51 protein-coding genes and 1 riboswitch (1 of these 52 running past the window's edge) are annotated in these 57,671 nt (G+C 69.3%); of the genes, 35 read left to right on the forward strand and 16 right to left on the reverse strand.

Annotation, left to right across the window (positions count from 1 at the left end; translation table 11 throughout):
• Positions 1-67 precede the first annotated feature (67 nt).
• The 5 genes from ftsL to TY25_RS10295 all read right to left on the reverse strand — a co-directional run bounded on the left by ftsL (position 68) and on the right by TY25_RS10295 (position 4,308).
• Complete coding sequence (gene ftsL, locus TY25_RS10275; protein WP_052382903.1) at positions 68-871, reverse strand: cell division protein FtsL; 804 nt, start codon at positions 869-871, stop codon at positions 68-70.
• A 315-nt stretch (positions 872-1,186) separates the two neighbouring features.
• Positions 1,187-2,176: a 16S rRNA (cytosine(1402)-N(4))-methyltransferase RsmH gene (gene rsmH / locus TY25_RS10280; RefSeq protein WP_042255706.1), complete on the reverse strand. Its 990-nt coding sequence runs from the start codon at positions 2,174-2,176 to the stop codon at positions 1,187-1,189.
• A gap of 196 nt (positions 2,177-2,372) precedes the next feature.
• Positions 2,373-2,804 (reverse strand): division/cell wall cluster transcriptional repressor MraZ, encoded by a 432-nt coding sequence (gene mraZ, locus TY25_RS10285; RefSeq protein ID WP_014983152.1) that lies wholly within the window; start codon positions 2,802-2,804, stop codon positions 2,373-2,375.
• A 490-nt stretch (positions 2,805-3,294) separates the two neighbouring features.
• Positions 3,295-3,720, reverse strand: a complete 426-nt coding sequence (locus tag TY25_RS10290; RefSeq protein ID WP_042255707.1) for an SCO2097 family morphological protein — start codon at positions 3,718-3,720, stop codon at positions 3,295-3,297.
• Positions 3,721-3,867: 147 nt separating this feature from the next.
• Complete coding sequence (locus TY25_RS10295; RefSeq protein ID WP_041562568.1) at positions 3,868-4,308, reverse strand: SAV_6107 family HEPN domain-containing protein; 441 nt, start codon at positions 4,306-4,308, stop codon at positions 3,868-3,870.
• Positions 4,309-4,453: 145 nt separating this feature from the next.
• On the opposite strand from TY25_RS10295, the gene TY25_RS10300 reads away from it, so the two are divergent.
• The 5 genes from TY25_RS10300 to TY25_RS10320 all read left to right on the forward strand — a co-directional run bounded on the left by TY25_RS10300 (position 4,454) and on the right by TY25_RS10320 (position 10,404).
• Positions 4,454-5,086 (forward strand): GNAT family N-acetyltransferase, encoded by a 633-nt coding sequence (locus TY25_RS10300; RefSeq protein ID WP_042255708.1) that lies wholly within the window; start codon positions 4,454-4,456, stop codon positions 5,084-5,086.
• 7 nt (positions 5,087-5,093) lie between these two features.
• Positions 5,094-6,659, forward strand: a complete 1,566-nt coding sequence (locus TY25_RS10305) for a phytoene desaturase family protein (RefSeq protein ID WP_042255709.1) — start codon at positions 5,094-5,096, stop codon at positions 6,657-6,659.
• The gene (locus TY25_RS10310) at positions 6,656-7,657 is read left to right on the forward strand and encodes a carotenoid biosynthesis protein (RefSeq protein ID WP_172595778.1); all 1,002 of its coding nucleotides are present in this window, start codon (positions 6,656-6,658) and stop codon (positions 7,655-7,657) included. Before TY25_RS10305 ends, TY25_RS10310 begins: the two co-directional genes overlap by 4 nt.
• Before the next feature lie 56 nt (positions 7,658-7,713).
• Positions 7,714-8,487: an LppM family (lipo)protein gene (locus TY25_RS10315; protein ID WP_063602717.1), complete on the forward strand. Its 774-nt coding sequence runs from the start codon at positions 7,714-7,716 to the stop codon at positions 8,485-8,487.
• Positions 8,488-9,246: 759 nt separating this feature from the next.
• A complete protein-coding gene (locus TY25_RS10320) occupies positions 9,247-10,404 on the forward strand; it encodes a glycosyltransferase family 2 protein (RefSeq protein ID WP_226887438.1) in 1,158 nt (385 codons plus the stop codon).
• Positions 10,405-10,877: 473 nt separating this feature from the next.
• On the opposite strand, the gene TY25_RS10325 is transcribed toward TY25_RS10320, so the two are convergent.
• A complete protein-coding gene (locus TY25_RS10325) occupies positions 10,878-11,408 on the reverse strand; it encodes a hypothetical protein (RefSeq protein WP_226887439.1) in 531 nt (176 codons plus the stop codon).
• Positions 11,409-12,728: 1,320 nt separating this feature from the next.
• Positions 12,729-12,823, forward strand: a riboswitch (SAM riboswitch).
• Between the two features lie 259 nt (positions 12,824-13,082).
• Between TY25_RS10325 and TY25_RS10330 the strand changes: the two genes are divergently transcribed.
• The 14 genes from TY25_RS10330 to TY25_RS10390 all read left to right on the forward strand — a co-directional run bounded on the left by TY25_RS10330 (position 13,083) and on the right by TY25_RS10390 (position 29,180).
• Positions 13,083-14,090: an amino acid ABC transporter permease gene (locus TY25_RS10330; RefSeq protein WP_172595777.1), complete on the forward strand. Its 1,008-nt coding sequence runs from the start codon at positions 13,083-13,085 to the stop codon at positions 14,088-14,090.
• Positions 14,087-14,854: an amino acid ABC transporter ATP-binding protein gene (locus TY25_RS10335; RefSeq protein WP_042255710.1), complete on the forward strand. Its 768-nt coding sequence runs from the start codon at positions 14,087-14,089 to the stop codon at positions 14,852-14,854. The genes TY25_RS10330 and TY25_RS10335 overlap by 4 nt, the downstream gene beginning before the upstream one ends.
• Complete coding sequence (locus TY25_RS10340) at positions 14,854-15,828, forward strand: ABC transporter substrate-binding protein (RefSeq protein ID WP_042255711.1); 975 nt, start codon at positions 14,854-14,856, stop codon at positions 15,826-15,828. The genes TY25_RS10335 and TY25_RS10340 overlap by 1 nt, the downstream gene beginning before the upstream one ends.
• 4 nt (positions 15,829-15,832) lie before the next feature.
• Complete coding sequence (locus tag TY25_RS10345) at positions 15,833-16,945, forward strand: LLM class flavin-dependent oxidoreductase (RefSeq protein WP_042255713.1); 1,113 nt, start codon at positions 15,833-15,835, stop codon at positions 16,943-16,945.
• The gene (locus tag TY25_RS10350; RefSeq protein ID WP_042255714.1) at positions 16,942-18,561 is read left to right on the forward strand and encodes an ABC transporter substrate-binding protein; all 1,620 of its coding nucleotides are present in this window, start codon (positions 16,942-16,944) and stop codon (positions 18,559-18,561) included. The genes TY25_RS10345 and TY25_RS10350 overlap by 4 nt, the downstream gene beginning before the upstream one ends.
• Before the next feature lie 2 nt (positions 18,562-18,563).
• Positions 18,564-19,574, forward strand: coding sequence for an ABC transporter permease (locus TY25_RS10355; RefSeq protein ID WP_042255715.1), 1,011 nt, complete (start codon positions 18,564-18,566; stop codon positions 19,572-19,574).
• Complete coding sequence (locus TY25_RS10360; RefSeq protein ID WP_226887440.1) at positions 19,567-20,433, forward strand: ABC transporter permease; 867 nt, start codon at positions 19,567-19,569, stop codon at positions 20,431-20,433. The genes TY25_RS10355 and TY25_RS10360 overlap by 8 nt, the downstream gene beginning before the upstream one ends.
• Before the next feature lie 3 nt (positions 20,434-20,436).
• Positions 20,437-22,152, forward strand: a complete 1,716-nt coding sequence (locus TY25_RS10365; protein ID WP_226887441.1) for a dipeptide ABC transporter ATP-binding protein — start codon at positions 20,437-20,439, stop codon at positions 22,150-22,152.
• Positions 22,152-22,406: a hypothetical protein gene (locus TY25_RS42555; protein ID WP_146154029.1), complete on the forward strand. Its 255-nt coding sequence runs from the start codon at positions 22,152-22,154 to the stop codon at positions 22,404-22,406. The genes TY25_RS10365 and TY25_RS42555 overlap by 1 nt, the downstream gene beginning before the upstream one ends.
• The gene (locus TY25_RS10370; protein WP_042255716.1) at positions 22,406-23,527 is read left to right on the forward strand and encodes an LLM class flavin-dependent oxidoreductase; all 1,122 of its coding nucleotides are present in this window, start codon (positions 22,406-22,408) and stop codon (positions 23,525-23,527) included. Before TY25_RS42555 ends, TY25_RS10370 begins: the two co-directional genes overlap by 1 nt.
• A gap of 94 nt (positions 23,528-23,621) precedes the next feature.
• On the forward strand, positions 23,622-24,992 hold the full coding sequence (locus tag TY25_RS10375) for an NtaA/DmoA family FMN-dependent monooxygenase (protein WP_042255717.1): 1,371 nt from the start codon (positions 23,622-23,624) through the stop codon (positions 24,990-24,992).
• A complete protein-coding gene (locus TY25_RS10380; RefSeq protein ID WP_042255718.1) occupies positions 24,989-25,816 on the forward strand; it encodes a DUF1684 domain-containing protein in 828 nt (275 codons plus the stop codon). The genes TY25_RS10375 and TY25_RS10380 overlap by 4 nt, the downstream gene beginning before the upstream one ends.
• On the forward strand, positions 25,813-26,964 hold the full coding sequence (locus TY25_RS10385) for an LLM class flavin-dependent oxidoreductase (protein WP_042255719.1): 1,152 nt from the start codon (positions 25,813-25,815) through the stop codon (positions 26,962-26,964). Before TY25_RS10380 ends, TY25_RS10385 begins: the two co-directional genes overlap by 4 nt.
• 188 nt (positions 26,965-27,152) lie before the next feature.
• Positions 27,153-29,180: a CocE/NonD family hydrolase gene (locus tag TY25_RS10390; protein WP_042255720.1), complete on the forward strand. Its 2,028-nt coding sequence runs from the start codon at positions 27,153-27,155 to the stop codon at positions 29,178-29,180.
• A 37-nt stretch (positions 29,181-29,217) separates the two neighbouring features.
• Here TY25_RS10390 and TY25_RS10395 read toward each other — a convergent pair whose 3' ends face one another.
• Positions 29,218-30,219 (reverse strand): methylenetetrahydrofolate reductase, encoded by a 1,002-nt coding sequence (locus TY25_RS10395; protein WP_081868793.1) that lies wholly within the window; start codon positions 30,217-30,219, stop codon positions 29,218-29,220.
• Positions 30,220-30,324: 105 nt separating this feature from the next.
• Between TY25_RS10395 and TY25_RS10400 the strand changes: the two genes are divergently transcribed.
• The 4 genes from TY25_RS10400 (at position 30,325) to TY25_RS10415 (ending at position 35,928) form a co-directional block, all read left to right on the forward strand.
• On the forward strand, positions 30,325-31,476 hold the full coding sequence (locus TY25_RS10400; protein ID WP_042255722.1) for a polyprenyl synthetase family protein: 1,152 nt from the start codon (positions 30,325-30,327) through the stop codon (positions 31,474-31,476).
• 73 nt (positions 31,477-31,549) lie between these two features.
• Positions 31,550-33,082 (forward strand): phytoene desaturase family protein, encoded by a 1,533-nt coding sequence (gene crtI, locus TY25_RS10405; protein ID WP_042255723.1) that lies wholly within the window; start codon positions 31,550-31,552, stop codon positions 33,080-33,082.
• Positions 33,083-33,205: 123 nt separating this feature from the next.
• Positions 33,206-34,909: an alpha-(1->6)-mannopyranosyltransferase A gene (locus TY25_RS10410; RefSeq protein WP_370466228.1), complete on the forward strand. Its 1,704-nt coding sequence runs from the start codon at positions 33,206-33,208 to the stop codon at positions 34,907-34,909.
• The gene (locus TY25_RS10415; RefSeq protein ID WP_063602718.1) at positions 34,906-35,928 is read left to right on the forward strand and encodes a phytoene/squalene synthase family protein; all 1,023 of its coding nucleotides are present in this window, start codon (positions 34,906-34,908) and stop codon (positions 35,926-35,928) included. Before TY25_RS10410 ends, TY25_RS10415 begins: the two co-directional genes overlap by 4 nt.
• A gap of 36 nt (positions 35,929-35,964) precedes the next feature.
• Here the strand turns inward: TY25_RS10415 and TY25_RS10420 are convergent, their stop codons facing one another.
• Positions 35,965-36,333 carry an Rv2175c family DNA-binding protein gene (locus TY25_RS10420; protein WP_029893656.1) on the reverse strand — a complete coding sequence of 123 codons (369 nt, stop codon included), beginning with the start codon at positions 36,331-36,333 and terminating at the stop codon, positions 35,965-35,967.
• Positions 36,334-36,574: 241 nt separating this feature from the next.
• Here TY25_RS10420 and pknB point away from each other — a divergent pair, with 241 nt between their 5' ends.
• Positions 36,575-38,515, forward strand: coding sequence for a Stk1 family PASTA domain-containing Ser/Thr kinase (pknB, locus tag TY25_RS10425; RefSeq protein WP_042255724.1), 1,941 nt, complete (start codon positions 36,575-36,577; stop codon positions 38,513-38,515).
• 57 nt (positions 38,516-38,572) lie between these two features.
• Here the strand turns inward: pknB and TY25_RS10430 are convergent, their stop codons facing one another.
• Both TY25_RS10430 and TY25_RS10435 read right to left on the reverse strand, forming a co-directional pair.
• On the reverse strand, positions 38,573-39,505 hold the full coding sequence (locus TY25_RS10430) for an undecaprenyl-diphosphate phosphatase (protein WP_042255725.1): 933 nt from the start codon (positions 39,503-39,505) through the stop codon (positions 38,573-38,575).
• Positions 39,506-39,714: 209 nt separating this feature from the next.
• Positions 39,715-41,100 (reverse strand): class II 3-deoxy-7-phosphoheptulonate synthase, encoded by a 1,386-nt coding sequence (locus TY25_RS10435; protein WP_014983120.1) that lies wholly within the window; start codon positions 41,098-41,100, stop codon positions 39,715-39,717.
• Positions 41,101-41,257: 157 nt separating this feature from the next.
• Between TY25_RS10435 and TY25_RS10440 the strand changes: the two genes are divergently transcribed.
• Positions 41,258-41,752 carry a polyadenylate-specific 3'-exoribonuclease AS gene (locus TY25_RS10440; protein WP_042255759.1) on the forward strand — a complete coding sequence of 165 codons (495 nt, stop codon included), beginning with the start codon at positions 41,258-41,260 and terminating at the stop codon, positions 41,750-41,752.
• Between the two features lie 57 nt (positions 41,753-41,809).
• Here TY25_RS10440 and qcrB read toward each other — a convergent pair whose 3' ends face one another.
• The 4 genes from qcrB to ctaE are packed head-to-tail and all read right to left on the reverse strand — an operon-like array spanning position 41,810 to position 46,189.
• The gene (gene qcrB / locus TY25_RS10445) at positions 41,810-43,432 is read right to left on the reverse strand and encodes a cytochrome bc1 complex cytochrome b subunit (RefSeq protein WP_042255726.1); all 1,623 of its coding nucleotides are present in this window, start codon (positions 43,430-43,432) and stop codon (positions 41,810-41,812) included.
• Positions 43,429-44,637: a cytochrome bc1 complex Rieske iron-sulfur subunit gene (gene qcrA / locus TY25_RS10450; RefSeq protein WP_014983117.1), complete on the reverse strand. Its 1,209-nt coding sequence runs from the start codon at positions 44,635-44,637 to the stop codon at positions 43,429-43,431. The genes qcrB and qcrA overlap by 4 nt, the downstream gene beginning before the upstream one ends.
• Before the next feature lie 17 nt (positions 44,638-44,654).
• Positions 44,655-45,518: a cytochrome bc1 complex diheme cytochrome c subunit gene (gene qcrC, locus TY25_RS10455; RefSeq protein WP_167829360.1), complete on the reverse strand. Its 864-nt coding sequence runs from the start codon at positions 45,516-45,518 to the stop codon at positions 44,655-44,657.
• Positions 45,519-45,577: 59 nt separating this feature from the next.
• On the reverse strand, positions 45,578-46,189 hold the full coding sequence (gene ctaE, locus TY25_RS10460; RefSeq protein WP_029893672.1) for an aa3-type cytochrome oxidase subunit III: 612 nt from the start codon (positions 46,187-46,189) through the stop codon (positions 45,578-45,580).
• A 215-nt stretch (positions 46,190-46,404) separates the two neighbouring features.
• Here ctaE and TY25_RS10465 point away from each other — a divergent pair, with 215 nt between their 5' ends.
• The 3 genes from TY25_RS10465 to TY25_RS10475 all read left to right on the forward strand — a co-directional run bounded on the left by TY25_RS10465 (position 46,405) and on the right by TY25_RS10475 (position 48,495).
• Complete coding sequence (locus TY25_RS10465) at positions 46,405-46,821, forward strand: hypothetical protein (protein WP_042255728.1); 417 nt, start codon at positions 46,405-46,407, stop codon at positions 46,819-46,821.
• Between the two features lie 84 nt (positions 46,822-46,905).
• Positions 46,906-47,961, forward strand: a complete 1,056-nt coding sequence (gene trpD / locus TY25_RS10470; protein ID WP_042255729.1) for an anthranilate phosphoribosyltransferase — start codon at positions 46,906-46,908, stop codon at positions 47,959-47,961.
• A 243-nt stretch (positions 47,962-48,204) separates the two neighbouring features.
• Positions 48,205-48,495: a hypothetical protein gene (locus TY25_RS10475; protein WP_042255730.1), complete on the forward strand. Its 291-nt coding sequence runs from the start codon at positions 48,205-48,207 to the stop codon at positions 48,493-48,495.
• A gap of 4 nt (positions 48,496-48,499) precedes the next feature.
• On the opposite strand, the gene TY25_RS10480 is transcribed toward TY25_RS10475, so the two are convergent.
• Both TY25_RS10480 and TY25_RS10485 read right to left on the reverse strand, forming a co-directional pair.
• Positions 48,500-48,775 (reverse strand): Lrp/AsnC family transcriptional regulator, encoded by a 276-nt coding sequence (locus TY25_RS10480; protein WP_014983111.1) that lies wholly within the window; start codon positions 48,773-48,775, stop codon positions 48,500-48,502.
• Positions 48,776-48,861: 86 nt separating this feature from the next.
• Positions 48,862-50,694 (reverse strand): DEDD exonuclease domain-containing protein, encoded by a 1,833-nt coding sequence (locus TY25_RS10485; protein ID WP_042255731.1) that lies wholly within the window; start codon positions 50,692-50,694, stop codon positions 48,862-48,864.
• 619 nt (positions 50,695-51,313) lie between these two features.
• Here TY25_RS10485 and TY25_RS10490 point away from each other — a divergent pair.
• The 7 genes from TY25_RS10490 to TY25_RS10520 form a co-directional block, all read left to right on the forward strand.
• Positions 51,314-51,883: a C40 family peptidase gene (locus TY25_RS10490; RefSeq protein WP_042255732.1), complete on the forward strand. Its 570-nt coding sequence runs from the start codon at positions 51,314-51,316 to the stop codon at positions 51,881-51,883.
• 261 nt (positions 51,884-52,144) lie between these two features.
• A complete protein-coding gene (locus tag TY25_RS10495) occupies positions 52,145-53,173 on the forward strand; it encodes an NlpC/P60 family protein (RefSeq protein WP_081868795.1) in 1,029 nt (342 codons plus the stop codon).
• A 145-nt stretch (positions 53,174-53,318) separates the two neighbouring features.
• Positions 53,319-54,314 carry a hypothetical protein gene (locus tag TY25_RS10500; protein ID WP_042255733.1) on the forward strand — a complete coding sequence of 332 codons (996 nt, stop codon included), beginning with the start codon at positions 53,319-53,321 and terminating at the stop codon, positions 54,312-54,314.
• 127 nt (positions 54,315-54,441) lie between these two features.
• On the forward strand, positions 54,442-55,569 hold the full coding sequence (locus TY25_RS10505) for a glycosyltransferase family 4 protein (protein ID WP_029893688.1): 1,128 nt from the start codon (positions 54,442-54,444) through the stop codon (positions 55,567-55,569).
• A 127-nt stretch (positions 55,570-55,696) separates the two neighbouring features.
• Entirely contained in the window at positions 55,697-56,080 is a 384-nt protein-coding gene (locus TY25_RS10510) for a polyketide cyclase / dehydrase and lipid transport (protein ID WP_042255734.1), read from the forward strand.
• A 41-nt stretch (positions 56,081-56,121) separates the two neighbouring features.
• Positions 56,122-56,559, forward strand: coding sequence for an SRPBCC family protein (locus TY25_RS10515; protein ID WP_014983104.1), 438 nt, complete (start codon positions 56,122-56,124; stop codon positions 56,557-56,559).
• A gap of 59 nt (positions 56,560-56,618) precedes the next feature.
• Positions 56,619-57,671, forward strand: the 5' portion of a protein-coding gene (locus TY25_RS10520) for an ArsA family ATPase (RefSeq protein WP_236639105.1). It continues 165 nt past the right edge of the window; 1,053 of the gene's 1,218 nt are visible here — the first part of the coding sequence; its start codon is at positions 56,619-56,621; the stop codon falls past the right edge of the window.

Below are 57,671 nucleotides of genomic sequence, written 5' to 3' on the forward strand. Positions count from 1 at the left end.
GGGCGGGACCGTGCGGTCCGGGCCGGACCAGGCCCGCGGCGCTGACGCGGTGCGGGCCTGGTCTGCGTCACCGTTGGCCTCCGTCACCCGGAAGTGTTTGCGGCTGCGGGCTTTCCAGCAGCGCCTGAGCGGGATCGACAGGCTGGTGCGGCGTTTCGGCCTGCGGCCCGGCCTCGGCCTGTGGCGCGACCGGTACCGGCGACGGCGGCACCGGGCTGGCGGGCACGGGGCTCACCGGTGCCGCATTGGCCTGAATGTTGGTGCCGGGAGCCGGAAGTGGGGCTGGGGTCGGCGTGGTCGTGACCGGCATCACGCGCTCACCGCGCGCCTGGGCGTTGTTCGCGGGCGGCGGCACCGGCGCGGACGGCGACACGTTCAACGGCGGCACCGGTGGCCCCTCCGCCGGCGTGGGCTTGCCGATCACGGTCACGGTGCCGTCCGGGGCGACCACGATGCGGGCCGGATCCTTGGCCGGGATCATGCCGAGCTCGCGGGCGCGGGCGGCCAGCTCGGGCGCGGAATCGGCGCCCTCCACCTCGCGCTGCAGGGCCGCGCGCTCGTCGGCGAGACGCTTGTTGGTGGCCCGGATGTCGCCGAGCTGGTAGCTGTCCTCGGCGGCCCGGGTGGTCAACAGCAGCGTCAAGGCCAAGCCGCAGCCCAGCAGCGCGATGATCGCCACCACGAACGGAATCCGCGTGGCCATGACCGAACCCTGCCGCAGTGGCAGATCGGGTGCGTCCGAACGGCTTTCGGCGCGCGTCCGGCGCCGTGCGTAGGCCCGCTGCGCGGCGCCCGACTTCACCCGCTCGGACTCGTGCGCCCGGCGCGCGATGCGCCCGGGCGTCTGAACGGTCCGCGTCCGAATGCTCATGACTGCGCCTCGCTGGCGCTCGGCTCCATCATGTGCATGGCACGCTGGCACATGATTCGCTCACTTCGTTCTCTCATGTTCCAGTCCCCTCGAGAGTCTGTGCGGGACGTCCGGCCTCCCTTGTCCAGGCCCCGCACCCGGTCCGCCGGAAGACGACAGCGGCTGCGTGTCTCTCCCGGCCTCCTGCGAACGATGCGGGACGGACCCGCATCGGCTCAGCCGAAGGAGCGCACGCCTGGACGTGTCTCGATCGGCCACGTGTCCATGTGGGCCATCCGCGCTCGGCCACGAGGGCGAGCGCCACGGGTACGCGTCTCATCCCCGCTCCTGGATTCGCTCAGCGGCGCGCATCCGAACCGGAGCGGCGCGCGGGTTCTCCTCGATCTCCGCCTCGGTCGCCTTCTCGGCGCCGCGGGTCAGCATCCGGAATTCCGGTCCCATGCCCGGCAATTCGACGGGCAGATCCACCGGGGTCCGGGAGGCCGCGCGCGGCGCGAACTCCTGCTTGACCACCTTGTCTTCCAGCGACTGATACGACATGACGACGATCCGGCCGCCCACCCGCAGCGCGTCCAGGGCGGCGGGCAGCGCGGCGCGCAGCGAATCGAGCTCGCTGTTCACCTCCACCCGCAACGCCTGGAAGGTGCGTTTGGCCGGATGCCCGCCGGTCCGCCGGGTCGCGGCAGGGATCGTCGCATACAGCAGTTCGACCAGCTCGGCGCTGGTGGTGAACGGCTGCTGCTGACGACGGCGCAGCACCTCGGAGGCGATCTTGCCCGCGAAGCGTTCCTCCCCATAGGTTTTCAGCACCCGGGCCAGATCGCCGTGGCTGTAGGTGTTGAGCACATCGGCGGCGGTCGGGCCGGTGGTCGGGTCCATCCGCATGTCCAGCGGCGCGTCGATCGAGTACGCAAAACCGCGGTCGGCCTCGTCGAGCTGCATCGACGACACACCCAGGTCCATCAGGATGCCGGAGACCGAGCCGACGGCGCTCAGCCCCGCCTCGCTCAACGCGTCGGCGATGCCGTCATATCGGGTGTGCACCAAGGTGATTCGGTCGGCGAACGGGGCGAGCCGGTCACCGGCCAGTTTCAGCGCCGTGGTGTCGCGGTCCAGCCCCACCAGCCGCAGGCCCGGATAGGTGCGCAGGAAATGTTCGGCGTGCCCGCCTAATCCGAGGGTCGCGTCGAGGTAGACCGCGCCCGGCTCGGTGAGCGCGGGACCGAGCAGCGCATCGGCACGGCCGAGCAGAACGGGAATATGGCGAGGCTCACGCGGGTCGTCCAGGTGCTGTCCATGGTTCACCTCGACCTCCCGGGATCTGCCTCGCTTCGTCGCGCACCGCGCACGGGTCGCCTTGTTCCGCAATGCTTTTGCATAAGAAACCGTTGCCGGAGACGAATGCCCCGTGGTCTCTGACCGAGCCGCGGCACCTGGCGTCGGGGAAGTACGTCAGGGTCCGCGTCCGGGCAGAGGCCGCGCGGCACTCGTTCGCTCGGGGCTAGAAGATTCCGCCCAGCGACTCGTCTCTCGCTTGCGAGAAGTCCTCCTCGTGCTCGGCGAGGTAGGAGTCCCACGCCTGCTTGTCCCATATTTCGAGGAAATCGACCGAGCCGATCACCACGCAATCCCGTTGCAGGTTCGCGTAGCGACGATGTTCGGCCGACAACACGATCCGGCCCTGCGCGTCCGGACGCTGTTCGTCCGTACCGGCCGCGAGTGCCCGGACGAACGCGCGGGCCTGCGGGTTACTCCGAGACGCCGCCGCGGCTCGCCGGGCGAGCGCGGTGAACTCTTCTCTGGGGTACACGGCAAGGCTGTGGTCTTGACCCTTCGTGACCATCAACCCTCCCGCCAGATCGTCTCGAAATTTCGCAGGCAACGTGAGTCGCCCCTTGTCGTCCAAGCGAGGTGTGTAGGTACCGAGAAACAACTCGATACCTCCCTAGTCGATCACCTCGATGGTCGGCCTTTCCTGTGGTGCGCGCTCCACATTACCCCACTTTCCCCCACTTTCAATCGAAACCGCCGGTGATCTGGCTCCCCGCTCAGACGATTCCGCAGGTCATCCCAGCTATCACCCAGGTGGAGAACTTTTTGCGTGTTCTGCCGACACGCACGGTACGCCTGGACAAACGCCCGGAAACACCCAGCAAACACCCCAGGTGCGGTCCGGCTCGGCCGATGACGGGGTGATGCGGGGGAACCGCGTGGGGCGGTGTGGGGAATCTTGGTGGGGCGAGGTGGGGGATCTCGGTGGGGCCGGGTGGGGATCTTGATGGGACCACCGCGGACGCGAGACGGCGACGCCGCACCTCGTCGGTGCGGCGTCGCCGTCTGTGCTGAAGTTGTCAGGCTACGAGCAAGCCGTTCGTCGCGGTGGGTGCGAATCGCCAGACCCGAACCGAACCCGCTGGCGAGCGCTACTCCTGCTCGAACCGGCGCCGGAAGCGATCTTCCATGCGCTCGGAGAAGCCGCCCGACTTTCGTTGGCGGCTACGCCCACTCGGTCCGCTGCTCGGACCACCGGGAGCGGCATCGCCGCCGGACCGATCGCCCTTGGTGATGCCCTTGGATCCGCCGAGCAGCAGGAGCACGCCCGCGGCGAACATCACGATGAATCCGACCAGACTGATGATCGGAAAGCCGCCCGGCTTCACTGGAGCAGCGATGCCGGCGACGAGTAGAAACAGACCAAGGACGAACAAGGCCGCGGCCTGGAGTCTGCGACGACTCGAGGTCGAGCGAAGGCGTCCGCCGCGGACGGACGACGCGAACTTCGGATCCTCAGCATAGAGCGCGCTCTCGATCTGTTCGAGCATGCGCTGCTCGTGCTCGGAGAGTGGCACGGTACCTCCCCCGGCACTAGGCGTGGCTGTCGCCTCCGGGTAGGCGACAGATAGCCGACCTTGGCGGCTATCTCCCACCAATGATACGAGTTCGATCAGGGGCGTACCACCTAGTCGACCATAACTATGCGGTCGTGCCGCCTGTCACTATCCGGTCAAGCCGCCCGTCCAGCCCGGCGCGGGTCGCAAACGGGCTGATGCGGACAGCAGATCTTCCACGTCGTGCAGGAATGCGCCTACCCGCGAAGAGAACTCGTCGGCCTCGTCGTCGTCGACATCACGATCGAGTCCGGCCTCCAGCGCGGCGCGCAACTCCGAGCGCGAGCTGAAGTAATCGGCCCACATCGTGAACTCGGGCGCGGCGCCCTGCATGAGCACCCACGCGTTGCGCGAACGCGCCCGCGGCGCGTTGTCCGCTCCGGTGAGCGCGATCACCGCGCCCGCGCCCCGCAACGCGGCGAGATAGGCGGTGCGGAATCGTTCCCGCGGGTCTCGCTCCCCCGCGGCCTGCATGAGCAGGCCATCCGCTCGCTTCAGGAGCTTGCCCGCACGACCGGGCTGCCCCGGATGTTCGATCCGACCAGACATCTCCGGAGTCCCTTCACGACCTGAGCACCTGGAGCCAACACAGCCTTGGTGTGACCGAACAGGTATTCGAACGTTTGAATTGAGATTGAATATAGAGACGCCCACCGACAAACTTCCGCGCCTGCGCTGTGGACCGACGAGAGTTATGACCGCCGTCAAGCCCAATCACACTCCCGCACCCGTCGTCGTCGACCTCTCCGTCGCGACCCTGCGCTCCCGGCTGCACGATGCGCTGGCGGTGTACGTCGCGGCGATGGACTATCCGCGCGGCACCGAACACCATCGCGCGCCCATGTGGACCGAGCACACCACCCGGGCCGGGTGGCAGGCGGTCGCCGCGGTGGTCCCCGAGGATTCCGGCGAGGTCGACCTACGTTCGGCGCCCATCGTGGCGATCGCCTACGGCTACCGGGGCGCGGCGCACCAGTGGTGGCACCAGCAGGTGCACAGCGGGATGCGGCGCTCCGGCTGGCCGGAACACTCTGCGCGCGAGCTCCTTTCGGATTACTTCGAACTGACCGAGCTGCACGTGCACCCCACCGCACAGGGTCGCGGCATCGGCGCCACGCTGCTCGAACGGCTGCTGCGCGACCGCCCCGAACAGGCGGTGCTGCTGTCCACACCCGAGGTGGACGGGGAGGACAACCGGGCCTGGCGGCTGTATCGACGCCAGGGATTCGGCGACGTGGTGCGGAATTTCGTGTTCGCGGGCGACAACCGGCCCTTCGCCATCCTCGGCCGGCGGTTGCCGCTCTACGGGACGGCCGAGCAGCCGTGAGGGTCACGTGACGGTCGTCGTCGTAGGTTCCGGTCACAACGCGCTGGTCGCCGCCTGCTACCTGGCGCGCGCCGGGCACGCGGTCGAGGTGCTCGAACGCGACGACGTGCTCGGCGGCGCGGTGTCGACGGTCGAGCGGTTCCCCGGCCATCAGGTCGACCGGGGGTCCTCCGCCCACATCATGATCCGGCACACCGGGATCATCGAAGAACTCGAGCTGGCCGACTTCGGACTGCGCTACATCGACTGTGACCCATGGGGTTTCACCCCCGCCGTCGGCGATCGCGCGCCCCTGGTCTTCCACCGTGATCTCGACGCCACCTGCGCGTCCATCGCCGCGGCCTGCGGCGACCGTGAGGCCGCGGCGTACCGGCGCTTCGTCGAGGTGTGGGGTCCGCGCAGCGCCCGGGTGATGCGCGCGTTCCGCGGCGGCCCGACACCGGGCCGGCTGATGCGCTCGTTCTGGGGGCTGGACGCGAAGAACGGCGGCAGCGCGCTCTCCCGCGAGTTCCTGCAGTCCGGTGACGCCTTGCTGGACAGCTCCTTCGAGGACGAACGGCTCAAGGCGTCGCTGGCCTGGTTCGGCGCGCAGTCCGGGCCGCCGATGTCGGAACCCGGCACCGCGCCGATGGTCGGATTCGCCGCGCTGATGCACACCCTGCCGCCCGGGCGTGCGGTCGGCGGCAGTGGCGCACTGGCCGCGGCGCTGGTCGCCCGGCTGCGCTCGGACGGCGGCGTGGTGACGGCGGGCGACGCGGTGACCAGCCTGCGTCGCACCGGCAACGGCTGGCGGGTGCGCACCGCCGCGGGCCGAGACCTGCACGCCGACAAGGTGATCGCGGGCACCCATGTGCTGACCACGCTGGACCTGTTGCGCGACGGCGGATTCGACGCGGCGGTGCTCGAGGATTGGCGGCGGCGCATCCGGGTCGGCCCCGGCATCGGCATGGTGGTGCGGGCGGCCACCAGCGGGTTGCCGCACTACCCCGGCAGCTCCCCCGACGAATCAGCCAGGGGCCTGCAATTTCTCGTCTCCGATCGCAGGCAGCTGCGGCTCGCGCACGGCGCGGCCACTGCCGGTGACCTGCCGCCGCGCCCGGTGGTGCTGGCGATGAGCTTCAGCGCGCTGGACCCGAGCATCGCCGCGCCCGGCGAACATCAGCTCTCGCTATGGGCGCAGTGGCATCCCTACCGGCTGGCCGACGGCAGCGCCTGGGCGGCGCACGCGGAACGCGAAGCGGATCGGATCATCGCCGAAGTCGACTCCTATGCACCGGGTTTCGCCGGCTCGGTGCTGCGTCGCCACGTGCAGACGCCGGTCGATCTGGAGCGGGAGATGGGTCTGCTCGGCGGCAATGTGATGCACGTGGAGATGTCGCTGGATCAGATGATGCTGTGGCGGCCGCTGCCGGAGCTGTCCGGGCAGCGGGTGCCCGGTGCGCCCGGTCTGTATCTCACCGGCGCGTCCACCCACCCGGGCGGCGGGGTCTCGGGGGCGAGTGGTCGCAGTGCGGCCGCATTGCTGCTGCGCGATCAGCGGCGCAGCCGATTCGCGTTGCCGCGCAGGCGATGAACGGGCCGACCGAGGCGATGACGGGGCAGCCGACAAAGGTTCCGGTCGCCCCACCCGTCGCGCCGACCGAGGTGGCACCGAATCGCGGCGCAACATCGGCAGCACAGTCGCAGACCGAGGCACTCGGCACCGAACCCGCAGTCCGGCGGACGGCACGGTTCCTCGTGCCCGCCGCGTACGCGGTGCTGCTGGTGCTCGCGCAGATCAGTTATCCGCTGACTTCGGGCACCGGCCGCGATCGGGTCACCGTGGTTGTCGTACTGCTTTCGGCGGGTACAGCGTTGGCGCATGCGACGGCGACCCGGGGGCTCCGGTTCGCGCTCGGGTTCGCGGTGATCGTGTCGGGGCTCGGGCTGCTCGCCGAGATCGTCGGCACGGCAACGGGTTTGCCGTTCGGGTGCTATGCGTACGCGGCGGACCGGCTCGGGCCTGCACTGAGCGGGGTGCCGCTGGTGGTCGCGCTGGCCTGGACCGGCGGGCTCTATCCGGTGTGGGTGGTGGCCGGGCTGCTGGTGCGCGGCCCCGTGCGGCGGATCGGGCTCACCGCGATCGGCGCGATCGGCTGGGATCTGTTCCTCGATCCGCAGATGGTCGCCGACGGACAGTGGACCTGGTGCGCCACCGACGCCGGACTGCCCGGACTCGCGCACATCCCGTACACCAACTACCTCGGCTGGTTCGGCGTGGCGCTGGTGATGGGCGCACTGCTCACCGTATGGGCCCGCCGCACGGCGGCGTCTGCGGGGCTCGACAATTTGTCAGCAGGGCTCGACAGGACAACACCCGGATCGGACTCCGAAATCGACGTGCTGGTGCCCGTCGCCGTGTTCCTGTGGACATGGCTCGGGTCGGCGCTCGCGCACGCGGTGTTCCTCGGACTGCCCTACTCCGCCTGCTACGGCGGAATCGGGCTCGGTCTGCTCGGTGTTCCGCTGCTGCTGCGGTACCGCCGGCGGTACGAAAACCGAGGCCTACGCGCTGCCCGCACAGCCCGATGAACCTCGTTCCGCCCGTCGCGTGGGCATCTGGACGAACGGCCTGGCACGATGTCTGCGTGCAGCCGAGTCCCGTCACCACGATCCCCGATGCCCCGGTCCTACCGTCGCCGCGGACGCCCCGCCTCGCCAGGCGTATCGCCGCGGCCGTCTTGCTCACGGCATTGCTGGTTCCGGTCCTCGCGGGCTGCCTGCGCGTGCAGGTGTCGATGGGTGTCTCGTCCAATGATCGGGTCTCCGGTCGGATCGTCGCCGCGGTCGTGCCGACCGATCCCAAAGACAAGGGCCCGCAGTTGAAGGCCCCCGATTCGCTCGCCGCGAAGGTGCGAGTGGAGCCCTACAGCCAGGACGGCTACATGGGCAGTCAGGTGTTCTTCGAAGACATGTCCTTCGGCGAAGTCGCCCAACTGGGTCAGCTGTCCGAACAGACCCAGGGCATGTTCCAGTTGCAGTTCCAGCGCACCGGCGACCTGGTCAGCCTCAGCGGCCGGGTCGACCTGAAATCCGTGCCGCCGCACGGCTCCGACGTCCAGTTCACCGTCGCGTTCCCGGCCCGCGTCGCCAAGACCAACGGCAACCGCGAGGGCGACAACATCGTGTCCTGGAAACTGCCGCCCGGCGACGTCTCCACCCTGCGCGCCGAAGTCAGCTACGCCGACCCCAACACCCGCTCCTTCGCGGGCTGGGCAGGCATCGTCGGTGGCATCACCCTCGCGGTAGCCGCGATCATCGCCGCCATGGCCTACATGGACCGCAACCCCGCGGCCCCCGGCGCCCCGACCGGATTCTCCTGGAGCCGCTGGTGGCGCACCGTCAAACAGAACCGCTGGTAGATCTGAGGGTGTCCGCCGACACAAGGTTGCGCTGGGCCGGTGAGGGCCGGATCACTGTGCGCCGGTTGGCAACACGGGCTGCTGGCATGCCGATAGCGTTGGCCTCAGCGAGGACCGGCGTGGAGACTGCCGTAGACAGCCGGATCATCCTGTGCCGCTCGACAGCACGGGCAGGCAAGCAGACGGCACAGATCGGCGTGGAGCATGCCGACGCCGGATTTCCCATAGACAGCCGGATCACCCAGCGACGATCAACAACACCGGGGGCCTGCCTGCCGATATCGCTGTCACCAGCGGAGGCCGCTGCGGGAGCTGCCAGTACTGGTGGTGCCGACGAAGGACGGATTGCCGCGCGGCGCTCGCTGGAACAAGGTGCCGATACGGTCGCATCGCCGGCGTCGGCGACCGCTGGTGCGGGGGCAGTCGATGCAGGATCAGGTTGGGTTATCTTGCGGCGGTCGACGGCACGTGTGGATGCCGAGGGGGATTGCCACCGTCGGTGGGTGGCGAAGTGAGGGCAGTCGGTGCGACGGAAGACCGGATTGCCTCGCGATTGACGACACGGACGCCCGACCTGCACACGTCGCCCACCCCGATGAGAAGCGATACAGGGGCAGTCGGTGCAGCAGCAGGCCGGATTGCCTTGCCGCAGTTGATGGCACGTGCGGCCGACATGGGGACGTTGCCGACGTCGGGGGGAAGCGATGTGAAGGTGGGCGGTGCGGCGATGCTGCGGGAAGTTGGGTTGTCTTGCGGCGGTTGACGGTACGCGTGGCCGACGTGTGGGCGTTGCTGACTTCGGCGGGGAGTGGGGTGGCGCTGCTCGGTGCCGGGATTGCGGCGTTCAACTGGGTTACGGTGCGGCGGTTGACTGTTCAGGCGGACAGTGTGATCGAGCCGGTGACCGTGTGTGTTCCGGCGCGCGACGAGGCGGCACGGCTGCCGGGGTTGGTCGCGGACCTGCGGGCGCAGCGGGGTGTCGCGCGGCTGCGGGTGCTGGTGCTCGACGACGCGTCGACCGACGACACCTCTGGCGTGGCGCTCGAGGCGGCAGCGGGCGATCCGCGAATCACGGTGTTGCGCAATGACGCCGAGCCCGCAGACGGGTGGACCGGCAAGGCGGCGGCGTGCGCGCGGCTGGCCCAGGATGTGCGGACGCCGGTGCTGGTGTTCCTCGACGCGGACGTGCGGCTCGCGCCCGACGCCATCGCGGCGGCGGTCACCGAACTGCGCCGCCGCCGCGTCGCACTGCTCTCGCCGTGGCCGTTCCAGCGGGCCGGATCCTGCGCCGAAGCGCTGGTACAGCCGCTGCTGTGCTGGTCGTGGGCCGCCTCGCTACCGATCACCGTGGCGAACCGGAGCCTGCGCCCGTCCACCGCGGTGGCCTGCGGACAGTTCCTCGTCTTCGATACCGCCGCCTACCGCGCCATCGGCGGGCACAGCGCGGTAGCCGCCAGCACCACCGAGGATCTCGACCTCGCCCGCGCCCTGCGCCGCGCCGGCCACCCCACCGCCCTCGTCGCCGCGGGCCCACTGGCCACCACCCGAATGTACCGAGACGCAAGCGAACTGGAAGCCGGATACACCCGCTGGCTGTGGTCCGCCTACGGCGGCACAGTAACCGGCGGCTCCCTCATCGGAACCCTTGCCGCCCTAGCTTTTTGGATCCCACCGTTGGCCGCCCTCTGCGCCCGCGGCCGCACCCGCCGCACCGCCCTGCTCGGCTACACCGCCGCCATCACCGCCCGCCTCCTCGCCCGCTCCCTCGAACGCGGCGGACCCCCGACCACCGCCGACCTCGCCGCCGCCGCAAGCCACCCCCTGTCCATCGCCACCTACCTGCGCCTCTGGACCCGCTCCCACCACGCCCACCACCACGGCCGCCTCACGTGGAAGGACCGCCCCCTCCCCACCTGATCCCCCGTGCCCTCTGCGCGCCTAGCTGGTCGGTTGATCAGAAGGAAATGGTGGCGGCATCGGCCGAGAGACCTCCGCCACCAGTTCCTCCTGATCGATCGACCAGATGCATCAACTCGCTGACCCGCCCGGTGCGAGAACGCAGAAGGGTGCGGAAACTCAGCGCACCGCACTGAGCCCCACAAGGCCGCGCCATGGTTGGACACATGCTGCGCGCTCAGCCATAGGTGCGCAGTCCCAGATGCGGAGCGACGCCATCGAACTCGACTCGTCGCGTTGGCCACGGAGCGCCGCGATGTTGGGCAGACGCGCCCTTCCGATGCGGCGCGGCTTTTTCGCGTGCGCCCCGTGCTGATGCGCCGCCCCTTCCGCGTTCTCGCACTCGTTCTGATCCGCCGCACCCTTTCCGCGTTCTCGCACCCGCTGTGCCATGGCAGATCCGGTGCGGGAACGCGGAAGGGGTGCGGGAAGGTTCAGGGGACCTCGGTGATGCCTACGGTGGGGAGGAAGAGGCAGGTGTTGGTGCCGTTTTCGACGGTGCCGAAGACCGCGGCGAGGACGGTGCCGGATCCGGTGTCGACCGGGACGGCGCGGATGCCGCCGACGGGGATGGCGGCGGCGAAGAAGTCCTGGACGGCGCGTTCGGCGAGGGGGCGTAAGGCGGGTGGAACTTCAGGGGGCACCATCGCGCGGAAAACGTCGGAAAGCGAACCCATCGACGCCATGCCTGCGCGCCCGGTGGTCACGTTCATCCAGGCGACCCGCATCCCGCTGGTGTCCACGCTGTCGCGGCCGAGCCCGTACGGCATGAACGTGAACATCGTCTGCCCCGCCTTCACGGCGGACATATCGATCCCGGGCAACGTGATCGCCGTCTTCGGCCACGGGCCGGGCACCGCCCCCGCCACCGCCGGAGCCAGCCCTAGCGTCGTCCCCGCCAAACAGAACGCCGCCGCCGTCGGATACAGAAACGGCTGCATCCCGAACGCCCGCAACCCATCCACCGCAGCCTGATAAGTCCCGAACAAATCCGAAGCCGTCTCCCCGGACTGACCGGCACGGCCCCCGGGCGAAACAGGCGCAACCGAAGCCTGCGGCGCGGCGGCACCCTGCGCACCCACGGCCTGAGGATCCGCCGCAAGCCGAGGCGCAAGTGCAACCGCCGGGCCACCCACCGACTGAGCACCCGCGGCTGTTGTGCCCGTGCCCTGCGGAGCAGCTACCGCCTGTGCCGCAACAGAAGTCGCCGAAGTAGCCCCGGCCCCGGGCACAACAGCAGCGGACTGAGACGCAGCAGCGGGCTGAGGTGCAGCAGCAGGCTGAGACGCAGCAGCAGACTGAGACGCGGCGACAACTGGGAGCGCGCCAGCGGGGTCAGAGGTTGGCGTGGCGGCTGTGGGGGCGGTGGCCGCGAGGGTGAGGGCGCAGGCCGCGGCTGTCGTGAGCATCGTCAGGCGGAGTGCTGCGGCCACGGGGACCTCTTCTCATCGTCGACACGACCGGGAGGTGAACGGTACTCCGGCAAACGCCGTCACCACGATAAATCCCACATCGCTACCTCCCGGCGTGTCGTCCACACTTCTCCACCCAGTGCCTGCCCCAGCGCACTCCCACCCCGCCCTCCCCCTGTGTTGGCTCCCCACGTTGCGCAGAAAGGCGATCATCGGCGGCGACGCGGCGCGGCGACGCGGCGGTGCGCGGTAGCGCGGCAATGCGCGGTAGAGCTGGCGGCGCGGCCGCGGGCCGGTAGCGAGGCGCGCACGGCAGCGCGGCAGCGGGTTGTTTGCGGCAGCGGGTTGTTCCCGCGGTGCGGCGACGGTGCGCGCGGCGAGGTGGCACGGCGCCGCGGCCCGGGTGGCCTGCGCGGCAGCGGCGTCGTGTGCGCGGCTACGGGATGGGGTTCCGGCAGCCGGGCGGCCGCGAGTCGTGCGCGCAGCTCATCGAGGTCGGCCTCGGTGGCGTGCGCTTCGAACGCGTGCACGTCGCTGGTGCGCGATGGCGAGGTGGTGCGCGGTGGTGGGGTCGCCCGAGGTGCGGCAGGGTGGTCCTCGTAACGACGTGCGCGGCGGGTGTACCAGTTGTGGGGGGCGGCGGCGCGGTGTGGTGGCGCGGCGGCAGGTTGTTCCCGCGGTGGTGGGATGGTGCGCGGGGCGGGGCGGCTGTGCTGCGAGCACTCAGCGCATGTTCGGCTATTGGTTATAGCGGGGGGTGGGAGGGGCGGCAAGGTCTACGCTCACGGTGATCGGTTTCCTTGTGCCGGGGTTTGCGTGCTGGGCATGATAATTCGGCTCGACCCTGGCGTCGCCCGATGTCCGGATCGGCGTCAACCATCCAGAGCGACCGAGAGACCTGGCTCGTCGACGTCGCAGCAACCCCCCGGTTCACCGGGTGCGGGTGCTTCCGCCGGGACCGATGGAGGAACCGAAGTGATCAGCTCTGCTGTCCGCAGTACCCGGTGGGGTCGCCGACATATCGATCAGTGCAAGGTGACCGCCCAGAGCTGTCGAGGCTGACCCACAGCCAGAGTGTGCACCCGTCGCTGGCCGGGTGATGCGACCGGCGCCCGACGCGGCGCGGTCACGTTCGTTCTTCCGAAGGACCCCGACCATGAGTGAGCGCAGCGAGCGACCAGCTGCCATGGCCGTCGAGACGCCGCCGAACTTCGGCGGGGTGGCGTCATGAGTGCGTCCACCGCCCCCGATGCCCTGGCCGGCGAAACTGCCGAGGACGCAAAGGCATCCCGGTTCGAACACGAAAGCCCGGCGCAGACAACCGCACCGACCGTGGCCAAGCCCTGGCACCCGTGGCGCTGGGTGATCAGCGCGATCGCATTGATCCTGCTCGCCCAGTTCGTGCACGGCCTGGTGACCAATCCCGGCTGGGATTGGCCGACATTCGCGAAGTACATCACCGCGAAGTCGGTCCTGTCGGCCTTGCGGGTGACGTTGGAACTCACCGCGTGGGGTACCGCGCTCGGCTTTCTGCTCGGCACCGCGCTGGCCATCGCACGCCTGTCGAACAATCCGGTGCTGCGGGTGATCTCGTGGTGCTACATCTGGGCGTTCCGCTCGATCCCGTTGATCGTGCAGCTGCTGTTCTGGTTCAACATCGCCTACCTCTACAACACGCTGTCGGTCGGGATCCCGTTCGGCCCCGCGTTTTTCACGTTCGAGGTGAACGGCGTGATCAGCGGCTTCACCGCGGCGGTGATCGGGCTCGCGCTGCATCAGGCCGCGTATTCGGCCGAGATCATCCGGGCGGGCATCATCTCGGTGGACGCGGGTCAACTGGAAGCCGCTGCGGCGCTGGGTATTCCGCGGGTTCGGCAGTTCCGCACGATCGTGGTCCCGCAGGCGATGCGGTCCATCCTGCCGAACGCGACCAACGAGGTGATCAGCCTGTTCAAGGGCACTTCGATCGTGTCGGTGATGGCGATCGCCGAACTGTTCTATCAGGTGCAGGTGATCTACGGCCGCAACGGCCGGGTGGTGCCGCTGCTCATGGTCGCCACCGCCTGGTACATCGTGCTGACCACCGTGCTGTCGGTGGCGCAGTTCTACATCGAACGGCACTACGCCAAGGGCGCGCAGCGCACGCCACCACCGTCACCGCTGCAGCGCGTCCGGCTCAAACTGCGCGAGATCGCCGAATCCGGTTCCGCCGCACCACGAGGAGCGACTCGATGACCGCCGCCACCGCCGTCGAGGTCCGCGGCGTCCGCAAGTCTTTCGGCGCGCACGAGGTGTTGCGCGGTATCGATCTGACCGTCCGCTCCGGCGAGGTGGTGACGGTGATCGGCCCGTCGGGTTCGGGCAAGTCGACGCTGCTGCGGGTGATCAATCATCTGGAGTCGCTGGACGCCGGCACCGTGCACATCGACGGCGAGCTGATCGGCTATCGCCTGCGCCGCAACACCTTGCACGCGCTGCCCGATCGGGAAGTGCGAAAGCAGCGCTCCCGCATCGGTTTCGTCTTCCAGCAGTTCAATCTGTTCCCGCATCTGACGGTGCTCGACAACGTCACGCTGGCACCGCTTTCCGCGCAGCGCCGCGACCGCAAGGAGGTCGAGGCCGAGGCGCGGGTGCTGCTGGACCGGGTCGGCATCGGCGCGCTGGCGGGCGCCTACCCGCGCACGTTGTCCGGCGGTCAGCAGCAACGGGTGGCGATCGCGCGCGCACTCGCGTTGCGGCCCCGCGTGATCCTGTTCGACGAGCCGACCTCCGCGCTCGACCCGGAGCTGGTCGGCGAGGTGCTGGACGTGATCCGCGATCTCGCGCAGGGCGGCACCGCGCTGGTGATCGTCACCCACGAGATCGGCTTCGCGCGTGAGATCGCCGACACCGTCGTGTTTCTCGACGCGGGCGCCGTCGTGGAACAGGGCCCGCCCGCGGCCGTGCTCGACCATCCCGAACATCCGCGCACCCGCGCGTTCCTCTCCAGAGTCCGCTGATGAACAGGTATCCGATGAAGCTTTCCGCCCTGGCCACCGCCGCCGCGACCGTCGTCGTGCTGCTGGCCACCGGCTGCACCGATCCCGAGGCCGAGTCGCAGACCCAGCCCACCGGTGCGATCTCGTTCGATCTTTCGGCCGCCCAGACCGGCCGTGTCCGCGCGCAGAAGGTGGACAGCATCGCCGCCGAAGTGCCGCAGGCGATCCGGGACCGCGGCACGCTGGTGGTGACCGGTGCGTCCGGCACCGCGCCGCCGCTGCGTTTCTACGCCGACGACGACAAGACCGTCGTCGGCTCGGAGGTCGATTTCGCCTCCTTGATCGCCGATATCCTCGGGCTGAAACTCGATGCGCAGGTGGCGGATTGGTCGCAGAACTTCGTCCGCATCGATTCCGGCGAGGTGGACGCCTTCATCTCCAACGTCACGGTGACCGAGGAGCGCAAGGAGAAGTACGACTTCGCCACCTACCGCAACGACACGGTCGCGCTGGAGGTGCCCAAGCAGAGCACCCTCGACTATCAGGACCGTAAGAGCTTGGCGGGCAAGCGGATCGGTGTCGGCACCGGCACCAATCAGGAACAGCTGCTGGTGAAGTGGAACGAGCAGAACCGCGCGGACGGCCTGGCGCCCATCGACATCGCGTATTTCCAGCAGGTCAGCGACTACTACCTGGCGCTCGCCTCGCAACGGCTGGACGGCTACATCGGTCCGAATCCGACGGCGATCTATCACTCCAGCACGGCGAATCAGACCAAGATCCTGGCCACCTTCTCCGGTGCGGGTGACGCACTGCAAGGCGAGATCGCGGTGCTCACCAAGAAGAACACCGGGCTGGTCACCGCGATCCAGCACGCGCTGAACTACGCCATCGAGCACGGCACCTATCAGCAGGTGATCGATCGGTGGGGCCTGAAGTCCGAGCAGGTCACCGAGTCCCGGATAAATCCGCCCGGCCTGCCGAAACAGCGGTGATCGCATGAAGTTCCTCTTGTTCACCCTGGTCACTCGCGTTCCCGACCCGACGACCGGTCGACTGCCCGGCACCAGGGAACGCCTGTTGAATGTCGTCGAACAGGCAAAGCTGGCCGAGGATCTCGGCTACGACGGGTTCGCCGTCGGCGAGCGGCACGAGGATCCGTTCCTCTCGGCCGCACCACCGGTGATCCTCAGCCACCTCGCTGCGGTCACCTCGCGCATCACGCTGTTCACCGCGGTCACCACGTTGAGCCTGCTCGATCCGGTGCGCGCGTTCGAGGACTACTCGACGCTGGACAACCTGTCCGGCGGGCGACTGGAGCTGATCATCGGCAAGGGCAACGGGGCCGCGCAAGCCGAGCTGTTCCACGTCACCACCGACGACCAGTGGGACCGCAATCGCGAAGGCTACGAACTGTTCCGGGCGCTGTGGGACAGCGACAGCGTCACCTGGTCGGGCCGGTTCCGGCCGGAACTGAAGGACGCCAAGGCCTTACCGCGACCGTGGCAGCCGCGGGTCCGGATCTGGCACGGCAGCGCGACGAGCCGGGATTCGGTGGAACTCGCCGCGCGCAACGGCGATCCGCTGTTCTCGGCCAATGTCACCTATTCGATCGAGCCGTATGCCGAACTGGTCCGGTACTACCGGGAGCGCTGGGCGTTCCACGGGCACGACCCGGCCACGGCGCTGGTCGGTGCGGGCACCGCGGGCTTCCATGTGGCGCGCACGTCGCAGCAGGCCAGGGACGGCTACCGGCCGATCTTCGAGGCGCGACTGGCGTTGGCGCGCAGGCACGGCCTGCCGATCGTGTTCGAGACGCTCGACGACTTCGTCACCCGCAGTTCGGCTCTCGTCGGCAGTCCGGAACAGGTGATCGACAAGGTGGGCAGGCAGCACGAGCAGTTCGGGCACGAGGTGATCCACCTGTCCGCCGAACGCGACGGCCGCCCCGAGATCGATTACCTGGACGGCCTCGCCCTGTTCCAGACCGAGGTGGCGCCGGAACTGCGCCGTCGAATTCCCAGCCGCCCCTTGGCCACCGGCACCGACACCGTCGATTTCGACCCGCGTGACGTGCTCGTCCGCACCGATACCTCTGGAGTTACCCCGTGATCCGATCCCGCCCCCGAATCGTCGCGCTGGCAGGCGCATTGGCCGCGGCGTCCACGCTGGCCGCCTGCGGCGCCGATGCGGCCGCACCCGGTGGCGACGCCGGTCCGCCGCAGCCGGGCGGCACCCTGCGCTACGGCTTGTCCCAGGCGCCGACCTGCTCGGATCCCGCGCAGGCGGGCACCAACCAAACCCTGTACGTGACAAGGCAGATCGTCGATTCGCTGACCGATCAGGACCCGGAGACCGGCGAGCTGAAGCCGTGGCTGGCACAGAGCTGGGAGGTGAGCCCGGACGCGAAGGTGTTCACCTTCCATCTGACCGACGGCGTCACCTTCAGTGACGGCACCCCGCTCACCGCGGATTCGGTCAAGCAGACCTTCGATTCGGTGCTCCGGCTCGGGTCTGCCAAAGCACCGCTGGCGGGCAGCTATCTCACCAACTACGTGGGCACCACGGCCGTGGACAAGCTGACCGCGCGGATCGAGTTCAGCAAGCCGAACGCGCAGTTCCTGCAGGCGTCCTCGACCACCCAGCTGGGTATCCTCGCCGCGGCCACCACGGCGAAGCCGGCCGAACAGCGCTGCCTCGGCGACAACATCGGCAGCGGGCCGTTCACCTACGCGAACTACCGGCAGGACGCCTCCGCGACACTGGCGAAGCGCACCGGCTACCAGTGGGGTTCGGCCGTCTTCGCGCATCGCGGCGAGGCCTATCTGGACAAGATCGAGTTCACGGTGATACCCGAATCCGGCGTGCGCACCGGCAGTCTCGCCTCGGGACAGCTGGACGCGATCAGCGATGCACTGCCGCAGGACGCGCCGCAGCTCGAGGCGACGGGTGGCCGCATTCTGAGCACCGCGAATCCCGGTGTGCCGTTCGGCTTCCAGACCAACGTGACACGCGGTCCGCTGCGCGATCCGGCGGTGCGCCAAGCCCTGCTGCCCGCGATCGACCGTAAGCAGTTGGTGGACACCGTGCTCGGGCCGCAGTTCAAGCCCGCGACCAGTGTGCTGGCCGGGAGTACACCCGGCTACCGGGATTTCTCGGCCCGACTGGCCTATGACCCGGCGAAGGCCAAGAGCATTCTCGATCAAGCGGGCTGGGTGCCCGGCGGCGACGGCATCCGCGTCAAGGACGGTGCGCGCCTGTCCTTCTCGGTGCTGTTCAGTCAGGTGTTCGCGGGCAATCAGGCGATCATCGAGCTGGTGCAGCAGCAGCTGCGGCAGATCGGGGTGGAGCTGAAGCTGGACCTGGTATCGATCGCGGAGACCACGGCGCGGCAGGGCACCAAGGACTTCGACACCAGCTATGGCAACACCACCCGCGCCGACGGCGATATCCTGCGCACCTCGTTCGGCCTGGACGGCCGCAACCTCAATGCGCGCGAGGCCGTTCCGGCGCTCGACAACGCGTTGAACGGGCAGCTGAGCACCGCCGACACCGCTACTCGCAACACCCTCATCGGCACCGCCCAGCAGCAGGTGCTCGACGCCGGCCTGTTGATTCCGACGGTGGAGCTGTCCCAGGCGATCGGTGCGAGCAGCACCACCCAGGATCTGAAGTTCGAGGCCTCGGCCCGGCTACAGTTCTTCGACACCTGGCTGAGCGGGCGGTAGCGATGGCGCGCTATCTGGCTTCGCGGGTCCTGCAGGCGATCTGGGTGCTGTGGGCGGCGTTCACCATCTCGTTCGTGGTGCTGTATCTGCTGCCCGCCGACCCGATCTCGATCGCGGCCGACGGCGCCGGTGCGGGCACCCCGGTGGACAAGGCCGCCATCGCCGAGTTGCAGGCCCGCTACGGACTGGATCGTCCGCTGTGGGAACAGTATTGGACCGCTCTCGGGCATGCGGTGCGCGGCGACCTGGGCCATTCCATCGTGACCGGTCAGCCGGTCACCGGCGCGATCGGGGACGCCTTGCCCGCGACACTCGAACTGGCCGGGCTCGCCTTGCTGTTCGCGACCGTCGGCGGCGTGGCACTGGCTCTGGTGGCCGGCTACACCCGGCGGCCGTGGCTGCGCAGCGCGCTCGGCGCGTTGCCGTCGCTCGGCGTCTCGGTGCCGACCTTCTGGACCGGATTGCTGCTGTTGCAACTGTTCTCGTTCCAGCTGCGCTGGGTTCCGGCGTTCGGCGGCCACGGGATCGCGGGCACGATCCTGCCCGCCCTCACCCTCGGCCTGCCGATCGGCGCGGTGATCGCCCAGGTGCTCACCGCCGGGCTCGAATCGACCTGGCGGCAGCCGTTCGTCGACGTGGCACTGGCCAAAGGCGGCACGCGCTGGTGGGTGCAGCGCAAACACGTGCTGCGCCCCGCCAGCGTGCCCACCTTCACCATCACGGGTGTGCTGGTCGGCAACATGCTCGCGGGCTCGGTGGTGGTGGAGACCGTGTTCGCCCGGCAGGGCGTGGGACGGCTCACCCAGACCGCCGTACTCGCACAGGACATCCCGGTGGTGCAGGGCATCGTGCTGCTCACCTCGACGGTGTTCGTCACCGTGAACCTCGCGGTGGACCTGCTGTATCCGCTGCTCGACCCGCGGATCGCCGCCCGTTCCCGGCGTGCGGCCGCCGCGGAAGAGACACCGCGCCGCAGCTCCGAGACCGCGGAGGTGGTCGCGAACCATGGTTGACGTCCTCGAGGAGGGCCGCCGCGCCGTCCTCCCCCGGCTGCGCCGACCGGCGCTGCGCTGGAAATGGTTGCGCGACAACGCGGTACTGCTGCTGTCCGGCGTGGTCGCGCTGCTCGCGGTCGGCTGGGCGTTGTTCCCTTCGGTGTTCGCGAGCGGCGACCCGCTGACCGGCGTGCCCGCGCAGAAGTTCCAGAGCCCCAGCCCCCAGCACTGGTTCGGCACCGACAATCTCGGCCGCGACCTGTACACGCGGATGGTGCACGGCGCCGGGCTCTCGCTCACCGCGACGCTGGCCGCGGTGGGTATCGCGTTGGTCGCCGGGTCGGTGCTCGGCCTGCTGTCCGGTGCGGCCGGCGGCATCGTAGACACCGCTGTCATGCGCATTGTCGATGTGCTGCTGTCGATTCCGGCGCTGCTGCTGTCGCTGGCGCTGGTCACCGCGCTCGGTTTCGGTACCCGAAATGTGGCGATCGCGGTGGGTGTTTCGCTGGTCGCCAACTTCGCCAGGGTAATGCGCTCGGAGGTGCTGCGGGTGCGGCAGGCGGCGTTCGTCGAGGCCGCGCGGGCGGGCGGGGTCCGCTGGCACACGGTGCTGCTGCGGCACGTGCTGCCCAACTCCTACCAGCCGGTGCTCGCGCTGGCCGCGGTCGAGTTCGGCATGGCGGTGCTCGCGGTCTCGGCGCTGAGCTTCCTCGGCTACGGCGCGAAACCGCCCACCCCCGAATGGGGCTCGCTGATCTCGGAGGGCCGCAACTATCTCGCCACCGCCTGGTGGATGACCACGCTGCCCGGCCTGGTCATCGTCGCGGTCGTGCTCGCCGCGCAGCGCCTGGGGCGCGCGGCAGGAAGGAACGAATAACTCATGACCACCGCTTCTTCGCCCCGCACGGCCACCGTCGAGGACCGGCCGGGCGCTGCGTCGTGTGCCGAACCCGCGGGGCGGGACGCCGAACCCGCGGGGCGGGAAGCAGATCCGCTGTTGCAGGTGCGCAATCTCCGGGTCCGGTACCGGACGGACACCGGCCCGGTGACCGCGCTGGCGGGCGTCTCGCTGAGCGTGGCGCGCGGCGAGGTGGTGGCCCTGGTCGGTGAATCCGGTTCGGGCAAGTCCACTCTCGCGCAGGCGGTGATCGGGTTGCTCGGGAGCAATGCCGAGATCAGCGGCGGCACGGTGACCTTCGGCGGCGAGGTCGTCGATCTCGGATCGGAACAGGCGCTGCGCCGCCTGCGCGGCGCCCGGATCGGTTTCGTGCCACAGGATCCCGGTTTGTCGCTGAACCCGGTGCGCCGGGTCGGCGATCAGGTGGCCGAGGCGCTCGTGGTGCACCGGCTGGCCGACCGGCGTTCGGCCCGGGTCCGCGCGGTCGAACTGCTCGCCGACGCCGGATTGGACCGCCCGGAGCTGCGCGAGGTGCAGTACCCGCATGAACTGTCCGGTGGGCAGCGCCAGCGGGTACTCATCGCGTCCGCGCTGGCCTGCGAACCGGAACTGGTGATCGCGGACGAGCCGACCAGCGCGCTGGACGCCACGGTGGCACGCCGGGTGCTCGATCAGCTGGCCGCGCAGATCAGCGCCCGGGGCACCGCGGTGCTGCTGATCACGCACGACCTCGCCGTCGCCGCGGAACGCGCGGATCGGCTCGTGGTGCTGAGCGGTGGCGAGATCGTGGAGAGCGGGCCGACCGCGACGGTGCTCGCCGCACCCCGGCATCCGTACACGAAACGGCTGCTCGCCGCCGCACCGAGCCTGGCTCCACCGCGCGCGTACCGGCCACCCAAGCCGCGCGAGGGCGCTCCGCTGCTCGCATTGCGCGAGGTGCACAAGCGTTTTCGCGCGCAGGCCGGCGGCTCGGTGACCGCGGTCGCCGGCGTCGGGTTCGAGCTGGGCCGCGGCGAAACTCTGGCGCTGGTGGGCGAATCCGGCTCGGGAAAGTCGACCACCGCGCGAATCGCGCTGCGGCTCACCGATCCCGACAGCGGCCGGGTCACCTTCGACGGCCACGAGCTCACCCGGGTGCGCGGCACCCGGCTGCGCACCCTCCGCAAGCGCTTCCAGGTGGTGTACCAGAACCCGTACTCGTCCCTGGATCCGCGCTGGCGGGTCGGCACGATCATCGAGGAACCGTTGCGCGCCTACGGCGTCGGCGATCGGGCGGCTCGGCAGGCGCGGGTGACCGAGTTGCTCGGACAGGTGGCGCTGCCGGAGAGTTTCGCCCAGCGCCGGCCCGCCGAACTGTCCGGCGGACAACGCCAGCGCGTCGCGATCGCCCGCGCGCTGGCTCTGCAGCCGGATCTGCTGGTGCTCGACGAGCCCGTTTCCGCCCTGGACGCCTCGGTGCAGGCGCAGATCTTGGACCTGCTGGACCGGCTGCAAGCCGAGCTGGCGCTGAGCTACCTGTTCATCTCGCACGATCTGGCGGTGGTCCGCCGGATCAGCGACCACGTCGCGGTGATGCGGTACGGGCGCATCGTCGAATCCGGCCCCACCGCAGCGATTTTCGACGACCCGCAACACGAATACACCCGGGAACTGCTCTCCGCCATTCCCACTCCCGCGCTCGCGAAAGGACAAGCCTGATGCCAGGTCCGACCTACCGCCACAGCCGGATACTCGTCCGCACCGGGCACCGGCCACACTGCCGCAGCCAACCGGAGCCCACCCCGCCGCCGCCCGGACCGGTGAAACGCTGGTGGCGCACGCGGTTGCGGACCCCGGAATGCGCCGCCGCCACCGCGCTGTGGCAGCACGCGTACTTCTTCGCCCCCGACATCGGCTGCGCCGGAACCCATCCCGCGGCGCGGCAGTGCATCGACTGGAAGGCACCCTGCTGATGGCCGAATCCGACTTCTTTCTCGCGGTGGAACTCGCGGGCACCGGCGCGCACCCGGCGTCTTGGCGCCGGGCGGACTCGCGGGCCGAGGAGCTGTTCACCGGCGGGTACTGGGTCGACGCGGTGACGGCGGTCGAAAAGGCCGGCGCCGACGCGGTTTTCCTGCCCGACTCGTTCGGTTTGCAGCCCGGTGGCCCCGGTGTCACCAGGGGCAGACTCGACGCGGTGGCGATCGCGGCGCGGGTCGCCGCGCGCACCCGGCGCGTCGGCCTGCTCCCGCAGGCCCCCGTGACGCACACCGAGCCGTTCCATCTGGCCAAGGCCATCCAGAGCCTGGATTTCGCCACGCTCGGCCGGGCGGGCTGGGAGGTCACCGTCTCCGAAGGTGCTGAGCAGGCCAAGGCTTTCGGCCGCAAGCAGGCTCAGGACGCGGCGTCGCTGTGGCACGAGGCGGACGAGGCGCTCGAGGTGGTCACCCGCCTGTGGGACAGCTGGGAGGACGACGCGGAGATCCGCGATGTGCCCACCGGCCGCTTCATCGACCGGAACAAGCTGCACTACATCGACTTCGACGGCGACAACTTCGCGGTGAAGGGGCCCTCGATCACGCCGCGCTCGCCGCAGGGGCAGTCGATCGTCGCGGTGCGCGCGCACGACGACCCGAGCACGGGTGTCGCCGTGCGGCGGGCCGATCTGATCCGCATCGCCGCGGCCGATCTGGACGGCGCGCGCAGCCACCGCACCGCGCTGCGCACGGCGCTGCGGGCGGCCGATCGCGACCCCGACGCGGTGCGGGTGCTGCTCGACCTCGATGTGCACCTGTCCGAGTCGACCGACGCGGCACGCGCGGAGGTGGCCGAACTGGATGGGTGGGCTGCCCCGCCCGCCGAGATCGGCGTCCGCCATTTCGGCACCGCGGCCACGCTGCGCGAGCTGCTCGCCACCGTGCACCGCTCGGCAGCGGCCGACGGCGTGGTGCTGCGTCCGCTGGCGGCCCCCGCCACCCTGCGGCACCTTCCCGCGCTGGGCCGTACCGCTGTGTCCTCCACCACATTACGAACCCGCCTCGGACTGTCCCGTCCCGTGAGCCGTTACACCGAGAAGGAAGGGGCTTCCGCATGAGCTCTACTGGATCCGCGGCCCGATCGCCGCACCCGTGCCCGCGGGCTCGGCGATCAGCCGCGCACGTCACGGAGTGGCACGGGGGGATGGCGTCGTGACCGGCAAACCGCGCAAGCCCATCCACCTGGCGGCACACTTCCCCGGCGTCAACAACACCACGGTGTGGGCCGATCCGGCGTCGAAGAGCCAGGTCGACTTCGCCTCGTTCCTGCACCTGGCCCAGACCGCCGAGCGCGGACTGTTCGACTTCTTCTTCCTGGCCGAGGGACTGCGCCTGCGCGAACATCTCGGGCGCATCCACGACCTGGACGTGGTGGGCAGGCCGGACACCTTCACGGTGCTCGACGCGCTGGCGGGAGTGACCGACAAGCTCGGCCTCGCGGGCACGATCAACAGCACCTACAACGAACCCTTCGAACTGGCCAAACAATTCGCCTCGCTGGATCACCTGTCCGGCGGGCGCGCCGCCTGGAACGTCGTGACCTCCTCCGACGCGTTCACCGGCGAGAACTTCCGTCGCGGCGGCTATCTGGAGCACAGCAAGCGCTATCAGCGCGCGGCCGAGGTCGTCGAGGTCGCCCGCAAGCTGTGGGACAGCTGGGCCGCGGACACGCTCGTCGTCGACCGGGCGGCCGGCGTCTTCGCCCGGGAGATCCCCGAAACCCGCCATCGCGGTTCGCAATTCGATATCGCGGGCCGCTTCGTGCTGCCGCCGAGCCCGCAGGGGCACCCGGTGCTGTTGCAGGCGGGCGATTCCGACGACGGCCGCGAGTTCGGCGCGGCGGCCGCGGACGCGATCTTCACCGTGCACGGCACACTGGAGGCCGGGCAGCGCTTCTATACCGATGTCAAGAACCGTCTCGCGAAATACGGCCGGACACCGGACGAACTGAAGATCCTGCCCGCCGCCACGTTCGTGCTCGGCGATTCCGCACAGGACGCCGAGGAGCGCGCCCGCCACATCCGGCAGCAACAGGTCGGTCCGCAGACGGCGCTCGCGTTCCTCGAACAGGTATGGGGCCGTGACCTTTCCGGCTACGACCCGGACGGCCCACTGCCCGACGTCGACCCGGCCGACAACGCGGACATCACCCGCGGCCGGGTGCGCCACGCCAAGGATCCACGCGCGGTCGCCGAGGCGTGGCGGGCCCGGGCCGCGGCCGAAAACCTCAGCATCCGTGAGCTGATCATCGAGGTGACCGCGCGCCAGCAGTTCGTCGGCACACCCGCCGCGGTCGCCGAGCAGATCGACACCTACGTGCAGGCCGACGCCAGCGACGGCTTCATCCTCGTCCCGCATCTCACCCCGGGCGGACTGGACGAGTTCGTCGACAAGGTCGTCCCGGAACTGCAGGAGCGCGGCAGTTTCCGCACCGAATACACCGGCGCCACCCTGCGCGACCACCTCGGTCTGCGTCATCCCCACCACCGCACCACCGCCCACGAAGGAGCACGAGCGTCATGACGACCAGCATCAGCACCGTTTTCGAAACCGAGTGGGCACACTGGCATCACGCGCGCGAGGACCAGCTGCGCGACCCGCTCGGCTTCCTGAGCCTGACCGCGCTGCACTGGCTCACCGATCAGCCCGAGCGGCTGCCGGACGTGCCGGGCACCTGGTGGGTCACCGACGACAAGGTGTTCATCACCGCGCAACCGGCCGACCGGCTGGACTACGACGGCGAGCGGATCGCCGGCGTGCAGATCATCACGCCCGCCGAGGGCGCGCCGGGACTCAGTGTGCTGCACGAGGATCGGGTGCTCGAGGTGATCCGCCGCACCGGTCTGTACGCGGTGCGTGTGCACGACCCGGCCGCGCCCACGCTGCTGAGCTTCACCGGCATCCCGAGCTACGCGCCGGACCCGCGCTGGGTGCTGAGCGGCAAGTTCACGCCGTTCGACGAGCCGCAGACGGTGACCACGGGCGCGGTGGTGGACGGGCTCGAACACCACCACACCGCTTCCGGCACCATCGAATTCACGCTCGGCGAGGCGACCGAGCGGGTGCTCGCGTTCGGTGACCCGGCCGATCTGCGCCTGCTGTTCACCGATGCCACCAGCGGCGTCACCACCTATCCAGCGGCGCGCTCGCTGGCGGTCGGCGCGCCGGACGCGGACGGCACGGTGCGCCTCGACTTCAACCGGGCGGCGAATCTGCCCTGCGCCTTCACCGATTTCGCGACCTGCCCGCTGGCGCCCGAGCAGAACCGGCTGCGGGTGGCGATCGAGGCGGGCGAGCAGCACCCCGGGTTGCCGCACGGCGAGCTATCGGAGCGGAGGACGGCATGACGGTTCCGCTGTCCATCCTGGACCTGGCGCCGATCAGCGCCGGGTCCACCGCGCAGCAGGCGCTGCGCAATACCGTCGATCTCGCGCAGCGCGCGGAACAGTGGGGCTACCACCGGTATTGGCTGGCCGAACATCACTTCGTCGCGGTGGCCAGCTCCTCCTCGATCACCCTGATCGGCTTGGTCGCGGCGGCCACCTCGCGTATTCGAGTGGGCTCGGCGGCGGTTCAGGTCGGTCACCACACCTCGGCTTCGATCGTGGAGGCGTTCGGCACGATCGACGCGCTCTACCCGGGTCGGCTCGATCTCGGGCTCGGTCGCTCCGGTCACCGCCGCAGCCAATACGGTTCGGAGCCCGCGCATTCCAAGGGCGGCCAGCCCCGTGTCGACACCGCGACCGGCCGGACCGAGATCAAGGACGGCGTGGTGGTGCCGCCCCCGTTCGACCCCGGCCGGATCACCGACCGCTCGAAATTTCTCGCCTCGATCGGTGCGCTGCAACAGCGCGGTGCGCAGGCCGCGCCGTTCGACGAGCAGGTCGACGAGGTGCGGGCGCTGCTGGACGGCACCTTCGTCAGCCCCGAAGGTGTTGCCCTGCATGCCGTTCCGGGCGAGGGCGCGCAGGTGCAGTTGTGGGTCTTCGGCAGCTCGGCCGGGGAGAGCGCCGAACTGGCCGGGCGGCTGGGGCTGCCGTTCGCGGCGGCCTATCACGTCTCGCCGGGCACCGCGCTGGACGCGGTCGCGGCCTATCGGGACGCGTTCCGCCCCTCCGCGCAGCTGGCCGAGCCGTACGTGGTGGTCTCGGCCGACGTGGTGGTGGCCGCGGACGACGCCACCGCCCAGCACCACGCCGCCACCTACGGCCACTGGGTGCACAGCATCCGCAGCGGCGCGGGCGCGGCCGACTACCTGGACCCGGACACCACGGCGCCGCTGACCCCGGAACAGCACCGGCTGGTCGACGATCGCCTGGCCACCCAGTTCGTCGGCTCGCCGAGCACCGTCACGGGCCGCCTGGCGGCACTGCAACACCACACCGGTGCCGACGAACTGCTCGTCACCAGCGTCACCCATCACCACGCGGATCGACTGGAGTCGCATCGCCTCCTCGCCGACGCGTGGGGCCTGCGCACCGCCCGCGCCGCCTGAACCGACGCGCGTCCCGGGCGCGGCGGCGCTACCGAGTAGTGCCGCCGTGCCCGCAGTTCCGTCGCGCTGCACAACAACCGTGTGCCGAATCGGTGCGCGCGACGGTAAATCGGCGGGCGAGCGGAAACCCCCTTGAAACATACAAGCGTGCATGTATATTTCTGTCCGGTTGATGGAGGAGGGTATCGATGAGGATTGCTCTTGGCCGCCACTGTGCCCGATGGTTCGTCGGAGCGGTTGCGCTGCTTACGGTTTCGCAGCTGGTCGTGGCCGCACCCGGTGCCGCGACGCCGGAAGGGGCCGCGGCGTGGACGGCGCTGCACGATGGGCCACAGCGGTTTCCGTCCATCCATATCGACTGGGACGTGCCCATCACGATGAGCGACGGGACCGTCCTCAAAGCGAACGTGTACCGGCCCGCCGACGCGCACGGCCCGATCGATACGCCGTTCCCGACCATCGTGAACATGACGCCGTACACCAAGCTCGGCTCGATGATCATGCAGACCGCGCTGTCGGTGCCGGTCTTGTCCGACGCGGTGGTCGGGTTGCTGCGCGACTTCGAATTGCCGGGGACGCCGCTGGAGGGTCTCACCGACGCGACCCGGGTCGCGGGCGGCGGGTTCGGCCGGGTGTTCTCGGTGGACCCCAACCTGATTCGCAGCGGCTACACCCAGATCGTGGTGGACGTGCGCGGTACCGGCTTCTCGCAAGGCAATTGGGAACCCTGGGGCCCGAAGGACCAGTCGGACACCCCGGAGGTCATCGCCTGGGCCGCGGCCCAACCGTGGTCGGACGGCAATATCGGGATGAACGGCGTGTCCTACTCGGGCATCAATCAGGTGCAGGCGGCTGAAAAGCAGCCGCCCGCACTGAAAGCCATCGTCCCGGTGGTGCCGGGCAACGACCTGGTCCGCGACATGATCGCGCCGGGCGGCGCGGCCATCGGCATCCTGCTGCCCTACCTGCTGGTCGTGAACGCGGCCAAACTCATGCCCGACCTGATGTCGTTGCTACAGGGCAGGTTCGACACGCGATGGCTGGCCGATCGCCTCGCCGACCCCCTGTCCTTCCTCGACGTCGGGCTGCAGACGCTGACCGCCGATTCCTTCGACACCATTCCGCCGCAACTGGGCAACGTGCTCGACCCGGACAGTCCGATCCGGCAGGCCTGGCTCGGCCACCCCGAGCGGATCCAGGTGCCGACCATGGTGATCGGCGGCTGGCACGACAACTTCGTCAACGGCGAACCCCGCATCTACCAAGACATTCCGCTGCCGCCCGGGCAGAAGCAGTTGGTGATGGGCAACGGCTATCACGTGAGTACCGGCTTCGACATGCGCGGCAAGCCGGGCGAGCCGCCCCGCATCGACGTGCTGCAGCGCGCCTGGTTCGACAAGTGGCTCAAGGGCATCGACAACGGGATCGATCGGTGGGGCCCGGTGACGATGTGGCAGCAGGGCGGCGGCTGGACCACGGCCGAGCAGTTCCCGCGCCCGGAAGCCGAGCACCGGCGGATGTATCTGTCCGCGGCGCCGAGCGGAACCTCGGCGCTCAGCGCGCACGACGGCTCGCTCGTGACCGCGGCGACCGCGGACACCGCCCGCCTGACCGTCGCGCCCGGCCTGGCGAGTTTGTGCTCGGCCGACGGAACCCAGGGCACCGCGGGCATTCTCGTCTTCACCGGCTGTGGCAAGGACGCCCGGATCCAGGAGATTTCCGGGCTGACCTTCACCAGTCCCCCGGTGACCGAGCCGACGACGCTGTCCGGCCCGATCGCGGTGCATCTGAACACCGTGCACGACGCCACCGACGGTTACTGGACCGCGACGCTGAACGACGTTGCGCCGGACGGACGTTCGGTGACCCTCAGCACCGGCCAGCTGATGGCGTCGATGCGCGCCGTCGACGACGCCAGGAGCCGCCGGTCCGCCGACGGCGCCTATACCGATCCGTTCCCGGTCATGTCGCTGGCCGCCCGGCAGGACGTCGTGCCCGGCCAGGCCACGCAACTCGACCTCGGACTCGCGCCCACCGATGCGATCCTCCAACCGGGACACCGGCTCCGGCTCGACATCTTCGCGGGCAACTATCCGAAGGGGCTGCCGATCCGCCCGATGCTCGACGGCACCGGCCTCAAACCGCAACACCTGCAACTGGATCCGGCGGAACCGAGCTATGTGAACGTCCCGCTGAGCGGCACCGCCGGCTGGTGACCGGACTCCCGCCGCGCACCCACGGGCGCGCAGCGGGTCAGGCGCTGATCGGCGCGGCGGTGACGCCGTAGCCGAGGTTGGTGAGCACCTCGGTGGTCGCCTTGGCGAAGTTCAAGGTGATGAAGTGCAGGCAGGGCGCGCCCTCGTCGATGAGCCGCTGGGCCATCTCGGTGGCGATCTCGATGCCTGCCTCGCGGACCGCGGCCGGGTTGCCGTCGGGGGCGTCGCCCGCGGCCCTGTGCAAGCGCGCCAGCACCGCGGGCGGCAGCGTGCGGCCGCAGAGTTCCTCGGCTCTGGCCACCGTGCGCAGCGAAGTGATCGGCATCAGCTCCGGAATGATCGGCTTGGCGCCCTCGACCGGATCGAACTTCAGCACGCGATCGCGCAGCCGCAGGTAGTGCTCGACGTCGAAGAACATCTGCGTGATCGAATATTCCGCGCCCGCACGCAGTTTCGCGGCCAGGAAGGCGGTGTCGGAGTCGAGGTCGGGCGAGCGGTGATGGCCCTGCGGGAACGAGGCGACGCCGACGTGGAAGTCGCCGAGATCGCGCACGATGCGCACCAATTCCTCGGCGTACTCGACACCTTCGGGATGGCGCTGCCAGGCGCCGAGCGGATCGCCCGGCGGATCGCCGCGCAGCACCAGGATGTTGCGGATCCCGGAATCGGCGTAGGAACCGACCAGCGAACGCAACTCGGCCACGCTGTGCTCGACGGCGGTCAGGTGCGCCACCGGCAGCAAGGTGGTCTCCTGCGCCAGCGCGCCGGTGACCCGCACGGTGCGGTCGCGGGTGGACCCGCCCGCGCCGTAGGTCATCGAGACGAACGCCGGATGCATCCGCTCGAACTGGCGCACCGCGCGCCACAGCCGCGCCTCGGCGGGCGCGTCCCGGGGCGGATTGAACTCGACGGAGAACGGCACAGCGGTACCGGAGTGCGTCCGCAAACTCTGTACCACCGAGGGTGTCGCAGAGACGTTCGGCTGCGTCCGGGGCGGACCGCCAGGGGTCGAGCTGCCCCGCGCATTGTCGAAAGTCACCGATCCAGTGTAGAGGTGACCTGCGGTAGCCCCGACGGGTCGGCCGCCGAACGCCGCGTATTCTCGCAGCGAAGAGGGTGTGAGCGAGCGCCCGGCAACCCGACCTTGGAGGCCACGCTGTCTGCCGGAACCGGTACCCAGACGCCGCACCGCACCTCGGCGGCCGAGCTGATCGCGCCGATCCCGGGCACGCCGGCCTTCGTCGCGGCCGTGGAGGGCGCGCTGACCAGGTTCTTCGCCGATCGCCGCGGGACGGTCGAGGAGCTGGGCCCGATCTTCGTCGAGGCCGCGGACGCGCTGGAACTGTTCGTGCTGCGCGGCGGCAAACGCACCAGGCCCGCGTTCGCGTGGACCGGGTGGCTCGGCGCGGGCGGCGACGCCGCGGGCCCGGACGCCGCCGCCGTGCTGACCGCGTGTGCGGCGCTGGAACTGGTACAGGCGTGCGCGCTGATCCACGACGACATCATCGATTCCTCACGCACCCGCCGCCGCTTCCCGACAGTGCACGTCGACTTCGAAACCCGGCACCGCGACCGCGGCTGGGCGGGTGATTCCGCGCACTTCGGCGCCAGCGTGGCCATCCTGGTCGGCGATCTGGCCCTGGCCTGGGCCGACGACATGGTGCACGCCTCCGGTCTGGAGCCGACGGCCATCGCCCGGTTCGCCCCGGTGTGGGCCGGCATGCGCACCGAGGTGCTCGGCGGCCAGCTGCTCGACATCAACGGCGAGGCGGGCGGCGACGAGTCGGTCGAGGCGGCGCTGCGCATCAACCGGTACAAGACCGCCGCCTACACCGTCGAACGCCCGCTGCACCTCGGCGCGGCCATCGCCGACGCCGACGCCGATCTGGTCGCCGCCTACCGCACCTTCGGCACCGATATCGGCATCGCGTTCCAGCTGCGCGACGATCTGCTCGGCGTCTTCGGCGACCCCGCGATCACCGGCAAACCCTCCGGCGACGATCTGCGCGAAGGCAAGCACACGGTGCTGCTGGCGGAGGCCCTGCGCCGCGCCGACGAGTCCGACCCGGCGGCCGCGAAACTGCTGCGCACCAGTGTCGGCACCGATCTCGACGCGGACGAGGTGGCCCACCTGCGCACGGTGCTCACCGACCTCGGCGCCGCCGACGAGGTGGAGCGCCGGATCGCCGAACTGACCGACGCGGGCCTGGCCGCCATCGCGACCAGCACCGCGACACCCGCCGCGAAGGAACAATTGCGCGCCATGGCCTTGGCCGCGACCAAACGCACCGCGTGAAAGTAGCTGCGGCACCGGCCGATCAGGTACACCTGGTCGGCATCGATCGCTGCCCGGCACCGAGGAGAATTACATGCCTGACGTGAAAACGGTTGCCGGACCGACGGATCGCGTGGTCGTCGTCGGGGCGGGACTGTCCGGATTGTCCGCGGCGCTGTATCTGACGGGCGCGGGACGGCAGGTCACCCTGCTCGAACGGGCCGATCACCCGGGCGGCCGGGTCGGGCGCTATCAGGGGGCGGATTACGAGATCGACTCCGGCGCCACCATTTTGACGCTGCCCGAACTGGTCGCCGACGCGCTCGCCGCGGTCGGCCGTACACCCGAGACCTGCAAGCCCGCGCTGCGCATCCATCAGCTCGCGCCGAGCTACCACGCCCGCTTCGCCGACCGCACCGAACTGCGGGTTTTCGCCGACGCCGACGCGATGGCGGCGGAGGTCGCGGCGGTCTGCGGCCCCGCCGAAGCCCGCCGCTATCGGCGGCTACGGGACTGGCTGGCCCGGATCTACGCCGCCGAGTACGCCGAATTCATGGACACCAACTTCGATTCGCCGCTGGACCTGCTGCGGCTGCCCGAAAAGCGCCGCGCCCTGGCGAGTTTGGTGCGGCTCGGCGGGTTCGGCAGGCTCGGGCCGCGGGTCGGGCGCTTCCTGCGCGATCCACGACTGGCCCGGCTGTTCACCTTTCAGGCGCTGTACGCGGGCCTGCCGCCGACCGCGGCGCTCTCGGTGTACGGCGCGATCCCGCACATGGACACCTCGCTCGGCGTCTACTTCCCGGAAGGCGGCATGCGCGCGATCGCGGCGGCCATGGCCGAGGCGTTCACCGCGGCGGGCGGCACGCTCGAACTCGGCACCGAGGTCACCGGCGTGGACTACACGCGACGGCGCGCCACCCGGGTCCGCACCGCCGACGGCCGCGGCTTCGACTGCGATGCCCTCGTGCTCACCACCGATCTCGGCACCCTCGACCGGTTCGGCGTGCGCCGCCGCCGCGGCCTGCGCGCGGCGCCCTCGGCCGTGGTCGCGCACGGGACGGTGCCCGCGGCGCTCGCGCGGACCTGGCCGGTGCAGGCCCACCACATCATCGAATTCGGGCAGGCGTGGCGGCAGACCTTCGCCGAGATCACCGGACGGCGCGGCCGTGGACGGCTGATGAGCGATCCGTCGCTGCTGCTGACCCGTCCCGCGCTCACCGACCCCGGGCTGCACATCACCCGCGCCGACGGCGAATACGAACCGCTGTCCGTGCTCGCCCCGTGCCCGAATCTGGACTCGGCCGCGCTGGATTGGCGCCGCATCGGGCCCGCGTATCTGCGCGAGTTGCTCGGGGTACTGGAAGCGCGCGGTTACCACGGCATCGCCGAGCACTTCACGGTCGACCATGTGGATAATCCGCGCACCTGGCACGAGCAAGGGATGCTCGCCGGAACTCCCTTCTCCGCGGCACACCTGTTCCGGCAGACCGGGCCATTTCGCCCGCGCAATTTTCCACAGGGCAGCGACAACGTGGTTATCGCAGGTTGCGGCACCACGCCCGGGGTCGGCGTGCCGACGACACTGCTGTCCGGAAAACTGGCGGCAACCCGGATAACCGGTGAATAAGCCCCAGCTCGAGATGAAACCCCGAGGACCAGCGGGATAGGGTTCGATGCGACGCCGTAAACTAGGCGCCGACCTATTCACTCGCGGTTGCGACCGCTGACCATTCGGGGGGACCGACACCAGATGGCATCCCCCGAAACGCGCGCCGCAAAGGCCACAGTGACAGATATCGACGGCCACGCACCGAAAACCGCAGCGCAGCGCGAATCGGCCGCCACCGACACGTCGGGTGTGCGGTCCTGGATGCGTACCAGTGCCGTCTTCCTGCGCACCCCCGAGGGACACGCGGCGCTGCTCGGGTTCTACGGCGCGATCATGATCACCCTCGGCGGGTTCGGCGCGGGCAGCACCCGCAAGCGCGACCCGCTGCTCGAGGCACTACACCTGTCCTGGCTACGTTACGGCCACGGATACGCGCTCTGCACGATCGTGATCTGGATCGGCGTGCTGCTGATGATCACCGCGTGGGTCCGGCTGGGCCGCGCCACGATCGGCAAGGGCGACAGACCCGATGTGCCCGTGACGTTGAACGAACTGCGGGCCATCGTCGGAATCTGGATCACCCCACTGCTTTTCGCGGTGCCGATGTTCAGCCAGGACGTCTACTCCTACCTGGCGCAGGGCGCACTGCTGCGGGACGGTTTCGACCCGTATGTCGACGGCCCGGTGAAGAACCCCGGCGTGCTGCTCGACAACGTGAGTCCCGTCTGGAAGAACACCACCGCGCCCTACGGGCCGATATTCCTGCTGCTCGGTCGCGGTATCACCAGCATCACCGGGGAGAACGTCGTCGCGGGCACCATCGCGATGCGGCTGGTGATGCTGCCCGGCCTCGCGCTGATGATGTGGGCCGTGCCGTATCTGACCAAGCACCTCGGCGGCAAGCCGACGGTCGCGCTGTGGCTCGCGGTGCTCAACCCGCTGGTGCTGATCCACCTCTTCGGCGGCGTGCACAACGAGATGCTGATGGTCGGCCTGATGTGCGCGGCCATCGCGCTGGTGCTGGAGCGCCACCACGTCGCGGGCATCGTGGTGCTGGCGATCGGCGTGGCGATCAAGGCGACCGCCGGTGTCGCGCTGCCGTTCCTGGTGTGGATCTGGATGTTGCACGAACGCGAAAGACGCGCCGCCCAGCGCACCCGCCGCGCGCCGGACCAGTTACCGGAGAGCGAACGCCCGCACGATGCCGCGGAACCGACCGAGGACATGCCGCACCCGGCGCTGATGTTCGCCAAGATCGCCGGACTCGGCCTGAGCGTGTTCGCGGCGGTGTTCGTCGCCGCCTCGGCCATCGCGGGCGTCGGCATCGGCTGGCTGACCGCGCTGTCGGGCTCGAAGAAGATCATCAACTGGCTCTCGCTGCCGACCATCATGATGCACATGGTGGGCTGGGTGACGACGCTGGACGGCGGCAAGGTGCTCAACGTGACCCGGCTGCTGTGCATGCTCGCACTCGTCGCGCTGCTCGCCTGGACCTGGTGGCGGTTCCGGCACAGCGAGCGCGAGGCGGTGTTCGGCATCCTGATCGCCTTCGTCGCGATCGTCATCCTCTCCCCCGCCGCACTGCCCTGGTACTACTCGTGGCCGCTCGCGCTGGCCGCCGGCTTCGCGCTGTCCACCACGACCTTGATGGTGCTGGTCGGATTGTGTACCTGGCTGATGCTGGTGTTCCAACCCGACGGCTCGATCGGGCTCTACTCGTTCGGGCACGTCGCGGCCGCGACGTTCGCCGCCGTGGTGGCGGCCATGTCGCTACGCAAGGTCGACCCGCTGCGGCTGCGGGCCGCGACACCGAGCACCGAACCGGCCACGCCCGCCCGGACATGACCGGTATCGCGCCGCCCGCAGTCGAGCCCGCGCGGCGCGGCACGGCCGCCGAACTCGCCGTGGCGTATCGCGCGTGCCGGCAGATCGCGGCACGGTACGGGCGCACCTATTTCCTGGCGACCCGGCTCCTCTCAGCCGAACGCCGTCCGGCGATACACGCGCTATACGCCTTCGCGAGAGTGGTGGACGATATCGTCGACCACGCGGAAACCGGTGCGGTGCAGGGGTTTCCGGACGACACCGGATGCGAGCGGAGCGCGCTCGCACCGGCCGCGCAGCTCGACCTGATCGAGGGTCAGCTGCGCGCGCTGCTGGACGGCACCCTCGCTGCACCGGATGCCCTGTCACACAAGACGTTCGAAGCGCACCGTCTGGCACTGCTCGCGCTGGCCGACACCATCGATCGCTACGACATTGCGGCAGTGCATTTCTGGACGTTCCTCGACGCCATGCGGATGGACGTGCCCGGCACCGCGCAGTTCCGCGACCACTACGCCACGATGACCGAACTGCGCGAGTACATGCGCGGCTCGGCGGCCGCCATCGGGCTACAGGTGCTGCCGGTGCTCGGCACCGTCGTCCCGCGCGCCGAGGCCGAACCCGCGGCCGCGGCCCTCGGCGAGGCGTTTCAGCTCACCAACTTCCTGCGCGATGTCGCCGAGGATCTCGACCGCGGCCGGATGTATCTGCCCGCCGACGAACTCGCCCCGTTCGGCGTAGACCACGATCTGCTCACCCACTGCCACCGCACCGGGCACACCGATGCCAGGGTGCGCCGCGGGCTCGCCCACCTGATCGCGGTCAACCGGGACATCTACCGGCGCGCGGACGCGGGCATCGACCTGCTGGAACCACGCGTGCGGCCCGCGATCCGCACCGCCTCGCTGCTGTACGCGGGCATCCTCGACCGGATCGAGGACTCGGGCTACGCCGTGTTCACCCAGCGTGCGGTCGTCCCACGCCCGCACCGCCTGCGCGTCGCCGCGACACAGTTCGCCACTGCCCTGGCCGGACGCTGACGCCCGGCCGGGCCGTGCGCACGCCTGCGCGGCCGGTCAGAACGGATCGGCGGCCGCTCTGCGCACCACCTCGCGGGCGAGCGGGCCGTGCAGGGCGTCGATCGGCTTACCGGGCAGGCTGTCGTCGTCGGTGAAGATCCACTGCAGGATCTCTTCGTCGGTGTATTTGGCGTCCTTCATCACGGTGATCAGGCCCGGCAGGGGCTTGACCACCGCGCCCTCCTTGTCGAAGAACCGCTCCGGGACGCCTGCCACGCCGTCTCGGCGGATGGCGAGCAGTTGGTGGTCGCGCAGCATCTGATGGACGCGGGTCACCACGAGCCCGAGCCGGTCGGCCACCTCGGGCAGCGGCACCAGCGCCACGGACTCCGGAAGAACATCATCACTGCAGGGAAATGCACTCATGACTGCGCCTCGCTGGCGCTCGGCTTCGTCATGAGCGCATCTGCAGCTGTGCTGTTGGTTCGTTCACTGCGCTCTCTCACGCAAGTAACGGTAGACCGTCCCCCACCGCACGTCGTGAGACACCCGGGCGCGTTTCGCCGATACCATCGTGAGGGCCGCACGGGGCGGTCGATCGCTTGTGGGCGCAACCGCGAGGGGTGAGAACTTTGTGAAAGCCGGAGGACATCAATTGATCGGCCAAATGCTGGAAGGGCGCTATCGCATCGATGCGCCGATCGCCCGCGGTGGCATGTCGATGGTCTTCCGGGGGGTCGATACCCGGTTGGATCGCCCCGTCGCCATCAAGGTGATGGATCCGAAGTTCGCCGGTGACCCGCAGTTCCTCACCCGATTCGAGTTCGAAGCCCGCGCGGTCGCCAAGCTCAAGCACCCGTCCCTGGTCGCGGTCTATGACCAGGGCGTGGACGGCGAATATCCGTTCCTGATCATGGAGCTGGTGGAGGGCGGCACGCTGCGCGAGCTGTTGCGCGAGCGCGGCCCGATGCCGCCGCACGCGGTGCGCGCGGTGGCCGAGCCGGTGCTCGCGGCGATCGGCGTGGCGCACAGCGCGGGGCTGGTGCACCGCGACGTGAAGCCGGAGAACGTGCTGATCTCCGACGCCGGTGAGGTCAAGATCGCCGATTTCGGCCTGGTCCGCGCGGTGGCGGCGGCCAACACCACCTCGGCCAGCGTGATTCTCGGCACGGCCGCGTACCTCTCCCCCGAACAGGTGACCAGCGGCACGGCCGACGCGCGCAGCGACGTCTACTCCTTCGGCGTGCTGATCTTCGAGCTGCTGACCGGGCGCGTCCCGTTCACCGGCGATACCTCGATCTCGATCGCCTATCAGCGGATCGAGAACGATGTGCCGAGCCCGAGCCGGTTCATCTCCGGCGTGCCGCCGGAGTTCGACGAGCTGGTCGCGAAGGCCACCGCGCGCGAGCCGGCGCACCGGTTCGCCGACGCGAACGAGATGGCCGCGACGCTGCGGCAGATCGGCGCGAAGCTGAACCTGCCGCCCTACCGGGTGCCCGCGCCGCAGGAATCGGCCGAACACCTGAGTGCCAGTTACAAGGTGGCCACCCCGGCCGCACACCAGCCCGTTGCGACTCCCGCGCCGCCGTACCCGCCGCCGACGGTGCAGCACACGCGCGTGGTCACCGCGCCGCGCCCGCGCGCGGACTACGGACCCGCCGACTACGACGAGCAGCCGGTACGCCAGCAGCACGCGTCGGCCCCGTACCAGTCCTACGCGCCGGATCCCAACAGATCGCGGCGCACGGCGTGGATCTGGATCGCCGTCGTGGCGATTCTCACGCTGGTGGTCGGCGTCGGTGGCTGGTGGCTCGGGTTCGGGCGGTTCTCGCCGGTGCCTGCGATCGCCGGACTCGACACCGACCGAGCGGTCGCGACCTTGCGGGACGCCGGATTCGAAACCGAGTTGCGGCAGAAGGCCTCCGACACCATCCCGGTCGGCGGCGTGGTCGGCAGCGACCCGTCCGCCGGGTCGCGGATCACCAAGGGGTCGACGGTCGCGGTGCTGGTCTCCAGCGGCAAACCGAAGGTGCCGGACCTCAATCCCGGTGACGACATCTCGAAGGTCAATCAGCTGATCCGCGACGCGGGCCTGCAACCGGTGGACTCCGGCGAAGAGGGCAACCCCGCACCCAAGGGCACCCTCGCCAGGGTCGAGCCCGGTCCTGGCACCGTGCTGCCGACCGGCGCGCAGGTCAAGGTGTACCGCAGCAACGGCGCGAAGCCGATCAAGGTGCCCGACGTGCGCGGCAAGACGGCCGACGAAGCGGTGAAACTGCTCACCGACGCGGGTATCAAGGTCCGCGACCGGCAGACCAAATTCGACAAGTCCGTCGAGGCGGACAAGGTGATCGGCACCGATCCGGTCGCCGGGACCACCGTCCAATCCGGCAGCGGCGTCACGCTTTTCGTCTCCAATGCGCTCAAGATGCCCAACCTGATCGGGTCGAGCGTCGGCAATGCCAGGTCCAAGCTGGAAAGCCTCGGCCTGCAGGTCGAGGTCAAACAGCTCACGCCCACCGACGGCTCGGTGGTGATCGGCCAGGTGCCGGGGATCAGCGCGAACGTCGAGCCGGGGTCCACCGTCCAGCTGACGGCGCTGCCCTAGCGCGACAACAGGCTTCGGCCGTCGCGAACCACTGCACTACTCGAATGACGCACGGCATCAGAGGAATCGGACGATCGATACGGTTCCCGCGACCAGGCAGTAGACCGCGAACGGGAGCAGGGTGCGGGTCTGGAAGTAGCGCTCCAGGAAGCGCACCGCCAGCCACGACGACACTCCGGAGACGATCGCGCCGACCAGCACCGGCCCGCGGATACCGGCGGTGTCCGGCCCGGCCAGCTCCGGGATCTCCATCAGGCCCGCACCCAGGATCGCCGGAGTGGCCAGCAGGAAAGCGAATTTCGCCGCCTGCTCGTGCTGCAGGCCACGGCACAGTCCGCCGACCATGGTCAGTCCCGCCCTGCTGAATCCGGTCAGCAACGCGCCGACCTGAGCGAATCCGATGGCGAGGGCGTCCTCCGGCTCGAGCGCCGCCAGGCGTCGATCCGATCGGCGCTTACGGGCTTCCGCAGTGCGCACGCCCGCCCGGCCGTGCAGCGCAAAACTTCGCCCGTACTGTGCGAGCGTCGGCTCGTTGCGGCGGCGCAGGCCCTCGCCGATGATCAACACGATCCCGTTGAGCACCAAAAAGAGTGCGGCACAGATCGGCGCCGCGAACAGCACGTGCAGCGGATGTTGCAGGAACGGCCCGAGGGCCGCGATCGGCAAGGTGGCGATCACGATCAGCAGGGCCAACCGCTGGGCGACCGTCTCGGCCCGGCCGGTGCGCAGCAGGCCGGCGAAGCCGACGGCGATGGCCCGCCAGTCCCGCCAGTAGTAGCCGAGCAACGCCACCGCGGTCCCCACGTGCAATGCCACCACGAAGGCCAAATACGGTGTGCCCGTACCGGACTCGCCCTGGTCGACCAGCCGCTGCCAGTCACCGCCGAGCCACGCCGCGAGCAACACCGAATGCCCCAGGCTGGAGATCGGGAACAGCTCGGTGACGCCCTGCACCACACCGATGACCGTCGCTTCGAAGTAAGTGAGCATCGCGAAGAGTTTCGCACGGCCACAGCGGCTCCCCCGCACCCGCCACAGCCCTCGACCGATATGCCCGAATCACCTATCCCCCAGTGACTTTCGGTTGTCCAGGGCCGGCATCTCGCCCGACGGACAGGGCAGGACGATTACCGAACTGCGCCAGGCGATAGCCGGAGGGGACGTACCCGGCCGGGTACGTCCCCTCTGAAAAGCCTTGTTCAGCGCAGCATTTCGGCGACCAGGAAGGCCAGCTCCAGCGACTGCTGGGTGTTCAGGCGCGGGTCGCAGGCGGTTTCGTAGCGACCGGACAGGTCCAGATCGGAGATGTCCTGGGCGCCGCCGAGGCATTCGGTGACGTCCTCGCCGGTGAGCTCGATGTGCAGGCCGCCCGGGTGGGTGCCCAGCGCGTGGTGCACCTCGAAGAAGCCCTGCACCTCGTCGACGATGCGGTCGAAGTGCCGGGTCTTGAAACCGGTGGACGCCTCGTGCGTATTGCCGTGCATCGGGTCGCACTGCCAGATCACCTGGTGACCGGTGGCCTGCACCTTCTCGATGATGGGCGGCAGCACGTCCCGGACCTTGCTGTTGCCCATCCGGGACACGATGGTCAGCCGGCCTGGCTCGTTGTTCGGATCGAGCCGCTCGACGTACTCCACGGCCTGATCGGGCGTGGTGGACGGGCCGATCTTCAGGCCGATCGGGTTCGCGAGCAGTTCGGCGAGCGCGATATGCGCGCCGTCGAGCTGCCTGGTCCGTTCGCCGATCCAGAGGAAGTGCGCGGACAGGTCGTAGAGCACCGGCTCGCCCGCCGCGTTCTCGCTCAGCCGCAGCATCGCCCGCTCGTAGTCGAGGACGAGCGCCTCGTGGCTGGCGTAGATCCGCGCCGACTTCAGGCTCGGGTCGTTCACCCGACAGGCGGTCATGAACGCGAGACCGCGGTCGATCTCCTCGGCCAGCGCCTCGTAGCGCGCACCGGCGGGCGACTTCGCGACGAAGTCGCGGTTCCAGTCGTGCACCTTGTGCAGGTCGGCCATGCCCGCGCCGGTCAGCGCGCGCACCAGGTTCATCGCGGCGCTCGCGTTGGCGTACGCGCGCACCAGCCGCGACGGATCGTGTTCGCGCATCGCGGCATCGGCGACGAGCGCGTTGACCATGTCACCGCGGTAGGACTTGAGGCCGAGCGAATCGGTGTCGGAGGAGCGCGGCTTGGCGTACTGCCCCGCGATCCGGGCCACCTTGACCACCGGCATGCTCGCGCCGTAGGTGAGCACGACCGCCATCTGCAGCAGGGTCCGGATGTTGCCGCGGATATGCGGCTCGGTGTTGTCGGCGAACGTCTCCGCGCAGTCACCGCCCTGCATGAGGAACGCCTCGCCGCGGGCCACCTCGGCGAGCTGTTCGCGCAGCTCCTCCACCTCGGCGGGCACGCAGATCGGCGGCACGCTCTCCAGCACGGTGCGCATCACCGCCGCCTGCTCCGGATCCCACGACGGCTGCTGTAGCGCAGGGCGGGCCAGCGCTTCGTCCAACCGCCTGCGCAGCTCCGTGGGCAGCGGCGGCAGTTCCGGCAGGCGATCGATGGGTACGTCGACGGTCCAGTTCACTCGTTCAGAATACGGACCCTTCGGACGGCCGTGGTACCCACCGTAGGGGTGGTGACCACTACCACCCTGCCCCGATGCGAATCGCGCCCCCACCCCGCTTAGGGTGATTGACCGAGACATATCCGGGGGCAACACCGAACTGCGGAGGAGTAGAGCGATCTCGCTTCGATATTTTTACGACTGCGAATTCATCGAGGACGGGGTGGTCATAGACCTGGTCTCCATCGGTGTGGTCTGCGAGGACGGGCGCGAATATTACGCGGTGTCCACCGAATTCGACCCGGAGCGGGCCGGGCCGTGGGTGCGCAGGCATGTGCTGCCGCAGCTGCCGTCACCGTCCTCGCCGCTGTACCGCAGTCGCAAGCAGATCCGCGACGAGCTGTACAAGTTCCTGGTGCCGCGCTCGTCGGTGGTGCCCGAACTGTGGGCCTGGGTCGGCGCCTACGACCACGTGGCGCTGTGCCAGCTGTGGGGCTCGATGGTCGACCTGCCCAGCGCGCTCCCCCGCTACACCAACGAACTGCGCCAGCACTGGGACGCGCACGGCCGTCCCGAACTGCCCCCGGTCCCGCCGGACGCGCACGACGCCCTGGCCGACGCCCGGCACAACCTGGCCAAGTTCGAAGCCATCGAAGCGGCACGCCGGCGCTGACCGCGAACGACGAAGGCCCCGAGTCGGATTCGACTCGGGGCCTTCGTCGTTCAGCTGTCAGTGGCTGTGCTTGCCACCGTTTTCGAGCTCCTGGCGCTTCTGCAGCACCGCGAGCTGGCGGTGCTCCTCGGCGTGCTCGATCTCGAAGTGCTTCTCGCTCTCCTGCCACGGGTCGGCCCGCAGGAAGCTACCGGTGCCCGGCTTACCCGCCGAACCCAGCTTGTTCATCTTCTTCGGGACCGGGGCGCCCTGGTACTCCAGCGGCAGCGGGTGGCCGTGGTCGTCGACCGGGCCGAGCGGCTGGTGCACCTCGATGTACTCACCGTGCGGCAGGCGCTTGATCACACCGGTCTCGATGCCGTGCTCGAGCACCGCACGGTCGCTGCGCTGCAGACCGATGCAGAACCGGTAGGCGACGAAGTACGCCACCGGCGGCACCACGAGCAGGCCGATGCGGCCCATCCAGGTGGTCGCGTTCAACGAGATGTCGAACTTGAGCGCCAGGATGTCGTTGACGCAGGACAGCGTCAGCACCACGTAGAAACCGATCGCCATGGCGCCGATCGCGGTACGGACCGGCACGTCGCGCGGACGCTGCAGCAGGTTGTGATGCGAGCCCGCGTCGCCGGTGAGCCGCTTCTCGATCCACGGGTAGGCGATCAGGACGGTGAACACCAGGCCCATGATCAACGCGACCCAGAACACCGCGGGCACGGTGTAGCGACCCAGGTACAGCTCCCACGGCGGCATGAGCCGGGCCAGGCCGTCGGTCCACATCATGTAGAAGTCCGGCTGCGAACCCGCCGACACCTGAGACGGGTTGTACGGGCCCAGGTTCCAGATCGGGTTGATCTGGAAGACGCCGCCCATGATGCCGACGATGCCGAGAGTGAACGCGAAGAACGCGCCCTGGTCCGCGGCGAACACCGGCACGATGCGCGCGCCCACCACGTTGTTCTCGGTCCGGCCCGGGCCGGGGAACTGGGTGTGCTTCTGGTACCAGACCAACGCGACGTGCGCGGCGATCAGGGCCAGGATGATGCCGGGGAACAGCAGCACGTGCGCGATGTAGAGGCGCGGGATGATGATGTCGCCCGGGAAGTCGCCGCCGAAGATCAGCCAGTGCAACCAGGTGCCCGCGATCGGCACGCTCATCGTGATACCGCCGAACGCGGCGCGCAGGCCGGTGCCGGACAGCAGGTCGTCGGGCAGCGAGTAGCCGAAGAAGCCCTCGAACATCGCCAGGATCAGCAGCAGGCAGCCGATCACCCAGTTCGCCTCACGCGGCTTGCGGAACGCGCCGGTGAAGAAGATGCGGAACAGGTGGATGATGATCGACGCCGCGAACAGCAGCGCCGCCCAGTGGTGCACCTGGCGCACGAACAGACCGCCGCGCACCTCGAAGGTGATGTTCAGCGAGGACTCGTAGGCCCGCGACATGGTGACACCACGCAGCGGCTGGTACGCGCCGTTGTAGACGACCTCGGTCATCGACGGATCGAAGAACAGGGTCAGGTAGACGCCCGACAGCAGCAGAATGATGAAGCTGTACAGCGCGATCTCACCGAGCAGGAACGACCAGTGGGTCGGGAAGACCTTGTTGATCGACCGCTTCATGAACGCGGCGGCGCGATAGCGCTCGTCCGCCTCGTTCGCCTGAGCTGCAGCAGAAGGGCTCATGAACGACGCTCCCAGAAGGCCGGTCCGAGCGGCTCGATGTAGTCGCCGTTGGCGACCAGGAAGCCCTCGGAGTTGACGGTGATCGGCAGCTGCGGCAGCGCGCGGGCGGCGGGACCGAAGACCGGCTTACCCCACTCGGTCGCCAGGAACTGCGACTGGTGGCAGGGGCACAGGATCTTGTTGGTCTGCTGCTCGAACAGCGATGTCGGGCAACCGAGGTGGGTGCAGATCTTCGAGTACGCGAAGTAGTCGCCGTAGTTGAAGCTCTCCTGACCCTTGCGCTTGATCGCCTTCTGCGCGTCTTCGGTGCGCAGGCGAATCAACATGACCGGGTTGCGGATACCGCGCAACGACTGCAGGGTGGCGTGCTCGTCGCCGCGCCACTTCTCTTTCCAGGGGAACACCGTCTCCATGGCGCCCGCGTCCAGGTCCTCCGGACGCACCAGCACGATGTCCTCCGGGCGACCGGTGTCGCGCCGGATGTAGATGGTCTCGCCCTCGTAGTCGGGGGTCCAACCGGACACCCACAGCGGCGACTTGTCGCCCTTGGCCCACGGGTTCTTCACCATGCCGCCGACGAACACCAGCAGCGCGCCGATGCCGAGCACACCGACACCGGCACCGGCGGTGCGGGTGATCAGCTTGCGGCGGGCGAGGGTGGAGGTCTCCAGCGCATCGCTCAGTTCGGCGACCAGCGTGCGGCGCTCGACCTCGGGCGACGGGCCGTCGTGCCGATCCTGGATGGACAGCTCGGCCGGGATGAACAGCTTGCGGATCAACACCACCGCGATGCCGATGACCAGCACCGAGACACCGAAGGTGATACCGACCAGCGGCGTGAACAGCGAGTAGGCGGCGTGGCCGTCTTCCTTGTTGGCCTTGAACTCCCACGGCCAGAACAGGAACACACCGACCAGCGCGGCCGCAGCGATCCCGGACACGGCGAACCAGAACGCGACCGCGCGCTCGGCCCGCTTCTCGGCGCGGGTGCCCGGCACCGGGAACCGCTCGCGCCGGTAGGCGACGTCGACGCCGTCGCGCTCGGTGCCGAGCTTGACCAGCTCGTCGCGGCTCATCGCGTCGAGTTCGGCCTCGGTCGGCTCCGTCAGCGCGTGGCCGTCAGTCTTGGCCACATGGGCGCCGGCCCCTGTGACCTGCTCGTTCGACGGCTCGACGCCGTCGTGGCCCTCATCCGGCCGACCCACGTTAGGCTCCTTCTCAGTCATGACCTAGAACCGATCCAAATAGCGGCACCCACGACCAGCGTGATGCCGACCACCCAGATGACCAGACCCTCGGTCGCGGGACCGAACCCACCGAGGTCCCAGCCGCCGGGGGCGCGCTCTTCCTTCGCGTTCATCACGTAGGCGATGATGTCGCGCTTCTCTTCCGGGGTCAGCTGCCGATCGGAGAACTTCGGCATGTTCTGCGGGCCGGAGATCATCGCGTCGTAGATCTGCTGCTCGCTGGCGGGCTCCAGCGGCGGCGCGAACTTACCGGAGGACAGCGCACCGCCGCGGCCGGTGAAGTTGTGGCAGGACGCGCAGTTCATGCGGAACAGCTCGGAGCCGCGAGCGATGTCGTCGCCACGCAGGGACTCCTGGGCGATCTCGCCGTTCGCGTCACGGACCACGCTGGGGCCGCCGCCGTTGGCCGCGACATACGCCATCAGCGCGTCGGTCTGGTGCTCGTCGAACTTGGCGGGCTTGCGCTGCGCCTGGGCCTCGTTGCGGGCCATCGGCATCCGGCCGGAGGAAACCTGGAAGTAGACGGCGGCTTCACCGACGCCGATCAGGCTCGGGCCGCGGTCCTGGACACCCTGCAGGTTCGCGCCGTGGCAGGTGATGCAGGACGTGTCGTACAGCTGGTTGCCTTCGCGGATCAGCGCGGACTTGTCGTCGTTCGCGGTCGCGAGCTGCGGGTTCGGCGTCAGAGCCGCCGCGAGGAAGCCTGCTCCGACGAGGCCCACCAACAGCGCGAGGCCGCCCGCGATGCGACGGCGAACGCGGCGCTGCCTGCGCGTCTTGCTGGCCTCGCCGTTCCCTTTGCTTTCGGGCGCTGGCGCTGACGGGGGAGATGAACTCATCTGTGTCCCTTTGGAGTAGACGGAACCGACGTGTGCAAAAGACTGGGGTATCGCCCGGGTCAGCGGACGAAGTAGATCGTGGCGAACAACCCGATCCAGACGATGTCGACGAAGTGCCAGTAGTACGAGACGACGATCGCGGCGGTGGCCTGCGCCGGGGTGAACTTACTGACCTTGGTGCGGATCAGCAGGAACACGAAGGCGATCAGACCGCCGATGACGTGCAGGCCGTGGAAACCGGTGGTGATGTAGAACACCGAGCCGTACGAGCTGCTCGAGATCGAGGTGCCCTCGTGGACCAGGTTCATGTACTCGTAGCCCTGGCCGCCGACGAAGAACGCGCCCATGATCAGCGTGATGACATACCAGCGGCGCAGGCCGAACACGTCGCCACGCTCCGCCGCGAAGACACCCATCTGGCAGGTGAACGACGAGGCGACCAGCACGGCGGTGACCGGCACGGCGAGCTTCAGGTTCAGCTCGGTCGGCTCCGGCGGCCAGTTGCCGTGGGCCTGGGCGCGCGCGACGAAATACATCGCGAAGAGGCCGGCGAAGAACATCAACTCGCTGGACAGCCAGATGATGGTACCGACGCTGACCATGTTGGGCCGATTCAGCGAGTGCACACGCTGGGTTATGGCCGATCCGGGGGTCCCTACTGCGGTCGTCACGGGGGTAAGTATGACTCGTCGTAGTACGACACAAGTACCCGGGTGCGAAACTTGTGTCTCCGTGTCGGAAAACCCACGGACAGACAGGCTCTCGACCTGGGCTCGGCGTGTTGGAGATCGTTTCGCCGGACGACCGGGGTGAGCACCGGATGTCGCCGGGTGACGCCCGCACAGCATGACAGGCAGTACTGAGTAAAAGCTGAGATGGAGGCGATGTGGCAGCGGGGATATGGCGTCGATGGTTCGGACGCCGCGGCGCGGCGACACTGGACCCGAGCCGGGCCGATCTCGTGGTGGTCACCGCGAGTTTCGATGACGCCGAGGCCTGTTCGGCGGCGCTGGCCCGCGCGGACGGCTGGACCGCCGACGCGCCCGCGGTGCTGCGCCATCACCTGCGGATCCCGGCCGAGCAGGTCGAGACGGTGTGCGCCATCGCCGCGCAGGACGGCTACGCGCCCGCGCCCCGGGTCGGCGGCCCGGGCGCCGACCCGCTGGAAAACCTGATCTTGCAGCGGGTCCAGGTGCTCGACGCACTGCACTGCTCGCAGGAACGTTCCCGGATGGCCGGTTTGGCGCAGCGGCACGAGGGCACCGCCGATGGATGGGACGCGCTGCAGCCGCGGCCGGTTTAAGCGCGGGCTTCCCGGCCAGGGGGCACAGTAAGCTTCTTCGCGACGAACTGGTGCCTGAACCAGTGTGAACGGGAGTAAGAGAACATGCGTAGCTGGCCACAGGTACTCGGAACCCTCGCCGACGGCGGCGACCTGGCGGCGGCCGACACGGCATGGGCGATGGACGAGATCATGTCGGACAACGCCACCTCCGCTCAGATCGCGGCGTTCGGTGTCGCGATGAAGATCAAGGGCCCCACGCCCGCCGAACTGGCCGGCCTCGCCACCGGCATGCTCGATCACGCACGACTGGTGCACATCGACGGGGACGCGGTCGACATCGTCGGCACCGGCGGGGACCGTTCCGGGTCGGTGAACATCTCCACCATGTCCTCGATCGTGGTCGCCGCGGCCGGGGTGCCGGTGGTCAAACACGGCAACCGCGCGGCCTCGTCCAAGAGCGGGGGCGCCGACGTGCTCGAGGCGCTCGGGGTGAAGCTCGCCCTCGGGCCGGAGTCCGTCGCGCGGTGTATCCGCGAGGTCGGCATCGGTTTCTGCTTCGCGCCGGCGTTCCATCCCGCACTGCGGTTCGCGGGTGCGGCCCGCAAGGAGATCGGCATTCCCACCGTCTTCAATGTGCTCGGACCGCTGACGAACCCGGCCCAGCCGCGGGCCGGACTGATCGGCTGCGCCTTCCCCGACCTGCTGCCCGTGATCGCGGGCGTGTTCACCGAGCGCGGCGGCAGCGCGCTGGTGGTGCGCGGCAACGACGGGCTGGACGAAATCACCACCTCCGACACCACCGCCGCCTGGGTGGTCTCGGGTGGACGACGTCGCGAGACCACCATCGACCCGACCCGGCTCGGCATCCCACGGGTCGATCTCGCCGCATTGCGCGGCGGGGACGCCGAGGTCAACGCCGGGGTGGCCCGCGATGTCCTGGCCGGTAGCACCGGTCCGGTCCGCGACGCGGTCCTGGTGAATTCCGCTGCGGCCATCGTCGCCTACGACTTGTCCCAGGGCACAGTCGATTTCGACGCCGACGTGCACGACGCGCTGGCCACCGGACTGGCCCGCGCCGCCGAGGCCATCGATACCGGTAACGGGGCCGCGCTGCTCGAGCGGTGGACGAAGCTCACGGTCACCCTCGGCGACCGCTGACTTTTGGTCATTTGATCACCAGGTAATGGTGGCGGACGGCTCTCGGCCGATGCCGCCACCATTACCTGGTGATCGCTCGCACAGGGATGCGATTTGGTAGCTGATGGACATAAATGCTGTTCAGCGGACTAAAGTGGCGAGCGGGGGCGACGTGGTGACGTCGGCGGGCACGGCAAGCCAGGCGCGCAACAGTCCCCGGCCACCAACTCGATGAATCTCACTTCGGAGAGTAAGGAGCACGGCATGAAGCGCAGCTGTTCCGTACTACTGGGCGTACTGGCGACAACGGGATTCGTCGCCGTCGCGCCGACCGCATTGGCCATCCCGGGCAATCTCTACATCAACGGCACGCCGTATGCCGATCCGTCCGGTTGCATGATGGTCGGCGACGGCGCGCCGATGTCCATCGAGAACGACACCGCGGGCACGGTGACCGTGTACACCCACGCCGACTGCGACGAAGGCGGCGTCACCGCGGTGCTCGGGGCGGGTGAAAGCGGTACCTACCCCGGCAAATCCGTAGTGGTGGGCTGAGGCGCTACTCCCCCAGCGAGAACCCGGCCTCCACATCGGCGCTCGAATACGACTTGAACGCGATATGCGTGATGGTCCGCGCGACGCCGGGCGTCTTGTCGATCCGTCCGGTGACCACGTCGGCGATCTGCTCGTGGTCGCGCACCCGCACGATCGCGATCAAATCCACATCGCCTGCGCACGAATACACCTCGGCGACCCCTTCGGTATCCGCCACCGCCTGCGCGGTCTCCGGAATACGCCCGTTGTCGGCGTCGATAAGCACGATCGCGGTAATCATGGGATCAGCGTAATGCGCGCCACCCCCGCCCCCACCCGGCCACGTGACCCTTCTGCCGACCCGCCCTGAAGCGACGGCCGTCCCCTTCACCGCTCCGTGTACTCCTGCTCCGCCGACCGACTCCGAGCCGCGACATCGGCCACCTCCGCCCACCCCAACCAGCGCCCCGCCCCATACATCGGCTCCCGATACCCCTCTGTACTACGCACGATCCGCACCCCCGCCCGCGCCAACCACCGCGCCACCAACGCCGCCTCCTCCGGCGAAGCCCCCCGCAACGGCGGCACATTGATCGAAACCCACTCCCCCGCAACGTCAGATCTCGGCTGGGCGGGGGGCATCTGGGTTTCGGGGGCGGGCGATTCGGGGGGCACTCCTCCTTCGGGGATCACGGTTTCGGCGGCGGCGACGAGGTGTTCCACCACGGGCATGGGTGGGACGCCGCGGGGAGCGGTACCTGCGGCGGCTAGGCGGCCGAAGCGGATGACGGAGAATTCCCAGCCGCCCGCCCCGTCGGGGTGGGCGGTGACGAGTTCGGCGATGCGGGCGACGGCGGCGAGGCGCTGGGTGCGGTGCAGGGCGCGGATCACCGCGACGGTGCGGTCCCGCAGGCGCGCGGCGGCCTCGAAATGCTGGGCGCGGGAGTGGGTTTCGATGCGGTCGAGCATGGCGCGGACAGGCGCGTCGGAGCGTCCGGCGAACAGGGCGCGCACGAGCGCGGGAGCGGGCGCGTATTCCTCTGTATTAATAGGAGTCCCTGTCACGGCGGCGGGACAGCCGCCGACGACCGCGGGCGGGCACTCGTGCGTCCCGCGCCGGGGCAGGCGGGTACTGCAGGTCCGCAGGCCGGTGAATTCGGCGATGATCAGCGCGAGGTCGGCGGCGTCCATCCGAGAGTTGAAGGGCCCCAGCGCATCTCGGTTCGGCGTGCGAACAACGGCGAACCGCGGGAAGGGTTCGTCGGTGAGCGTGAGCCACCAGGCCCGCTTGGGAAACTTGGACCGCCGGTTGTAGGGCGGGGTGTGCGCGACGAGCAGTCGCAGTTCCCGCACCCCCGCTTCGAGGGCGTGCGCGCAGACCACATGGTCGACCCGGGTGGCGAGGGCGACCATTTCTTTCATCCGCCCCCGGGTCTCCGATCCGGTGAAGTAGTTGCGCACGCGGCGGCGCAGATTCACCGCCGTGCCGATATAGAGGACTTCGTCGGACGGCCCGCGGAACAGGTAGACGCCGGGCGCGGCGGGGAGGTCCGCGGCCAGGAAACGCTTGGCGCGCTGGCGCGGGGTGACGTCGGGCAGGTAATCGACCAACTCGGTGAGGCTGTGCACCCCTTGGTTGCCGACCCGGCCGATGAGCGCGTGCAACACATCGACGGTCGCGCGCGCGTCGTCGAGGGCGCGGTGCGTCGGTTGCGTACTCGCGCCGAGCAACTGGGCGAGCACGCTCAATCGGACCGAGGGCGCCTCGTCCCGGCCGAGCACGCGCCGCGCCAGCTTCACCGTGCACAGCACCGTCGCGGACGGCCACACGGTCTCGCACTGGGCCGCCGCGGCCCGCAGGAACGCCATGTCGAACCGCGCGTTGTGCGCGACCAGTACCGCGCCCGCGGCGAACTCCAGGAATCCGGGCAGCACGGCGTCGATCTTCGGAGCCGCGTACACCATCGCGGTGGTGATGCCGGTGACCTGGACGATCGCGGGCGGCACCGCCCGTCCCGGGTTGACCAGGGTCGCGAACTCGCCGAGCACTTCGCCGCCGCGCACCTTGACCGCGCCGATCTCGGTGATCGCGTCGGCGCCGGGACTGGTGCCGGTGGTCTCCAGGTCGACGACCACGAAGGTGGTGTCGTAGAGGGGCGTGTCGAGGTCGTCGAAGACCAACTGCTGAGCTGCGGCCTTGCGCGGAGCGGGGACGGACACGGGCTGGAGCGTAGGCGGTGGGTCCGACAAGGACGGGTCCGCGCAGCCGCCCGCTTCCGCGCACGCGAAAGCCGCAGAGAATGTCCGAATTACTCTGTGGGGATTTCGTTTCGTTACCCATGAAACGATCTAGAAAGCCGAAAAGTGGCGTAGATCACATTGTTGCATAAAACGTATCAACAGGTCTGGCGTGTCCAACCGCCCGGGCGCGCCGTCAGCGGCGCGCTGTGACCGATCACAGCGAGAGTGCCGACCGACCAGTCTCGAAGCTGGAGATGTCCGCGATATGAACGCAACGACCTGGGGGAATGTCCAATTCGCACACACTCCACCGACCCGTGGACGCGCCGAAGCGGACCGCGGTAGCGACCCAGACGCTCGACAGAGGCAGCGCGTTGTTATCTTTTCGTGATTGCTGGGACATATCTCACATTGATTAAGCGGAAATTCACACCCGCGCACACAATTCGCCGAAGTCCGACTTTACAAACCACCGTGATGTGTTCGTAACCTTTTCGAGACCTCACGGAGTCCGCCGCATCGAACCGGTGCGAACGACACGAAGTCCGCGGCACCAGTCAGGGTGCGGCGTCGTGGGGCAGATTGGGAGTACCGCATCATGACGACCGAATCCGTCAAGCGACAGGCGCAGCGCGCCATCGCCGCCGGGGCCGTCGGCGCTGCCACCATCGGCGCTTTCCTGCTTCCGGCCGCCCCCGCATCGGCTCAGCCGGTGACCATCCCCGGCGTCGGAACCTTCGAGGTGCCGAACGAGATCCAGATTCCGCAGGGCATCCCCGGCGTCGAGCTGCCCGCGCAGCCGCTGCCCTTCGTCGCCCCGAAGAAGACCATCGGCGAAGAGGCTCTCGACGCCGCCATGACCAAGCTCGGCGCCCCGTACGTGTACGGCGCCGCGGGCCCGAACGCCTTCGACTGCTCCGGCCTCGTGAAGTGGGCCTACGCGCAGGCCGGCTTGGAGCTGCCGCGCACCAGCGGCGCCCAGCTGTCCGCCGGCAGCCCGGTCTCGATGGACGACCTGCAGCCGGGCGACCTGGTGTCGTTCTACGGCGGCGGCCACTCCGGCCTGTACGCCGGCGACGGCAATGTCGTGCACGCGTCCACCTCCGGCACGCCCGTGCAGGTGGCGCCGATCTCCTCGATGCCGATCGCGGGAGCCCGACGCTTCTGAGAAACCGCTGGTCGGGCCGTACGTTGCGGCCCGACCACCGGATGGCGGCCGTGATCGTTTCGTTCTCTACTGGACACAGACCCAGGCCGTTCCGTAACCTAATCGAGACCTTCTGGAATTACCCGAGGCACGCGGTCCGCAAACCTCCGTTTCCCGGAAGGCGTTGCGTCCGGGTTCAACCAGATCGAGAGAACAGGGGCACGGCAGCCTGTGGCAGCACACCGGAGACAGGGCACGCTGAGACTCGACACGAAACGTCTGGTGGGTGGCGCGTTGGCGGCCGGAGTACTGGCCACCACCACCGTCTACGGGGCGGGCCCGGTCGGCGCCGATCCGGTCGCCCTACCCGCGACCGCCGCCGACGCCGTGCAGCGGATGGTCGACCTGTCCCGCCAGTCGGAACAGCTCAACGAGCAGGCGCTCAACGCCCAGTCCGACCTGGACACCAAGCTCGGGTTGCAGCGCGAGGCCGACGCCAAGCTGGCCGCCAGCACCGATCAGGTGAACCGGGCTCGCGACGAAGTGCGCAAGTATCAGCCGATCATCGACCGCACCGCGATCGCCGCCTATCAGGGCGCGCGCACCAACCGGTTGTTCGCCGTCCTGGTCAGTGATTCTCCGCAGCAGCTGCTCGACCAGATGTCCACGCTGGACGTGCTCGCCGCGCAGACCTCCGATCAGCTCGCGCTCTACAAGAAGGCCACCGACGCCGCCGAGGGCGCGGAAGCCGACGCCCGCCGCGCGTCCGACGAGGCCCGCGCCGCCGCCGACAAGGCCGAAACGGTGCGCGGCGAGCTGGAACGCAAACGCAGCGATCTCAGCGGCGCCATCGTCCAGGTGGTGCAGGCGTGGACCGGGTTGTCCACCAAGGACAAGTCCGCGCTCGCCGGCCCCGCCTTCCCGCCCGGCTTCGACCGAGACACCCTGCTGCAAGGTCTGGTGCCCGGCAGCGGCACCAGCGCGCTGGCCGCGAGCCTCACCCGCATCGGCGACCCGTACGTGTGGGGCGCGACCGGACCGCACCAGTTCGACTGCTCCGGCCTCGTGCAGTGGGCGTTCAAACAGGTCGGCAAGGATGTGCCGCGCACCAGTTCGCAGCAGGCGTCCTACGGCACGCCCGTCGCGCAGAACGATTTGCAGCCCGGCGACGTCGTGTTCTTCTACAACGACATCTCCCATGTCGGCATCTACGCGGGCAACGGGCTCATGGTGCACGCCTCCACCTTCGGTGTCCCGGTCGCGGTAGCCCCCATCAGCACCACGCCGTACCACTCCGCTCGGCGATACTGAACAACCATGAGTGGGAACGCCTCCCCGTCTCCCACTGCCGATCCCCCGAGCGCGACCCCATCCGAGGCGGTGCGATGAGCAGACCCAGCACGCAACTCGTGCACGCCTCGCGCATGGTGCAGCCGAGCGCAGGCGAGGTGCGGTCATGAGTGGCGCGCGACGGTTGCGCGCATGGTGGTCGGCGCGGCGGCGCTTCGAGTTCGTGCTCACCGTCGCGATGGTGGTGGCGCTGACCGGGTTTTGTGGCGCGCTGGTGCTGTTGCCGAACACCGCGCTGCCCAGACCGCAGAGTGCGCAACAGCACGAGGCGGTCGGTCAGGCCACCGCGACCGACCCGCGTCTGGCCGAGCTCCGGCGCAGCATCGAACCGTTCGGCGCGATCGTCGCGCATCAGGTGCCGACCGGCGACGGGCAGCAGTCCCTGGTCGTCGGCCATCCGGCGCAGCGCATCGAAATGGACGTCCTGGAACAGGCACTCGGCGCGGCGACCACCGCGGTCACCGAGGTGTGGGGTCCGGGCTGGCCACAGTCGACCGTGGTCGTCGTCGCCTCCTCCCCCTCGGAGTTCGCCGGGCTGGTGCGCGCGGGCGCCACCATGTCCGCGGAGGTCGCCGCCGCTTCGGTCGCCGACCCCTACATCCCCGGCACCCCGCCTACCGGTCAGCGCATCGTCTTCAGTCCGGACGCGGGCCGTCGTCTCGATCCCGAGGGACTGCGCACCCTGCTCCGCCACGAACTCACCCATATCGCCACCCGCGCCGAAACCCGGGACGGTGCACCGTTGTGGCTGCTGGAGGGCTTCGCCGACTACGTCGCGCACCGCAACCAGGGCCATCCGTTCACCGACGTCGCCCCGAGCCTCACCGCCCGCGTCCGCTTGCAGGCTCTTCCGTCCGATCTTCCGGCCGCCGCCGACTTCACCGGCCCCAGAGCCGCAGCGGCATACGAGCAGGCGTGGTCCGTCTGCGCCTTCGTCGCCGACAGCTACGACCAGCCCCGCCTCGTCGAGCTCTACCGCCGCCTGGCCGCCGCCCCGCAGACCCCGGCCACCGAAGACGACATCCTCCGCGCCGTCCTGCGCACCTCTCGCTCCGACTTCGTCGCCGCCTGGCGAGCCTGGCTCCCCACCCAAGTCAATTGATCACGCGATCAGGAGGAACCGGTGGCGTTCGCCTCTCGCCCGATGCCGCCACCATTTCCTCCTGATCAGCCGACCAATCGCGACGGCGCGCGCAAGCGAGTCGAATCCAACCCAGTAGGTTGTTCGCATGGCCCGAACTCTGCTGGTGACCAACGATTTCCCGCCGCGGCCGGGCGGTATCCAGTCCTATCTGCATGCCCTGGCCGGTGAGCTGCCACCCGATGATCTGGTGGTCTACGCGCCGCGCTGGCGCGGGGACAGTCATCTGAAATTCGACGCCAAACAGAAATTCCAGGTGGTACGTCATCCCACCACGCTGATGTTGCCGACCCCGCTGGTGCTGCGCCGGGCCGCGCGGCTGCTGCGCAGCGAACAGTGCGACACGGTGTGGTTCGGCGCGGCCGCACCGCTGGCCTTGATGTCGCCGGTGCTGCGCCGGGCGGGCGCGGAACGGATTCTGGCCAGCACGCACGGGCACGAGGTCGGCTGGTCGATGCTTCCGGGCGCCCGCCAGGCGCTGCGCCAGATCGGCGAGCACACCGACGTGGTCACCTACGTCAGCAAGTACACGCGGCGCCGGTTCGCGTCGGCGTTCGGCCCGAATGCCGCGCTGGAGTATCTGCCGCCGGGCGTGGACACCGATACCTTCCGGCCCGATCCGGCCGCCCGCGCCGAATTGCGCGCCCGCTACGGCCTCGACGATCGCCCGACCATCCTGTGCCTGTCCCGCCTGGTCCCCCGCAAGGGTCAGGACATGCTGATCATGGCCATGCGCGAGATCCGTGATCGAGTGCCGGGCGCGATGCTCGTGATCGCGGGCGGCGGACCGTACGAGGAGAAGCTGCGGCACTTCGCCATCGCGCTCGGCGTCGCCGAGGACGTGGTGTTCACCGGGCGGGTGCCTTCCGGTGAACTCGCCGCCCACCACACGCTCGCGGACGTTTTCGCGATGCCGTGCCGCACCCGGGGTGCGGGCTTGGACGTGGAGGGTCTGGGCATCGTCTATCTGGAGGCCTCGGCGTCGGGGGTGCCGGTGGTCGCGGGCCGCTCCGGCGGTGCGCCGGAAACGGTGGTCGAGGGCGAAACCGGGCGGGTGGTGGACGGGCGTTCGGTGCAGCAGATCACCGATGCCCTGGTCGACATCCTGTCCGACCCCGATTCCGCCGCCCGCATGGGCGCCGCCGGCCGGGCCTTCGTCGAGGAACGCTGGCGCTGGGACAGCCACGGCGCCCGGTTGCGCCAACTGCTGCGATGAGCGGTGAGCCGCAGCCCTGGCGAGGTGCGCGGATGAGCGCTACTGCGGCGCGGCTGCCCGAATCGGATACGCTCACGGTTGTGAGCGAAGGAACCGCGCCGAGGGGCGCACGCGGCGAGGTGCGGGCATGAGCGCTATCCAGGTCGCCGACCAGACGTTCATCGCCGCACCGGGCGTCGCCGTCGCGGATCTGCTGGCCGCGTCGAACAATTGGCGCCGCTGGTGGCCGGATCTGAACTTGGTCGTCCGGGAAGACCGGGGCGACAAGGGAATCCGCTGGACCGTGGCAGGCGCGCTGACCGGAACCATGGAGGTCTGGTTGCAGCCCGCGCTGGACGGGGTGATCCTGCACTACTTCCTGCACGCCGAACCGCAGCCCGCGCTGGCGCCGAACAAGCTGGCCGCCGCCAATCGCGCGCGCCGGGTGGCGGGTAAACACATGTCCTTCGAACTGAAGTCGCGACTGGAGGCCGGTCGCCCGGCGGGCGTAGCGCCCGCCCACGCCTCTTGACGCTCACCCAGCACCGACGCTGAAAGGAACCGCTGTCCGCCATGGCCGACAGGACCCAGAGGTCGATCATCATCGAGGCCCCGTCGCAGCAGGTGATGTCCGTCATCGCCGACCTGGAGTCCTACCCGGAGTGGGTCTCGGCGGCACAGTCGGTCGAAGTGCAGGAGAAGGGCCCGGACGGCCGGGCCCGCACCGCGCGGTTCGTGCTCGACGCGGGCGTGGTCAAGGACAGCTACGTGCTCGCCTACACCTGGGCTCCGGACAACAAGTCGGTGAGCTGGCAGCTGGTGAGCGGCGAGCTGCAGAAGGCGCAGAACGGCACCTACGAACTCATCGATCAGCCCGACGGCAACACCGAGGTCGTCTACACCCTCACGGTCGATCTGAACATCCCGATGATCGGCATGTTCAAGCGCAAGGCCGAGAAGGTGATCACCGATACCGCGTTGAAAGAACTGAAGAAACGGGTCGAAGGCTGACGACACACACGACCCGGGTCGAGCTGTTCATCGGCAAAGGCGGGGTAGGCAAGACGACGCTGGCGTGTGCCACCGCCATGTCCTACGCCAGGGCGGGCCGGCGGGTGCTGATCGCCTCGCTCGATCAGGCGCATTCGCTGGGCGATGCGCTCGGATTCCGCTTTCCGCACGATCCCGGCACGGTCGCGGGGATCGCCACGGTGCTGCCGGGGCTCGACGTGATCGAAGTGGATTCGCTTGCGCTACTGGAGGATCGGTTCCGCGAGGTGGTGCGGATGCTGTCCCCCGGCACCGGCCACGAGCACGGCGTCGACCTGGCCGCGCTCGACCCGGCCGAGCTGACCGGCCTGCCGGGCGTGCAGGAACTGCTGATGCTGGTGGAGATCACCCAGTTCGTGCACGAGGACGACTGGGATGTGGTGGTCGTCGACTGCCCGCCCTCGGCGGACATGCTGCGCATCGTCACCGCGCCCGACACGCTGCTCGGTTATCTGGAACGGGTGTGGCCGGCGCACGCCCGCGCGATGAGTTCGGTCGGCACGGACCTGCGCCGCGCGGTGCTCGCGGCGACCGTCGAACGGATCGTCGAGGCGGTCACCGAGGTCCGCGACCTGCTCGCCGACCATCGCCGCACCGGAGCCCGCCTGATCACCGTCGCCGAACGGGTGACCCTCGCCGAATCCGAACGCGTCCGTTCCGCCGCCGCCCTGCTCGGCCTGCGCCTCGACACCGTCGTGGTGAACAAGGTGCTCCCCGCCCTCGACGGCACCGCGGCCGATCATCCGGCGGCGCGCTGGTACGCGGATCGACGCGACGAGCAACTCACCGCGATCACCGAGTTACGGCGTGCGATGCCGGGTATCCCGGTGCTGATCGCGCAGCACACCGGACCCGAGCCGATCGGCCTGACCTCCCTCACGGCGCTGTCGCACGCGGTGGGTTCGGACGGGGACGCTGCCCTTATGCTGAGCGACAGTCCGGCGGAGGTTGACGGGAGTTCCGGCGAACCGGTGGTTCGATGTGAATCGGGCAGCGGCCTGCACGCGATATACACGTTGCGGATGCCACTGCCCGTGGTCGACGCGACAACGCTGCGACTTGGCCGAGTGGAG

Source organism: Nocardia brasiliensis NBRC 14402, assembly GCF_000308475.2.
In the GTDB taxonomy this organism is placed as follows: Bacteria; Actinomycetota; Actinomycetes; order Mycobacteriales; family Mycobacteriaceae; genus Nocardia; species Nocardia brasiliensis.

Coding starts and splice junctions, on each gene's coding strand:
- TY25_RS10420 (WP_029893656.1), bottom strand. CDS start 36,333: ATGAGTGCATTTCCCTGCAGTGATGATGTTCTTCCGGAGTCCGTGGCG.
- TY25_RS10390 (WP_042255720.1), top strand. CDS start 27,153: ATGAGGATTGCTCTTGGCCGCCACTGTGCCCGATGGTTCGTCGGAGCG.
- TY25_RS10430 (WP_042255725.1), bottom strand. CDS start 39,505: ATGCTCACTTACTTCGAAGCGACGGTCATCGGTGTGGTGCAGGGCGTC.
- trpD (WP_042255729.1), top strand. CDS start 46,906: ATGCGTAGCTGGCCACAGGTACTCGGAACCCTCGCCGACGGCGGCGAC.
- TY25_RS10330 (WP_172595777.1), top strand. CDS start 13,083: ATGAGTGCGTCCACCGCCCCCGATGCCCTGGCCGGCGAAACTGCCGAG.
- TY25_RS10365 (WP_226887441.1), top strand. CDS start 20,437: ATGACCACCGCTTCTTCGCCCCGCACGGCCACCGTCGAGGACCGGCCG.
- TY25_RS10340 (WP_042255711.1), top strand. CDS start 14,854: ATGAACAGGTATCCGATGAAGCTTTCCGCCCTGGCCACCGCCGCCGCG.
- crtI (WP_042255723.1), top strand. CDS start 31,550: ATGCCTGACGTGAAAACGGTTGCCGGACCGACGGATCGCGTGGTCGTC.
- TY25_RS10360 (WP_226887440.1), top strand. CDS start 19,567: ATGGTTGACGTCCTCGAGGAGGGCCGCCGCGCCGTCCTCCCCCGGCTG.
- TY25_RS10515 (WP_014983104.1), top strand. CDS start 56,122: ATGGCCGACAGGACCCAGAGGTCGATCATCATCGAGGCCCCGTCGCAG.
- TY25_RS10355 (WP_042255715.1), top strand. CDS start 18,564: ATGGCGCGCTATCTGGCTTCGCGGGTCCTGCAGGCGATCTGGGTGCTG.
- pknB (WP_042255724.1), top strand. CDS start 36,575: ATGCTGGAAGGGCGCTATCGCATCGATGCGCCGATCGCCCGCGGTGGC.
- TY25_RS10385 (WP_042255719.1), top strand. CDS start 25,813: ATGACGGTTCCGCTGTCCATCCTGGACCTGGCGCCGATCAGCGCCGGG.
- TY25_RS10410 (WP_370466228.1), top strand. CDS start 33,206: ATGGCATCCCCCGAAACGCGCGCCGCAAAGGCCACAGTGACAGATATC.
- TY25_RS10415 (WP_063602718.1), top strand. CDS start 34,906: ATGACCGGTATCGCGCCGCCCGCAGTCGAGCCCGCGCGGCGCGGCACG.
- TY25_RS10370 (WP_042255716.1), top strand. CDS start 22,406: ATGGCCGAATCCGACTTCTTTCTCGCGGTGGAACTCGCGGGCACCGGC.
- TY25_RS10480 (WP_014983111.1), bottom strand. CDS start 48,775: ATGATTACCGCGATCGTGCTTATCGACGCCGACAACGGGCGTATTCCG.
- TY25_RS10310 (WP_172595778.1), top strand. CDS start 6,656: ATGAACGGGCCGACCGAGGCGATGACGGGGCAGCCGACAAAGGTTCCG.
- TY25_RS10295 (WP_041562568.1), bottom strand. CDS start 4,308: ATGTCTGGTCGGATCGAACATCCGGGGCAGCCCGGTCGTGCGGGCAAG.
- qcrB (WP_042255726.1), bottom strand. CDS start 43,432: ATGAGCCCTTCTGCTGCAGCTCAGGCGAACGAGGCGGACGAGCGCTAT.
- TY25_RS10510 (WP_042255734.1), top strand. CDS start 55,697: ATGAGCGCTATCCAGGTCGCCGACCAGACGTTCATCGCCGCACCGGGC.
- TY25_RS10345 (WP_042255713.1), top strand. CDS start 15,833: ATGAAGTTCCTCTTGTTCACCCTGGTCACTCGCGTTCCCGACCCGACG.
- ftsL (WP_052382903.1), bottom strand. CDS start 871: ATGAGCATTCGGACGCGGACCGTTCAGACGCCCGGGCGCATCGCGCGC.
- TY25_RS42555 (WP_146154029.1), top strand. CDS start 22,152: ATGCCAGGTCCGACCTACCGCCACAGCCGGATACTCGTCCGCACCGGG.
- TY25_RS10490 (WP_042255732.1), top strand. CDS start 51,314: ATGACGACCGAATCCGTCAAGCGACAGGCGCAGCGCGCCATCGCCGCC.
- TY25_RS10475 (WP_042255730.1), top strand. CDS start 48,205: ATGAAGCGCAGCTGTTCCGTACTACTGGGCGTACTGGCGACAACGGGA.
- TY25_RS10335 (WP_042255710.1), top strand. CDS start 14,087: ATGACCGCCGCCACCGCCGTCGAGGTCCGCGGCGTCCGCAAGTCTTTC.
- TY25_RS10500 (WP_042255733.1), top strand. CDS start 53,319: ATGAGTGGCGCGCGACGGTTGCGCGCATGGTGGTCGGCGCGGCGGCGC.
- TY25_RS10505 (WP_029893688.1), top strand. CDS start 54,442: ATGGCCCGAACTCTGCTGGTGACCAACGATTTCCCGCCGCGGCCGGGC.
- qcrC (WP_167829360.1), bottom strand. CDS start 45,518: ATGAGTTCATCTCCCCCGTCAGCGCCAGCGCCCGAAAGCAAAGGGAAC.
- TY25_RS10300 (WP_042255708.1), top strand. CDS start 4,454: ATGACCGCCGTCAAGCCCAATCACACTCCCGCACCCGTCGTCGTCGAC.
- TY25_RS10380 (WP_042255718.1), top strand. CDS start 24,989: ATGACGACCAGCATCAGCACCGTTTTCGAAACCGAGTGGGCACACTGG.